This window comes from Duganella sp. BJB1802 (genome assembly GCF_013369445.1).
Lineage (GTDB): Bacteria > Pseudomonadota > Gammaproteobacteria > Burkholderiales > Burkholderiaceae_D > Rugamonas > Rugamonas vulcania_A.
In genome coordinates this window covers 228,781-283,109 of record NZ_JABWEF010000006.1, presented here as the reverse complement: position 1 = coordinate 283,109, position 54,329 = coordinate 228,781, and the positions used below count along the sequence as shown (strand labels likewise).

Below are 54,329 nucleotides of genomic sequence, written 5' to 3'. Positions count from 1 at the left end.
TGCGTGTATCAGCTGATGAAGAAGCACTACGCGCGCTACACGCCAGGTGGTGGAAGGCTTGCGGCGTACCGCCCGGAGGTTTGCAAGGTCGCCGAGATGCTGGCGTCGACCGCCGTTCCGGGCCGCGCCGTACCATCCTGTATGCGCTGGAGCTTTGGACGCAGCACTCCACCGGCGCGGAAACGCTGCGCACCGGCGCCACTGCTGGTACCGCTCCTGCTGGGAACATCTGATCGCCGGCGGCAGCGCATGAACGCGCTGCGCGTACTCAACATCCAGGGCCTGACGGACGCAGGGGCTGCTGACCAATATGCTGCCCGGCTACCTGACGCTGCCCGGCCCGAGGCGGAGCAGGACTTCGAAGGCCTACGCCGCCAAGCGCGCGCTGAGAGAGGAGAACCTTTGCGTCCAGTCAGCTCAGCTACTACAGCAACGCCAGAAGTTTCACGATCGGCTTATGCAGAGTGCTGGTGAGGCGACGCCGCCACGAGGAGAACAACTACGCCTTCAGGCTACACTTAACAGCTGGACAAGCCGTACGACATGATGCAGGTGCTTCGAGCATGCATCAAAGGGGGGAAAAATGAACGGCTACATCCCTTTGGGGCTTCAAACATCCTGGCCTCGGCGCCCGGACAAGCAGAAGATCACGGAAGCCGCTCCCGAGCTGAGTTCACATCGTCGTGATGGACCCGCTCACGCGGTGGAGACGGCGGAATTCTGGCGTCCCTTCGTGCGAGTTCCACCGGAATCGATCCAGGCCAAGATCAGACCGGGTGTTCCGCCTGCCGACCACCTGCTTCGCCGAGGAACGCGGCTCGCTAGCGTGAGGGACTCCTCGCGCCCGATGCTGCAGTGGCACTGGCAAGAGGCCGACGGTCTGGGCAGACCAAAGAGCGATCTGGAGATCATGTCCGGCATCTTCCTGCGCATCAAAAGAATGTACCAGACCGACGGCGGCAAATTCCCCACCCTATCGTCAGCCTCACCTGGCCTTACGCCAAGCCATTCGGCTAACGCCGGAACTGGCGATGGAGTACAACGGCAAGGCGCTGAAGGAAACTTACCGATCCAAGGACCCGACGAAAAGTATCCTGAAGAAGAACGAGCAGGTCTCCGGCTTCGCCCAGCTGCGCGACGACCGGCAAGGCACGGCCTGCGGCTGCTGGATGCCGCCGGCTGCTGGACCTCGGCCGGCAACCAGATGGGACGGCGCGACCGCTCCGACCATCAGACCGGCATCGGCCAGACGCTGAACTGGGCCTGGGCTGGCCGACAACCGCCGCATCCTGTACAACAACCGCGCCTCCTGCGACACCAAGGGCAAGCCGTGGACCCCACGCGCAAGCTGGTCAGGATGGAACGGCACCAACTGGGCCGGGGCCGACATCCCCGACTTCAAGGCGGATAGAGCGCCTGAAAACGCAGCGGGCGCTGATCATCGTACTGGCCGAGGGCGTGGCCCGCTTCTTCTCGCGCGATGCGATGGCCGGGGACCGCTTCAGCACTACGGAGAGCCGTTCGAAACGCCGGTCGGCCCACAGCGATGCACCCGACGAACGCGCGCCACCAGCAATCTGTCCCGGCCGCATGTTCCCTGGCGACCGGGCCCAAGCTGGGCAAAGGTGGCCGAGTTCCACACGTGGCGACCAGCTACCGGCTGACGGAGCACTTCCACTACTGGACCATCAAGCACGCGCGCCTGAACGCCATTCTCCAGCCAGGAGCAATTCGTCGGAAATCGGCGAGGACCTGGGCAAGGAGATCGGCGTGGCGCATGGGGACCGCGTCAAGGTCAGCTCCAAGCGCGGGCACATCGTGGCCAAGGCCGTGGTGACCAAGCGTATCAAGGCGCTCATCATCGACGGCAAGAAGACCCACCAGGTCGGACTGCCGATCCACTTCGGTTCAAGAAGTCACCAAACCGGGCTACCTGATCAACACCCTCACGCCGACGGTTGGTGACGGCAATTCGCAGACACCGGAATTCAAGTCCTTCCTGGTGAAAGTGGAAAAAGCATGACGGCCCGAGAAGGTAGCCATGGCACTACAATCCCTTGATATCAGCGCGCTAATGGCCACCACGGTGCAGGAACCGGTGGCGCGCACGCCCGTCACCGGCTTTCGTGCCCAAGTTGATCGACGTGTCGAAGTGCAACAGGCTGCAAGGCCTGCCAGACCGCCTGCATGGAGTGGAACGACCTGCGCGACGACGTCGGCGAGACCACCGGCGTGTACGACAATCCGATTGACCTGTCGCCGCAATCGTGGACCGTGATGCGCTTCTCGGAACACGAAGCCAACGACGGCAACCTTGAATGGCTGATACGCAAAAAGACGGCTGCATGCACTGCAGGACCCGGGCTGCCTGAGCTGCCCTCGCCGGGTGCCATCATTGATACACCAACTTGGCATCGTCGACTTCCATCAGGAGAACTGCATCACGGCTGCGGCTGCAAGTGGCGGCTGTCCGATTCGACGTGCGCGCATCTCCAAGAAGGACGACCCGCGCCTACAAATTGCACGCTCTGCTCGGACCGCGTGTGGCGGTGGGCCAGAGAACCTGCCTGCGTCAAGACCTGCCCCACCGGCGCCATCGTCTTCGGCACCAAGGAGGACATGAAGGACCACGCCGCGGAGCGCATCGAGGACCTGAAGTCGCGCCCGGCTCGCCCAGCGCGAGGCTTTATACGATCCAGCCGGCGTGGGCGGCACGCGCGTGATGTATGTGCTGCACCATGCGGACCAGCCGGGCCTCTATCATGGCCTGAAAGGCCAATCGAGCATCAGCCCCATGGTCGGTCTGTGGAAGAGGCCTGACCAAGCCATTGGCGCTGGCCCGGCATCGCCGTCACGGCGCTGGCGGGCTGGTTCCACTACTCGCGCGTCGGGCCGGAATGAGGTGAGCAAGGACGCGAAACCGAGGCGCTGCATGGCCAACCGTATCGGGAGGCGAAAAATGAGCACACCTGATCGCAGCCCCATGATCGAGCGCTATACGCCGAATGAGCGCAGCCAACCTGGATCACCGCCATCTGCTTCGTGCTGCTGGCGGTGTCCGAAACTGGCCATGTTCCATCCGGCGACCGCGTGGCTGGCGTGTTCCTGGGCGAGGCCAGTGGACGCGCATCCTGCATCGTTTATCGGACTGGTGATATTCGTGTCGTTCGCGCTGCTGAGGCGATTGCGCTTCACTGGCATCACAACCAGTTCGGAAACCGGGCGATAAACAGTGGTTGGATCAAATCGACGTGATCCACAAGCGGGAGGACAAAGGTGCCCAGGTGAGCCGCTACAACGCGGGGCAGAAGGTGCTACATTCTTCGTGCTGATCTTCTGCATGTGCGGCCTGCTGCTGTCAGGCGTGGTGATCTGGCGCCTACTTCGCGTTCTACTTCCTAATGACCTCGTACGCTTCGCCGCGCTTTGCTGCCTTCTGCGCGTTCGTGATCATCTGCTCCATCGTGATACACGTCTACGCAGGCTTTGTGGGTGAAGGGTTCGATAGGCGCCATGGTGCGCGGCACTGTCACCTACGGGTGGGCGCAGGCATCACCCGCGCTGGTTTGAGGAGGTCGCGCGCAAATCACGTGATTGACCCGGCAGTTTAGGATTAGAATAGCGGCGGCGGCGCCGGCGCCGCCGGCCCTCTGGGAGACATCTTGGTACAACGCCTGCTTCAACCCGGCGAGATCGAAGCGCTCGATCACAACGCCATTCCACGCCTGCTGCTGCCGCATCCGCGCAGCCTGTTCATCGCGCGCGCCGCCCGCCTGCGCCAGCTTGCCAAAAATGAAATCAAAGGTATCCCCGTCGGCGAAACGCTGCGCGGCTACCTGCTGCTGATGGCCGCGCTGGTCGACGCGCAAGCCGCCGTCGCACAGTCCTTCCCGTCGGACGCCTTCGCCCTGCCCGACGCCGCCGACATCACCGTCTCGCTCGAACACAATATGCCGCCGCTGCCAGTCAGCGGTGCGCGGCCGCCGTCGTGGCGCTCCGTGTTCAGCGCCCTGCTCGACCAGCTCGATACGCTGGCGGAAGGCCAGTCGCAGATCGCCTCCGTGCTCGCCGAGCTGCGCGCGCTCGATAGCGCGGAACTGGAAGGCTGCGCCGACGCCGTGCTGTCCGAGCTGACCGACAGCGTCAATCCGCTGCACGCGCCGTTCGTGGCCGCCGCGCTGCAGATCATGTGGACCATGCGCGCCGGCCAGCTGGATGCGCAGCGCGTGGCGCCGCTGGTGACCAACACGCTATGCCCGGTGTGCGGCGCGCATCCGGTGGCCAGCGTGATCCGCATCGGCGGACAATCGCAGGGCTACCGCTACCTGCAATGCAGCTGCTGCGCCAGCGAGTGGCATATGGTGCGGGTCAAATGCTCGTGCTGCGAGCATACCGCGCACATCGCCTACCAGAGCATCGAGCCGGCCGACGACGCGCCTGAAATCGCAAACAAGGCCAATGACCCGAGCAAGGTGGCACGCGCCGAGACCTGCGACGACTGCCGCACCTACCGCAAGATCTTCAACCAGGAGCACGACTACAACGTCGAACCGCTGGCCGACGACCTGGCCAGCCTGGCGCTGGACCTGCTGGTCGGCGAGGCAGGCTACGCCCGCGCCAGCGGCAATCCCCTGTTGTGGTTCAACGCCGCATGAGCGGCAAGACGGACACCAAGGCTAGCGCCGGCGGGGGGCCGGACGCCGCATCGCCCGCCCACACCGGGGCAGGCGCGCCGGCAGCGGCGGGCATCATCCACCTGCCCGCTGTCCACCTGATCCTGTCGGACGCCGCCTGCGAACCGCTGATCGCCGAATACGGCCGTGTGCAAACGCTGGAAGCGGCCCGCATGCTGCTGGCCGAACTGCGCGGCATGATGCTGGCCGGCCGCCGCGACGGCATGCCAGTCACCGGCGACACCAGCATCCCCGCCCTGCTGTCCATGCTCGCCGACCGGCTGCGCGACACCAACCGCTCGCCGCTGCGGCCCGTGTTCAACCTCACCGGCACCGTCCTGCACACCAACCTTGGCCGCGCCCTGCTGCCCGACAGCGCCGTGCAAGCCGTCGCAGAAGCGCTGCGCTGGCCGATGAACCTTGAATGGGACATCAACACCGGCAAGCGCGGAGACCGCGACAACCTGATCGAGGACCTGCTGCTGGAACTGACCGGCGCCGAAGCGGCCACCATCGTCAACAACAACGCCGCCGCCGTGCTGCTGATGTTGAACACCCTCGCACAGGGCAAGGAAGTCATCGTCTCGCGCGGCGAGCTGGTGGAAATCGGCGGTGCCTTCCGCATCCCGGACATCATGACCCGCGCCGGCGCCGTACTGCGCGAAGTGGGCAGCACCAACCGCACGCACCTGAAGGACTACGCCGAAGCAGCCGGTCCGCAGACGGCGCTGATGATGAAGGTCCATTGCAGCAATTACGCCATCACCGGCTTCACCAAGAGCGTCGAGCTGCCGGAGCTGGCGCCGCTGTCGAAGAAGCACAACATCCCGCTGGCGGTGGACCTGGGCAGCGGCACGCTGGTCGACCTGGAACAATACGGCCTGCCGCACGAAACCACGGTGCGCGAAACCATCGCCGGCGGCGCGGACCTGGTCACCTTCAGCGGCGACAAGCTGCTGGGCGGCCCGCAGTGCGGCATCATCGTCGGCCGCGCCGATCTGATCGCGCAGATCAAGAAGAATCCCCTCAAGCGCGCGCTGCGCGTCGGCAAACTGACGCTGGCGGCGCTGGAGCCGGTGCTCGCGCTGTACCGCGCGCCGGACCTTCTGCCTGAACGCCTGACCACACTCAAGCTGCTGACCCGTCCCGCCGCACACATGCGCGAACTGGCGCAGGCGCTGCTGCCACTGTTGCAGGCGGCGCTGGGTACCGGCTACGAGGTCAGCTCAGAACCGATGATGAGCCAGATCGGCAGCGGCGCCCTGCCCGTCGACCAGTTGCCCAGCCATGGCCTGTTGGTGCGCGCCGCCGCTGCGGGACGTATCAGCAATGCGCTCGGCATGCTGGAGCAGCGCCTGCGCGCCTTGCCGTTGCCGGTGATCGGCCGCGTGGCACAGGATGCGCTGTGGCTGGACCTGCGCTGCCTGGACGACCACCAGCGCCAGCGCTTCACCGACCAACTGGCGCTGCTGGCCGTATGATCGTCGGCACGGCAGGTCATATCGACCACGGCAAGACCACGCTCACGCGCGCGCTCACCGGGGTCGATACGGACCGGCTGAAGGAAGAGAAGGCGCGCGGCATATCGATCGAACTCGGTTACGCCTATGCGCCGCTGGACAATGGCGACATCCTCGGCGTGATCGACGTGCCGGGCCACGAAAAATTCATCCGCACCATGGCGGCTGGCGTGACCGGCATCGATGCCGCGCTGCTGGTGATCGCCGCCGACGACGGCATCATGCCGCAGACGCTGGAGCACCTGGCCATCCTGCGCCTGCTGGGCGTGCGGCGCGGCGCGGTGGCGCTGACCAAGATAGACCGGGTCGACACGGCACGCATGGAGCAGGTGGAGCGGGACATCAACGCCCTGCTGGCGCCAACCGATTTCGCCGAGGCGCAAATCTTCCGCACCAACGCCAGCGCGGCCGACGACGCCGGCGTGCAGGCTTTGCTGCGGCACCTGGCCCGGATGGCGGCATCGCTGCCGGCCAGCGACGAACGGCGCCTGTTCCGGCTTGGCGTGGACCGCGTGTTCACCTTGTCCGGCCAGGGCACCATCGTCACCGGTACCGCGCTGGCGGGCGGCGTGCGCGTCGGCGAAGTGCTGCAACTGGCCCCGGGTGGACAGCAGGCGCGCGTGCGCGGCATCCACGCACAGAACCGCAGCGCGGACGCCGGCCATGCCGGCCAGCGGCTGGCGCTCAACCTGCATGGCGTGGCGAAGGAGGAAGTGGAACGCGGCACTTGGGTGGTCGCTCCGGCGCTCGGCGAATGCTCCAGCCGCATCGACGTCGAACTGACATTGATGCACGATTGCGGCCTGACACTCAAGTCATGGTCGCCGCTGCACGTCCACCTGGGCGCCGCGCACCACACGGCCAACGTCGTGCTGTTGGACGGCGAATTGCTGGCGCCCGGCCAGACCGGCCGCGTGCAACTGGTGCTCGACGCTCCGGTGCACGCCGTGCCGGGCGACCGCTTCGTGATCCGCAACGCGCAAGCCACCGTCACCATCGGCGGCGGCATGGTGCTCGATCCATTCGGCCCGGCGCGCAAGCGGCGCAGTGCTGCCCGCATGGCGTGGCTGCGGGCGCTGGCCGATTTCGTCGCCAGCGGAGATGTCGCCTCGCTGCTGGCGCGCAGCCCCCTCGGCTTGCGCAGGTCGGCGTTGATGCGGCTGTCGCAGTTGCCGGCCGACCGGATCGCGCTACCGGCGGATACCATCGAAGTGACGCTGCAAGGTGGCGATGCGCTGCTGCTCGCCGCCGGAGAGGTGCAGGCGCTGGAGGCGCGCATCCTGGCCGGCCTGGCCGAATTCCACGCGCGCGCTCCGGACGATGCGGGCCCTGAACTGTGGCGCCTCAAGCGCATCGTCGCGCCGGAGATGGAGGACCGGTTGTGGAGCCGCTTGGTCGAATCGCTGATCGACACCGGGCAGGTGAAGCAGCGTGGCCGCAGCCTCCACCTGCCCGGCCACAGCGTCGAACTAAGCGAGAAGGAACAGGCGCAGGCCGCGCCGCTGCTGGCCGCGTTGCTGGAGGGCGCGTTCGATCCGCCATGGGTGCGCGACCTGTCGCGCGATCATGGCATGCCGGAGGCGGAGGTGCGCCGTTTGCTGCTCAAGCTCTCGAAGACGGGCGAGATCAGCCAGGTGGTGCCGGACCTGTTCTACCATCCCAAGCGGCTGGCCGAATTGGCGGCGCTGGTGGCGGCGCTGCCCGAAGTGCAGGCGTCGGCGTTCCGCGACGCGACCGGGCTGGGTCGAAAGCGGGCCATACAGATATTGGAGTTCTTCGATCGCGTCGGCTATACTCGGCGCGTAGGCAACATCCACTTGATACGGCCGAACGCGGTGTGGTCGTACAGTGGCGAGTAGTTCCACGGAAGGCATACTCATCCGGTGATGGGGCCGGGCTTCAAACCCGGTGGGGGGCGTCAGACGCTCCCCTGTAGGTTCGACTCCTACTGCCTTCCGCCATTCACCACGTCGGCCACCATATCGACGGCGGCGGCGAAGCTGGCCGGGTCTTCCTCCAGCAGCGACCAGAGGCGATTGTGTTCGGCGCCCTGCACGATACGCAGCCGGCTCGATTGCGCGTTCGCCGCCGCGGCCACCAGGCGTTCGGGGATCTCCAGCGGGATCGTGGCGTCGTGTTCGGCGGCGATCACCAGCAGCCGGCCTTCGAAGCGCGACAGGATCTCCCAGGCGTCGCTGTCGGCCCAGCTGCGCTCGCGCCGTATCACGGCCGAGAATTCGGGACCGAACGGCACTTCATACGCCGACGGCGTGTACACGCCAGGCACGATCAGCACCAGCGCATCGACGCGATGGCTCTGCGTCATGCGGATGGCGTTGTAGGCGCCCATGCTGGCGCCGATGATCGCCAACGGCTCCGGCACGCCGCGCGCCGCAACCACCGTCTGCGCCTGGCGCGTGCGGCTGGCCACCGACGATTGCGCCAGAGCGCCGCCGGTGTCGCCATGGCCGATGCAGTCGAAACAGGTGCTGCCGACGCCGCGCTGCTGCAGCGCGCCGCGCAGCAGATGGTGGCCGCGACGGGTGCTGGCGCCAGCGCCGTGCAGGTACAGCACGCGATTGCTGTCGGCGCCGACGTATTGGTCGCCCTTCAGCACATGGCCCTCATAGGCCACATCGAAATCCACGATCATTTTCCCGCCTCCGCCGCCAGACGCAGATTGAGCTTGTCGCGCGCCGCCTTGACATAGGCTTTGCAGCCTTCCCCGCCGTCCAGGAAGGCGTCTGGCTTGCCGCTTTGGCGCTTCTCCCACATGCCGGAGAATTCCGGATGCACGGCGATGATCACATCGCACGAGGCGCGTTCCAGCGCCGCATAGCTTTGCTCGTATTGCTTCACCACCTCCGGATGCTCGCTGAACTTGTAGCCGTCGCTGGAGATCGGATTGATGCTGTCGGCGAAGACCACGCTGGCGCAGCGGTCCTTCTCGCAGGAGCGCCACGTCCAGCTGGTGCCGCCCGCGGTATGGCCCGGCGTGTAGACGGCGGTCACCGCCAGCGGTCCGACCTTGACGGTTTCTCCATCGCGCACCGTACGCACCTTGGCCACCTTGGCAAACGGCGTATTGCCCACGAACTGGGGATCATCCTCCGCCATGTGGCCTCGCTTGAGCGCGGCGGCCGTCAGCGGACTGGCCACCACCGTCGCCCCGGTCATGCGCTGCAGTTCGGCGATGCCGCCCGCGTGGTCGAAGTGATCGTGCGAGCTCAGTATCAGCTTGATATCCCGCACGCGGAAACCCAGCTTCCGGATGCTGGCGGCGATGCGCTGCGGCGAATCGGGATAGCCGCCGTCGAGCAGGATATGGCCTTGCGGCGACGTCACCAGCACCGAGCTCAGGCTGCTCACGCCCACGTAGTAGGTGTTGCCGTGAATTTGAAACGGTTCGACCGGCTTATTCCAGTCGTCGTCGGAGTTTTGGGCATGGGCAGTGGCGGCCAGGCCGCACAGTACGAACGCCAGACAGGTTTTGATCATGAATGAGACTGTGGATGGGTGAAAAGGGCACGGCATTGTACCTCGATCAAAGTGCAAGGATTGCTTAAGAAGCAGTATGTCCTTTTTCTCGCGAGGAACGGGCCATGAACTTATCCGACATAAAGGTTAGCAAACGGCTAACGATCGGTTTCGGCGCTACGCTGCTGCTGTTGCTGATCATCGCCGTCAGCAGCTGGCTCAGCATCCGCAGCAGCGCCGCCGACACCCACAACCTGCTGACCGGACGCTTGAAAGTGGAGCGCCTGATCCTGCACTGGAAGGGGCTGGTCGAGACCAATCTGCAACGCTCGCTGGCGGCGGCCAAGTCCACCGACCCGGAGGTCCAGAAATTCTTCGAGGACGGCATCGCCCGCACCTCCGCGCTGGCCCAGGAGGACCTGCGGCAGATCACCGAACTAATGACGGACCCGGCGGCCAAGGCGCTGTTCGCGGCCGCCGCCGACAAGCGCACGCAATACCTGGCGGTGCGCAAGCGCGTGCTGGCCGAGAAGCACGGCGGCGACCCCGAGCAGGTCCGCCGCCTCATCGACCAGGAATTCCTGCCCGCCAGCGCGACCTATCTCGCCAGCCTGCAACTGCTGATCACGCGCCAGACCGAGGTGATCGACGAGATCGGCGCCGGCATCCTCCAGCGCGGCGAACAGTCGGCCTGGATGATCGTGGCGCTGAGCGCGGCCTCGGTCGTGCTGGCGTTGGTGCTGGGCTTGCTGATCAGCCGCTCGCTGCTGAAGCAACTGGGCGGAGAGCCCGCCTATGCCGCCAGCATCACCGACCGCATCGCCGCCGGCGACCTGACCGTGCAGGTCGCGCTGCGGCCGGACGACCGCTCCAGCCTGCTGTACAGCATCGCCGCGATGCGCGCGCGGCTGGCGGCCATCGTCAGCGAGGTGCGCGCCGGCACCGACGCGGTCGCCACCGCGTCGAGCCAGATCGCCAGCGGCAATATGGACCTGTCCTCCCGCACCGAGCTGCAGGCCGGCTCGCTGGAGGAGACCGCCTCGTCGATGGAGCAGCTGACCGCCACCGTCAAGCAGAACGCCGAGTTCGCGCGCCAGGCCAACCAGCTGGCGTCGGCCGCGTCCGGCGTGGCCGCGCGCGGCGGCGAGGTGGTGGCCGAGGTGGTGACGACGATGGAATCGATCACCGCCTCGTCGCGGCAGATCGTCGACATCATCGGCGTGATCGACGGCATCGCCTTCCAGACCAATCTGCTGGCCCTGAACGCGGCGGTGGAGGCGGCCCGCGCCGGCGAGCAGGGGCGCGGCTTCGCGGTGGTCGCGTCCGAGGTGCGCAACCTGGCGCAGCGCTCGGCCAACGCCGCCCAGGATATCAAGCAGCTGATCGGCAAGTCGGTCGAGACCATCGGCAACGGCGCCACGCTGGTCGACGAGGCCGGGTTGACGATGAGCGACATGGTCGCCAGCGTCAAGCGGGTGAGCGACATCATGCAGCAGATCATGCACGCGGGCGCCGAGCAGCAAGCCGGCATCGAGCAGATCAACCAGGCCATCATCGAGATGGACGGCGTGACGCAGCAAAACACCGCGCTGGTCGAACAAGCCGCCTCGGCGGCGGAGGCGTTGCAGGGACTGTCCGGCCATTTGGCCGGGCTGGTGAGCGTGTTTCAGGTGGACGAGGCGGCGCCTGCGGCCGCCCCGCATGCCGTCGCCACGCCCCGCACGGCCAGGGCGGCAGCCACCGCCGCCCAGCGTGCCGCGCCAGCCGACCCGCGCCTGAGCCTGAGCGCCGGCTGAGCATTTCCGCTTTCCTGCCCGGCGGCGGCGCGCGCCATGGTCATCCGCGGCGGAGACTGGCACAATGGCGACTCGCCACCGACAGGAACCGTCCATGAAACCATCTACCCTGCGCGCCGCCATCGCGGCAACCGCTGTCGCCATCGCCTCGCTGGCCGCCCATGCGGCCGAACCCGATCTCGCCGCCGCCGAAAAACTCTATCAGGCCAATTGCGCGGTCTGCCATGGTGTCAAGAAGGAAGGCGCCGTCGGCCCCTCGCTGGGCGATCATGCCTGGCTGCACGGCGCGCCCACCAAGGCCAATCTCATCAAAATCATCAGCAAGGGCGTGCCGGACAAGGACATGCCCGCATGGTCCCCTGCCCTGAGCGCAAGCCAGATCGCGCTGCTCGCCGACCTGATCGCCGCCAACGCCGCCAAGCCGGCTGCTGCGCTCACGCCCGAGGCCAGGGCGCAGCGCGATGTGCCCGACCTGAGCGGCTTCAAGCTGCCCAAGGGCTTCCACATCAGCGTCTACGCCAACCAGGTCAGCGCCGCGCGCAGCCTGGTGGTGTCGGACAGCGGCATCGTCTATGTCGGCTCGCGCAAGGCCGGCAAGGTGTACGCGCTGGTGCCGCGCGCCGACAAGCAGACGGCCGACGTCGTCACCGTCGCCGAAGGGCTGGAAAACCCGATCGGCGTCACGCTGCTCAACGGCGCGCTGTACGTGGGCGAAATCAGCCGCGTGATCCGATTCGACAACATCGACAAGCGCTATGCGCAAAAGCCATCGTACGAGGTGGTCAAGGTCAGCCTGCCCAACGACAAGTGGCATGGCGAGAAGGTGATCAAGGCCGGGCCGGACGGCAAGCTGTACATCCCGGTCGGCGCGCCGTGCAATGTGTGCGACGTCGAGGACACCAAGAGCGCGAAGATCTACCGCATGAATGCCGACGGCAGCCAGCTGGAGGAATACGCGCGCGGCGTGCGCAACACGGTGGGCTTCGCCTTCCATCCGGTCACCAAGGTGCTGTGGTTCACCGATAACGGCCGCGACGAGATGGGCGACAACACGCCGTCGTGCGAGCTGAACGTGGCACCCAAGTCCGGTATGCACTTCGGCTTCCCCTACTGCCACGGCGGCGTGGTGCCGGACCCGGCCTTCGCCAAGGGGCGCAGCTGCGAGGAGTTCGAACCGCCGGTCGCCAAGCTGGGGCCGCACGTTGCGCCGCTGGGCTTGACCTTCTACACCGGCAAGCAATTCCCCGAGGCGTATCGCAACAATGTCTACATCGCCGAGCACGGCTCGTGGAACCGCACGACCAAGAGCGGCTACAGCGTGCGCTTGATCACGCTGTACAACAGCAAGGTCGTCACCGACACCGCCTTCATCGACGGCTTCCTGCGCGGCGAGGAAGTGGTGGGCCGTCCGGTGGATGTGGCCACGCTGCCGGACGGCTCGATGATCGTCTCGGACGACTACGGCGGCCGGGTGTACCGCGTCACCTACGACGGGAAATAGTCGTCAGGGAAAAACTCAGCTGACAGCAACTGCTCAAAGTCCCATGGACGGGATTTGGGCAGGTCGCGCAAGTTGGCCTGGTGCACCACGAGGTCGAGTGCGTCGTCCCACACGTCGCGCTCCCATTGGGGATCGGTCAGTAGGCGGCGCAGACTGGGCATGCGTTTGAGCAATCGATTTATCTTTTCGCGCTGGCCGCGTATCGTACATTCCCAGCTGCTGCCACGCCGGTCCGGCTGGTATTGCCACTTCAGCAAATGAGCCATCAATATTGCTAGCCGATGCGCCAGTTGATGGCGATGGCTGATATTCATATCCTCGATTTCCTCAGCGATATGCTCGATATCCAGCAAACCCCATTGCCCCGTGCGCAGCAACGCCACCTGCTCCAGCGCCCAGGCCGCCACGTCGTCTTCATATGTCGTCGTCATGGGTAATCCTCCCACAAGATAAGACTGCGGGCGGCGCGAAAAGTTCAGGCCAGACGAGCGATGGCGTCGGCGATGCGCCGCTCCAGCGGGCCGCTCAGCAAATGGTAGGAGAGATTGCGGCGGGACAGTTCATCCTGGTACCAGCGGTGCTGCTGCTGCCGGAAATCGACATCGCGGCGGGTTCCGTCCTGGACGAACTCGAAGTCCGGCGCGCACAGGAAGATGTGGTCGTAGCGCGCATCGGCCATGTCCTCCAGCGCGGGATCGGCGCGGCCGAACATCTCGCGCGAATAGAACAACGTGGTGAGCGGCGAGGTATCGCAGATCAGGAAGCGCCAGGCCTGCGGGCACGCCTCCGCCTCGCGTTGCAGTTGAACGCTGCCGATGTGCGCCATGTCCTCGTAGCGAAGCACGCCGTCCCGGGCCTCCCATAATTCGCGGCCGTACTCAGGGACCCAGGCCGTGTCGAGCCGTTCGGCCAGTGCGGCGGCCAGCGTGGTCTTGCCGCTCGATTCGCCGCCGAGCAGGCACACTTTCTCGACGAAGCTGGCGTACACGGGATCGGACAGATAGCGGCGATACGCATGCGGATCGCCGCGCACCAAGGTGCCGGACACCGGAACGATGCCGCGTGCCTGGTCCACCATCACATGCCGCACCGTCAGTTGCCGCCCGGTGCGCGCGCTGAAGCAGCGGCCCAGCTCCTCGGCGAAGCCGTCGCCGTAATCCTCGCTGGTGAAGACGGCTTCCACCGTCGTGACCAACCGGTCTAGGCACAGGTTGGCGCAGAAACGGCGGTGGATCAATGCATCGTCGTCGTTGTGCGGCAGACCAGCATCGACCACCAACACCACCGCGTCGGGAAACCTTGAGCGCAGCCACTGCTCGCGTTTGTGCGCTTCACAGCCGGGCAGCCCCGGCAGCGAATAGCTGATGATGAAGGTGGTATCGCACGCATCCATGGCGCGCCGGATCAGCAGCTCATGACCCAGGTGCAGCGGGCTGAATTTTCCGACCACCAGGCCGGTCCTGAATTGCTTCATGCGTTGGCACCATCCAGTGCGGAAGTGTATTGAACGGTTTTGTCGTCGGCGATCAGCACCTCCAGCAGCACGTTGCCGGCTCCGAACAGGAGCTCCAGCGCGGTGCGCGCTTCCATGCCCAACGCGCTCATCGCCTGCGCCAGCCGCAGCACCACGACGCCGTCCGCGCGCTGGTGCACGCAGAAGTGCGGTATCGGCAGGTGCTGCAAGGCGTGCGTCACGTCGATGTTGTTGATCCACTTGCCGGATGCGAGATAGCGCACCGGCGAGCGGCCGGATAGCCCGACCAGCACCGGTGCATCCGCATGGTACGACAGCGACGCATGGTCGCCGGTCCGGTAGCGCACCAGCGGCAGGCAGAAATTGAAGCCGCCCGTGAGCGTGATCTCGCCGCGCTGCCCCGGCGCGACCAGCCTGCCATCAGGGTCCAGTATCTCGACGTAGAGCTGCGGCTGCAGCAGCACGTGGCCGCCCGCTCGTGCATCGAATACCGCGACCGGGCCGACTTCGTTGAGCGAGTAGATATCCAGCACCGGACAGGCGAAGCGCTGTTCCAGGCGTGCGCGCAGGGCCGGCAACAGCAGCATCGACACCGACAACAGCGCGCGCGGCTTCATCGTCACCGGCAGTTCGAGCAGCGCGGCGAACGAAATCGGATCGCCCGCAACAACCTCCGGCGACAGCGCATCCAGATAGCGCGCGCGGTCGTCTGGATGCCGCCATTCGTCCGGGTACAGGTTGATCTTGGCCAGTCCCGACTCGCCCATCGTCGGCGTCACCGATACATAGGTGAAGCAGCGCTGCTGGTGACCAAGCAGCACCACGCCCACCTGCCCGCTGCCGTGCCGCAGCTCGACGCCGAACCGTTTCAAGGCGCGCTTGTGGAACGCCAGGTAGCGCGCCGCCACCACCGGATGCGATGCGATCAGCAAGGGATGGCCGGTGGTGCCGGTGGTGCGGAAGTTGATCATGCGGCCGATGTCGGCGGTGTCCGGCACGAAGGGCGTGATGTCGGCGGCGAAGTCGGCCCGGCTCTGCGTCGGCAGATCCTCGAAGGTCCTGGGCGGCGATCCAAGCTGGCGATAGTAAGGCACGGTGTCGAACGTGGCGCGGATAAAGCCATCCAGCCATTCGGGCTTGCCGCCCGCCGGCCAGCCGACCGTGGCCTGCGCGATCTCCGCCTCGAACCGGCGCACCTGGCCAACTTCGTGCACCAGCAGCTTGTTGCCGCTCTGGTTGCGATAGAACGGCGCCGCCGGGTGCTCGCACAGGAACTCCAGCATGCGCCTGCCCTCCGGCGTCAACGTGGGGAAGCGAACCTCCTGTTCCGGCAATGGCGTCAACTCGCTCATTCGCGCGACCATTTATCGGCCGACTCCTCGGCGGCCTTGCGCGCCAAGGCCTCGCGGATTTCGGCGGCGCGCCGCTCGGCCGCGCGGCTGGCTTCGAGCAGGCGCTTGCGCTCCATGCCGCTGATGCCCGACAAGCGATCGGTCGCCTGCGCCTCCGTCTCACCGGCGGGCCGATAGCCCAGCCGCGCCAATGCCACGCGCGCCAGTTCCTCGCGCCGCTCCGGGTCGTGGACGAAGCGGTGCGCCGCCGTCGCCTGCGCCAGCTCGCCGAGCGCGCCATCGAGCAGCGCCAGCACCCGCTGCTGCGCCGGGCGCGCGGACAGGAACCAGTCGTCCGCCAGCAGCCAGACTGCGATCATCACCAGCGCCAGGCGGTTGCGGTCGCGCTTCGCATCCGTGCCGACAAAGCGCTCCAGCGCCTCCGCCGAAGCGCGCTGGCCCTGCATGTGCAGCAGGTCGTTGACCAGCGCGGCCACATGCACCGTGCCGGCGATGCCGATGCGCGGCTCGTCGAGAAATTCTGCCGGCGTATCGGACAGGCGATGCGTCAGCGTTTCGAGGGCGGGACCGGGATGTTCCATCATGCTTTCTTTTTCTGCGGCGGGGACTTGGGCGCATAGTGCCTGCGGCTGAAGGCCCTCGCGAATTCTACCAAGTCCTCGAACTGCGCGATGGCGTGGATCTCCCACTGCTGGCGCTCCTTCGCCTGCCGCAGCACTTTGTAGGCTTCGCGACGCCAGTCGTCGTCGCCGGACTGCTCCCAGCCGGTGGGCAGGTTCAATGCCATGGTGCCGCCGGCGTCGCCCACCGCCAGCGCGTGCGCGGCGACATCCCAGCCGCTGTTGCCTCGCTCATCCTTCTCGAACATGGTGGTGATGCCGTCGTCGGAGATGTGCAGGATGTGGGTGCGGCGCGGCCTCGGGCGCTCGTAGGTGTGCCGCAGATGCGGAATCGGGAAGCAGGTCGCGCCGCCGAAGAATCCCGTCAGCACCTGTAGCACGCTGCTGTCGTCGCGGACAAAGCCCTTGGTGGTCATCACATCGTCCTTGCCGCTCCATAGCGTGACCTGGACGCTGGAGCCGGCGCGCAGCGCGGACAGGGCGATGATGGCGCCGGCCAGCGTCAGGTAGGAGGTCTGCACGCGCGGGTTGGGCATCGATCCCGAACTGTCGACGTAGAGGTCAAGGTCGATGGGCTCTGGCTTGCGCAGCGGCGCGGCCTCGCGCCCGTAGGCGCGCTGCACGGTGGTGACGCCGGGGATCGGGCGCGGACTCTGGATCACGCTTTGCAGCCAGTCGATCTGGTCGAGCGGGTCGCCGATCTGCCACGGTTCCAGCCCTTCCAGCTGCAACTGGTCCGACTGCGGGGCTGGCGTCCTCGGGAAGGAGATCAGGTGCGGCAAGGCGCGCTCGCGATAGTAGCGCACCGCGATCTCCTCGTCGCTCAACTTGATGCCGGCGGCCTTGAGGATTTCACCGTACTCGTAGGGCTCGCGCGCCTGGCCGCCCTGGCTGGTCGCGGCGGCATCCTGCGGTTGTTCGACGATGCCGTCAAGGCCTGAGATGCGGCTGTCATGCACGGGATGCACGGCCGCCTCCATTTCACCCGCTTCGATCTGCTGGCCGCCTGACGGCTCGCAGCCTTCGGCGGCGTCGCGCGTGTCGAACATGCGGCGGAATTCGTCCTCCTGCTTCTGGCTCTCGACCAGATACGGCAGCAGCAGCGTGGAGAACTTGCCCGCGCCGTCCATCCAGTCCTTGGCATAGACGCGGATCAGGCGCGCGCCCAGCCAGGCGTCGGTGTCCATGGCGTCGTCGGCGCCGGCGCCGCCCAGCGCGCCCTTGTGCAGCTGCCACAGGTTCTCGTAGATACGCATGTAGAGCAGCCACACCTTGCTGCGCGACGCCGGTTCGGCGGGCGTGCGGCCGGCCTCCAGGATGCGGTAGATGTCGGCCATGCGCAGGCCGGCCTGCCGTTGCAGGCGGTCGTTGATATACAGGTCGGTGTACATGTTGGCGACCATGGCCGCGTGCTTTTCCAGCGTCGGCAGGGCGCGGCGGATGCGGGCCAGGAGCCGGAACTGGTCGGTGGCGCTGGCCGGGGCCAGCACGTGGTGGCCGATCTCGTGCGCCAGGATCTCGACCGCGTAATCGCCCAGGCCCAGCTCCCGCACGGCCTGCATGTCCACCACCACGCTTTGGTCCATCAGCCGTATCATCGCGAAGCTGCCGCTCAGGCCTTCCCTCGCCGCTTCCACCGTGCTGGCGCACAGGCGGGCGTCGCGCAGGCGCGTGAAGCGGCTCCACGCCTCCAGCGCCTGCGGCCAGGCCGCCTGCCATTGCTCGATCAGTGCGTCCGTCATCGCAGTGGAAACAGCAAAATGGCGTGGCTGTACACTGACGTGACGGCGGCCGTGTGCTGGTTGGCGGTTACCGCCAGACCTTGCGCCGGCAGGGTCAGTTCGATCTGGCGCCGGCCTATCGTCAGCCGCTGGCCGGACAAGCCGCATGCGTCGCGCGCGGCGGGCGCCTGCGGCTGCTCGTACTCGTCGGGGGTGGCGCCGTGCAGCACGGCGCCGCAGGCATCGGCCACCAGCAGGTTGTAGCGATCGCCGCTGCGCACCCAGAAACCATCTGCGGCCGGACGCACTTGCGGCGGCATCGCGAAGGCGCCGCCGAAGCCGCTGAAGCCGCCGAACTCGCGCCCTTGCTGCGCGCGCTGCCGCTCCGCTTCATCCGCCGTCCACCAGGGATCGGCCAGCAGCACGGTGCGCAGCGCCTTCCAGCTGCCTTGGCCGACGCCGAGAGCGGCCAGCGCCAGCGCTTCCGGCAAGGCATCGGCGGCCTCGATCGCGCCGGCGCGGAAGTGCGCCATGCCGGCCCGCCAGGCGCAGACCTGTCCGACCACCGCCAGTTGCTGCCAGTCGCCGACCTGCGGCGCCAGCGCCGCCATCAATGCCAGCCATTGTGCGGGCCGCGCGGCGCCGCTGCGCTCCAGGTGCAGCGCGGCGTTGGTCAACATGCCGAGCAGGCGCGCCGGCTGCGCCAGCAGCAGCGCCGGATAACAGGGCGCCAGTTCGCGCCAGACCTGCGGCGCCAACGGGCCGCCCTGCCCTTGCCCCACCAGCTCCAGCGCCACATCGTAGACGGCCATAGCCACGCCGCCGGCGCGGTCGGGCGCGCGCTCAAGCGCCAGCTGGACCAGTCCGTCGACGCAGGTTTCCAGCAGCCCGGTGAACGCTGTCGCGTCGAAGCCGGGATAGCGGCGGCGCGCCTCGGCCGCGCGCCGGTTGAACTCCGGGCGGCCCGAGGCCAGCACTTGAGCAAAGGCGGACGAGATCATGTTATTGCGAACGCACCCAGCTCAGGTAGTTGGTGTAACGCTGGTGCAGGTACTTGAGCTTGAGCAGATCGTCGTACAGATGGCCGTACAGCTTGCGGCCCTTGAGCTGTTCGGCCACCAGGCGCTCGATCTTCGTCAGGCGCGCCAGCGCTTCGCGCTCGGTCAGGCCGTCGAGGCCTTTGGCGAATTCGGCGGCGAAGTCGCCGACCGGGTCGCTGCGGTCCAGGTCCAGCCGGTCGTAGTCGGCGTTGGAGAGGTCGAACAGGCGGCGCAGCCAGCTCAGGCGGTCGGTGCGGTAGGCGGCGTTTTCCGGCAGGCCGAAGAACGGCGCGTCCAGGTCCGGCTGCAGTTTGTCGTGCAGCACGAAGGGCAGCACCTGGCGCACGTCGTCCAGCTCGACCTCCACGTTGCCGCGGAAGTAGGCCAGCGCCTTGGCGTAGATCAGCAGCGTCATCAGGTTGCGCACCGAGATGCCATTGAGGGTCTGGCAGCCCAGGTCCTTCAGGCGGTCGCGTCCGGTGTCGGCGGCGATCACCTGGCTCCAGTCGAAGCCGGACAGGCGCGCGGTGTCCTTGGTCATGTATTCGAACTGGCCGCCGGCAGTCTCCAGCAGCTCGAACTGGCTGGTGAAAAATTCCAGCCGGCGCCGCACCGGTTCCGGCACCAGGATCTCGCGCACCTCGACGCCGATGCGGTCGACCTGCTCCGGCGTGAAGATGATTTCCGGCGGCACCAGCTCCTCGGGCTTGAGGTTTTCCTCGATACGCACCAGCAGGTCGCCGAGGAAGCGCGGGTTGAACGACAGCGCCTGCACGATCACGTCGATGCGGTCGCGCAGCGCCTCGATCACCTCGTAGGTGCCGCCGCCCTGGTCGTCGTTGGCGGTCAGGTACCAGGCGGACTCGGGGCATTCGTAGACGTGGTTGAGCACCTCGGCGTAGTTGTCGCCCATCAGCGTCAGCAGCGCGCTCTGGGTGCGCGTGGGGATGCGGTTGTATTCGTCGATGATCTTGACCCGCATGCCGAGCCACGAACGCCAGGCGATGCGGATGTCGTCCATGCTCTGCGCGTTGACCAGGTCGGCCGGCAGCGGGTTGCCGAGCAGGTCGGCGATGGTCATCTGCGGATGGCCGTGCTGCATGCCGCGCTTGACCTCCTTGACGGTGGCGCCGGACAGCACGCCCATCAGGATGGCGCTGGCGGTCTTGCCGCGTCCGGGGCCGCCGACGAACAGGCATTTGCGGCGCGTGGCGAAGGTCAGCAGCGGCAGCAGCACGAAGCTGGAGTAGCTCTGCGCCGAGGGCAGGCTCAGCGTGCGCTTGCTGTCGCCGACCGTGTACGACTGGGCCGGGCCGTGGTTGTATTCGATGTCGTAGTGTGGGCTGATGATGGCGTTGTTGACGATCCAAAAATACGCCTGCCGCAGCTTCTCGTCCAGCGACTGGACCGGGGCGTCCTCGCCGGCGCCGAGCTTGGCCGGTCCCTGGTACAGGTCGGCGACGTCGAACTGGCGCGGCTTGGGCGCGGCCTTGGGATTGGTGGGCGCCTTGGAGACGCGCTGGAACAGATTGAAGGGGGACATCCGCGCTTTCCAGTTGGGAAATTGGCAATGCCCAAAGTATAGCCGAGGCGGCTCGGCGTTGTCGGACGGCTAGTCGGGCCAGAAGTCCGGGGCCAGCGCCTGCTCCAGGGTCCAGGGACTGGTGTCGGGCAGGTCGTAGCAGTAGTCCTCTCCCACCACTTTGATCAAAGCGTCCAGCCACACGTCCTGTAGAAATTCAGGATCCGCGATGGCTACGCGCAAACTGGGCAGGCGCGCCAGCATTCGTGCTATGCGCTGGCGCTGCAACACGATCAGTTGGCGCCACAGTTCGCAGCGATTGCCTTCCTGCCTTTGCCATCGCGCCAGATGCGCCAGCAACGTCGAGCATCGTTCGTCCAGCTGGCATTGCGCCCATCCCGCCACACCATCTTCAAATGCAGTTGCCATGATTATTTAGTCCGGAAAGAATTCCTCGGTCAGAATCTCAGTCATCGTCCACGGCGATTCGGTCGGCAGTCCGGGCAAAGAAGTCTCGGCGTGGGTGTCGACTAGCGCGCGGCGATAGACGTCGGCCAGCCAATTGGCATTGCGCAGCAAAGACTTCAGACTGGGCATCTTTTTGATATCCTGCCTGATGGCGGCCCGTTGCTCGCGTATCGTATTTTGCCAACTATGGGTGCGCCTGGTTGGCTGATACTTCCATTTCAGTAGATGTGAGGTCAATACAGACAAGCGGCTTTTAAGCTCCCGTTTTTCACTCTTGCCCACATCCTCGATCTCCTCGGCGATGTTGTCGATGTCCAGCTCCGACCACTGACCCCGGCGCAGCAAGGCCGCCTGCTGCTCAGACCAGGCAATGATGTCGTCTTCGTATAAGTTGCTCATGATTGATTAACCGGGCCAGAAATCGGGCGATAGGACTTGCTCCATGCGCCACGGCAGTTCGGTGGGGAAAACCTTCAGCTGCGTCTGCGCTTGGGCATCCCTTACGGCGCGGCGATAGGCCGTTGCCAGCCATTGCGGATCGTCCAGCAGCGTCTGCAAACTGGGACAGTCTTCCACCGCGTCGTCAATCGCCACACGCTGGGTGCTGATGGAGTGCACCCAACTGGGACCGCGATGCGATGCCTGGAATTGCCACTTCAACAGATGCGCGAGCAATACAACCAGCCTGCTGCGCAACTCCTTCTTTTCCCGATGGCCCACATCCTCGATCTCCTCGGCGATGTTGTAGTGATCCAGCAATTCCCAGCGGCCGGCGCGCAGCAAGGCCGCCTGCTGTTCGGACCAGGCAATGATGTCGTCGTCGTATAAAGTGCCCATGATCCGGTTGGACCGGACACGGCGCAGAAAGTTCGGGACAAAAAAAAGCCGCCGGGGCGCTCCGGCGGCTTTTCTTCAAACTAGCTCGACTTACTGTGCGGCGGCAGCGGCGGCTTCTTCAGCAGCGGCTTTCATCGACAGTTTCAGGCGGCCGCGGTCGTCGGTTTCCAGAACCTTGACACGCACTGCCTGGCCTTCTTTCAGGTAGTCGGCAACGGCGTTGACGCGCTCGTTGGCGATTTGCGAGATGTGCAGCAGACCATCCTTGCCTGGCATGACCTGAACGATCGCGCCGAAGTCCAGCAGCTTCAACACCACGCCGTCGTAGGTCTTGCCCACTTCGACCGATGCGGTCAGCTCTTCGATGCGGCGCTTGGCTTCCTGGCCGGCGGCTGCGTCGACGGAAGCGATGGTGACCACGCCTTCGTCGCTGATGTCGATCTGGGTGCCGGTTTCTTCGGTCAGCGCGCGGATGACTGCGCCGCCCTTGCCGATGACGTCACGGATCTTCTCTGGATTGATCTTGATGGTGATCAGGCGCGGTGCGAAGTCCGACAGTTCGGTCTTCACGTGCGGCATGGCTTTTTGCATTTCGCCCAGGATGTGCTCGCGGCCTTCCTTGGCTTGCGCCAGTGCCACTTGCATGATTTCCTTGGTGATGCCCATGATCTTGATGTCCATCTGCAGCGCGGTGATACCGTTGCGGGTACCGGCGACCTTGAAGTCCATGTCGCCCAGGTGATCTTCATCGCCCAGGATGTCCGACAGCACGGCGAACTTGCCGCCTTCCTTGATCAGGCCCATCGCGATACCGGCGACGTGCTCTTTCATTGGAACGCCGGCGTCCATCAGCGCCAGGCAGCCGCCGCAGACCGAAGCCATCGACGACGAACCGTTCGATTCGGTGATTTCCGACACCAGGCGCACGGAGTAGCTGAACTCTTCCGGTGCAGGCAGCGCGGCGATCAGCGCGCGCTTGGCCAGGCGGCCGTGGCCGATTTCGCGGCGCTTAGGCGTGCCCACGCGGCCGGTTTCGCCGGTGGCGAACGGTGGCATGTTGTAGTGCAGCATGAAGGAGTCGGTGAACTCGCCCATCAGCGCGTCGATCTTCTGGCTGTCGCGTGCGGTGCCCAGGGTGGCAACCACCAGCGCCTGCGTTTCGCCGCGGGTGAACAGCGCCGAACCGTGGGTGCGTGGCAGCACCGAGGTGCGGATCGAGATCGGACGCACGGTGCGAGTGTCGCGGCCGTCGATGCGTGGCTCGCCGTCCAGGATCTGGGTACGGACGATCTTGGCTTCCATGTCGAACAGGATGTTGTTCACTTCGGCTGCGTCGACCGGCGCGGCGCCGGCGGCGGCGGCTTCAGCGGACAGGTCGGCCAGCACTTCGCTGGTGGCGGCCTTCAGCTTGGCGGTACGCTCTTGCTTGTCCTTGGTCTGGTACGCTTCGTTGATCTTGCCGGCGGCGAAATGCGCCACGCGGGCGATCAGCGCTTCGTTCTTCGCTGGCGGGACCCACTCGACTTCCGGCTTGCCGCCGTCGCGCACCAGGTCGTGGATCGCGTCGATGACTGCTTTCATCTGGGTGTGGCCGAACACCACGGCGCCCAGCATGACTTCTTCGGACAGCTGCTGCGCTTCCGATTCCACCATCAGCACGGCGGTTTCGGTACCGGCGACCACCAGATCCATCTGCGAGGTCTTCAGTTGTTCAACGGTAGGGTTCAGGATGTACTGGCCGTTGGCGTAGCCGACGCGCGCTGCGCCGACCGGGCCGTTGAACGGTACGCCCGACACGCACAGTGCGGCCGATGCGCCGATCATGGCGGCGATGTCTGGATCGATTTCCGGGTTGACCGACAGCACGTGAATAATCACTTGCACTTCGTTCAGATAGCCTTCTGGGAACAGAGGACGGATCGGACGGTCGATCAGGCGGGATGTCAGTGTTTCTTTTTCCGAAGGACGACCTTCACGCTTGAAGAAACCGCCCGGGATCTTACCGGCAGCATAGGTTTTCTCAACGTAGTCGACGGTCAACGGGAAGAAGTCCTGGCCTGGCTTGGCGTCTTTGCGCGCCACGACAGTGGCCAGCACCACGGTATCTTCAATCGATACCATGACTGCGCCGGAGGCCTGGCGAGCGATCTCGCCGGTTTCCAGCGTCACGGTATGTTGACCGTACTGGAAGGTTTTCGTAACTTTATTAAACATGGGTAATCCCTTTCTATTTGCCGACAGATTTTCAGGGGCTGTCGTTCACCTCACCACAGATGGCATAGTTACCATCTTTACTGCAACTGCTAAAACCCAGGAATTCCATGTCGCACTGCCAAGACGCTATTCTGCTTGGCAAGTTTTTCCCGGCAAAAATGACAAAATGCCCGCGTCAGCAAACTGGCGCAGGCATTTCGATTAAGCCGGATGACGCAAAAATTACTTACGCAGACCCAGTTTAGCGATCAGATCGCGGTAACGGGTAGCATCTTTGCCCTTCAGGTAGGACAGCAGGCTCTTACGACGGTTAACCATCATGATCAGACCACGACGCGAGTGGTGATCCTTGCTGTGTGCCTTGAAGTGGCCGTTCAATTCGTTGATGCGTGCGGTCAGCAGCGCAACTTGAACTTCCGGGGAGCCGGTGTCTTTTTGACCACGGGCGTTGTCCGCGATAATGGCGGCTTTGTTGATGTTTTCTACGGTCATGATATTTACCTTTAACATGCGGTGCGCGGAGTCTGAACCCTGCCCACCGTGAACTTCAAAAAAAACTAATCCGAAGACCAGACCCGGAAGTATAGCGGAAAATCTTCCACATGTATCCTGTGTTGGCTACAATTGTTCTATCTTTCCGGTCCTATAGAGGGGTGTGCGATGAAAAAACTGATCTTTCTGGCAATTTTGCCAGCCGTGCTGAGCGCTTGCGCCAGTCTCAACACCCCTCCGCTGGCGGCCGGCGAGCCCGTCGATGCCGTCAAGGCCAAGCTGGGCCAGCCCACCGCCGCCTATGCCAACGGCCCCGACATCATGCTCGAATACGCCGGCGGCCCGTTCGGCCAGTACACCCACATGGCCCGCATCGGCCCGGACGGCCAGCTGATTTCCTTCGAACAGGTGCTCAGCAGCGAGAAGTTCGCCACCATCAAGCCGCGCAAGGATAGCAAGCAAACCGTCCTCAGCACCTTCGGCCGGCCGGCGCAACAGGTGCACTACGCCAGCGTGGACGGCGATGTGTGGGTGTATCGCTACAAGGAGCAGAACGTGTGGGATTCGGTGATGCACGTGGAATTCGACCGCAACGGCATCGTCCAGGCCATGGTCAACGGGCCGGATCCGGAGCGGGAATCGCGCCGCCGCTAACAAGGACGAGTAGGACCAGTCCCACGGCGTATTTGGAAGTGCGCCGACGCTGATCGTGCTGGCCGATTGCTAAGATTCTGAAATTCAATCGCCAGACGATCGGAGTCATCCATGTTCCTACGCACGCCGCCGGCCCGCCATGCCATCTATACCGCCGCCCTGCTCAGCCTGAGCACCGCCACCGCGATAGCCTGGGCCGAACCTTCCCCGGCGCTGGACCGCGCCAGCGTATCGATCGGCGCCTACTACGCCAATCCGCGCATCAATTTCGAAGGCGACACCAACTACGGCCACATCGACAGCGGCAGCTACAAGGCCGACCATGTCACGCTGCCGCGCGTGAGGGCGCAACTGCTGCTGGGCGATACGCAGGGCCTGGACTTCGATTACTACAACTACAGCAAGACCTACAACCCCAGCCTGAGCGGCGCCACCAACCGCAACGGCATTCCGCTGACCGGCAACGGCAAGCTGGACGCCAAGCTGAAGCTGGACCTGGCCAACCTGGCCTACAAATGGTGGCTGGGCAGCGGCAGCGACGTGTTCGGCATCGGCGTCGGCGCCGCCTACTACCGCGCGCGGGTCGACGGCACCGCGAGCGGCGTGCTGAACGGGATCGCCGGCAACGCCAGCTACTCGGAAAATGAAAGCGCCTTCGCTCCCCTGCTGGAGCTGGGCTGGCGCCACGCGTTCTCGCAGAACGTACGCATGTACGTCGATGCAAGCGGCATCAGGAAGAGCGGCGGCAGCATCCACGGCCATATCTACGGCGGCGCCATCGGCGTGGAATGGTATCCGACGCCCGCCGTCGGCGTGGTGGCCGAATACAGCGCGACCAAGATCAGCCTGAATCGCGACCGCGATGCGACCGATGTGAACGTGCGCCTGAACGGGCCGGCGGCCTACGTCAAGTTCCGCTTCTGAGCCACGCGGCCAGCGCGGCCTTGCCGCTGGCCGGCACCTCCAGCGCGCGCGTATCGTCGCCGCGGCGCAGCCAGCCGCGCTCAACGAAATTGTCGAGCAATGCGACCGCCAGCGGGCCGGCGAAATGATCGCGGCGTTCAGACCAGTCGACGCAGCCATACAACTGGCGCTGCGCCGGCGCGCCCTCGGACAATTGGATGCCCAGCTGGCGCATCTGCGCTTCGCCCGCAGGCGTGAGCGGATACTCATGGCCGTCGCCCTCTCCCGCATGGACCCAGCCATTTTCGACAAAACAGCGGCACATGTCCACGCCCAGCACGCCGGCCAGATGGCCGTAGCAACTGCGCGCATGACGCAGGCCGCGCATGGCCGGCGCCTGCCAGCGCGTGGTCTCGGGCAGAGCGCCATCGGCCACGCGCAGCAGCGCCTCCAGCGCATGGGCGACGTTGCCGTCGGCGAGCATGTAGTAGCGGTGGCGTCCCTGCGGGCGCACACGCGCCAGGCCCTCGTCAACCAGCAGCTTCAGGTGCTGCGACGCGGTCGGCGCGGAGACGCCGGCATGCTGGGCCAGGTCGGTGGCGGTGTAGAAGCGGCCGTCGAGCAGGCGTGACAGCATCAGCGCGCGGGTCGGGTCGCCGATCGCCGCGGCCACGCGGGCGAAGCGCGGTTGCGGCGTGCTCATCGCGCGGCGCTGGGGATGACTTCAAAAATCACTGCGATCATGTGGCGCTCCTGAGCAAAAAGTCGTTGACGGCATTGTAAAGTAGCCCGCGCGACGACTCCAGGTGCATCAGGTGCGTGGCGCGCGGTAAGGTCTCGCAGCGTTTGGTGCCGCTCCCCAGGGCGGCAAGCAGATTGTCGGCATCGGCCTCGGAACATACACTGTCCCATTCGCCGCGCACCAGCAGTGCAGGGGCGACGACGCGCGAGGCATCATACAGCGCCTTGCCGGACCACAATGCGCGCACATCGGCCTGCGGCCCGCTGGGCGTCAGCACGGCCGGTGGCGTGCGGGCAGCGGCTTCGGAGTCGGTCGCCAGGAAGGCCGCGCTCCACTGCTGGAAGTGCGCTTCGTCCAGCAGCTGTGGATGGCCGCGCGGAACGTCTTCAATAAAGCGGCGGTACTGCGCCCATGCCGTCAGCGGGTAGTGGGACGCGGCGCCGGCGGCGGCCGGCACATAGGCGCCCGCCGAAGTGGCGCCGACGCGTGCCACGATCGGTGCGAACAGCGCCAGCGCGGCCAGTGCCTGCGGCTGCACGCCCGCATAACGCAAGGCCACCGAGCCACCCCACGAATGCGCCAGCAGCAGCACGGGCCGGCCGCCATTACGCTCGCGAACGGCACAGACCACGCGGTGCAACTGCTCCTGCACGCCGAGCAAGTCTCCTGCGGGAATGCTGTCGTGCCGCGCATAGCGTTCCGACGCGCCGTAGCCGGCAAAGTCGAAACCCCACACATTGAAACCGGTGGCGTTCAATTCGTCGGCCCAGCTGCGGCCATCGAACGCAAAGAACACCGAGAGATCGGCGCCGAACGTCGAGCCATGCACGTAGATCACATCGCCCAGATCCTCGGCGGCGCGGCGGACCTGCAGCGCCAGCATGGGCGTCTCCATTAGTTTGATCATTACAGCCTCCTGTCATCGAATCGACAAGATAGCCGGTTGACATGGAGCTTGCTTCGGTGGGGAACGAAGCGTCAGTTGCGCGCCGTATGGAAGGTGATCGCGTAGCCATCGGGATCGGCGGCGGCGAAGAAGCGGCCGAAGGGGCCGTCGGCAAGCGGGCTGAGTATCGTGCCGCCCCGCTGGACGATGAGGTCGTGCAGCGCATCGGCGTCGGCGCACGCGATCCAGAGCGCCATGCCGACGCCGAGCGGCCCGGCTTCGGGCAGCTCGCGCAGGGGCACCCGCAGCGCCAGCGGAATCGGCTCGGTCTTGAAGATCACCGCGCCGGGAGGGCAATGCGCCGAGGCCTCGAAACCGAAGACCTCCAGGTAGAACTTGCGGGATGCGTCGAGGTCGCGCACTTGCAAGGCGATGAAGTCGGGGCCGATTGGTGTGGTGGTTGTCATGCCGGGTCCTTTCAAGTAATATCAGTACCCTGATACTAATGTAAGGCCCCTGATATGTCAACGATGAATTCGGCGCCTCGTAGCGGAACCGACTGGATCGGCTACAACCTGAAGATCACGCAGCATCGATTGCGGCAACGCCTGGATGCCGAACTGGCGCGGGTCGGCATCACGGCGCCCCAGAACGCGGTGTTGCTTGCCATCGCGGGCAATCCACGCATCTCGAATGCCGACCTGGCCCGCTCGGCCTTCGTGACGCCGCAGACCATGCAGGGGATCCTCGTCAACCTCGAACGCGGGGGATTGATTGTGCGCAGTCCGCATCCGGAACATGGCAGGGTTATCATGACCGAGCTGACGAAGGCCGGCCAGAAGGCGGTCGCCGACGGCGCGAAAGCCGCCGACGCGGTGGAGCGGCAGATGCTCTCCAAGCTGTCGACCGACGAGGCGCGGCTGCTGTGCGACTTGCTCAAGCGTTGTGCCGCCGCCTTGGACGACTAGCCGTACTATGGGGCGTCAGCCACCAGCGAGCGGTGGCAGCGCCAAGGCACGGCTTCCGCGCACATCAGCGCGCAGGCCTTGTTGGAGCTCGGGTTGTGGCGCGATTTCGGCACCGTCCGGATATCGAGCACTCAACCGATATCGTTCTGCCACGGAGACGCAACGCGCGGCGCACCTGCCGGCCTGCGGCCCCGCGCGCGTCACTGCTCCGCTTCGAACTTCTCTTTTACCAGCGGCAGGAAACGCTCGGCGACAAACCAGCGGGTGAAGCCGCAAGCGCCGCAAACAACGATGCGATATTTCGCGCCATGGAGGGGACCGACCGGAAGCAGTTCAGCAGGAGGAACGACTTCTTTTGAAAAATGCTCGCGACCGCCACACTCCACACACGATTTCTCTTGCGCCATTGCTTCGTCTCCCTGGTTATCAGATGCATTGCCCTCGCAAGCATGCATTAATGGTTAATGGCACTCACGAGTTGATCCGCCCGCTTCGTCGATGGCGCATCGTTCGCGGGAAGATGCAGCCCGAACGACAAGACCTTCGGCGGCATGCTGCCGGCCGTGAGGTTCAATTCGTAAAACACCGGCTGCCCATCGCTGGCGGTGGAAGCATACCGGAATTGAACAAACTTCTGCGCGACGCCTTTATGCGCGGGCACTTCCAGCTTGATGCTCTTCCCGTCCGGCAGCGTTGCGACAGGATGCATCGTCGCAAACCGCCAAGGTTGCCGTCGGCGCGCTTCTGGGTGCCGGCGTTTTGCGCTGCCTCCGGCGCGAACATGGCCGCGGCCTCCTTGAAGCGCTGATGCTGCAGCGCGTCCACGAATTGGCCGGCAACCCGGTCCGGGCTGGCGCCGCCATTTGCGGCGGCATGGGAAACGGTCGAGGTGAAAAGCGCAAGCGCGGCCAGGCCGATAATTTTAAATCGCATATTCGTTCAGGGTTGTGGATTGACGCGCTCGATTTTCGAGTGCAGCTTGTTCAACGCCGACAGGTAGGCCTTGGCCGAGGCGACGATGATGTCCGGGTCGGCGCCGACGCCGTTGACGATGCGACCCTCCTTCGACAAGCGCATCGTCACCTCGCCCTGCGACTGGGTGCCGGTGCTGATCGCATTGACCGAGAACAGCACCAGCTCGGCGCCGCTGCCCACTTCCGATTCGATCGCGTTGACCGTGGCGTCGACCGGGCCGTCGCCCTTGCCTTCGGAGACGTGCTCCTCGCCGTCGATCATGAACACCACTTTCGCACTTGGCGTCTGGCCCGAGCTCGATTGCTGCGACAGCGACACGAAGCGGTAGTACTCGCGCTCCTGCGCCTGCTCCTCATCCGACACCAGCGCCAGGATGTCCTCGTCGAAGATGTCGGCCTTGCGGTCGGCCAGCTCCTTGAAGCGGACGAAGGCGGCGTTGACCTCCGCTTCCGATTCCAGGTCGATGCCCAGCTCCTGCAGGCGCTGCTTGAAGGCGTTGCGGCCCGACAGCTTGCCCAGCACGATCTTGGTGGCGGTCCAGCCCACGTCTTCGGCACGCATGATCTCGTAGGTCTCGCGCGACTTCAGCATGCCGTCCTGGTGGATGCCGGAGGCGTGCGCGAACGCGTTGGCGCCCACCACGGCCTTGTTGGGCTGCACGGCGAAGCCGGTGATCTGCGACACCATCTTGGAGGCGGCGACGATCTGCGTGGTGTCGATGCCGACCTCGAGGTTGTAGTAGGCCTTGCGCGTGCGCAGAGCCATCACCACCTCCTCCAGCGCGGTGTTGCCGGCGCGTTCGCCCAGGCCGTTGATGGTGCATTCGATCTGGCGCGCGCCGCCTATCATCACGCCGGCCAGCGAGTTGGCCACGGCCAGGCCCAGGTCGTTATGGCAGTGCACCGACCAGATGGCCTTGTCGGAGTTGGGGATGCGCTCGCGCAGGCGGCGGATGGTTTCGCCGAAGATCTCCGGCACCGCGTAGCCCACCGTGTCCGGGAAGTTGATGGTGGTCGCGCCCTCCTCGATCACGCCTTCCAGCACGCGGCACAGGAAATCCTCGTCCGAGCGGCTGCCGTCTTCCGGGCTGAATTCGATGTCGTCGGTGAACTGGCGGGCGAAGCGCACCGCGTTGCGCGCCTGCAGCAGCACCTGGTCCGGCAGCATGCGCAGCTTCATCTCCATGTGCAGCTTGGAGGTGGCGATGAAGGTGTGGATGCGTTTGCGTTCGGCCGGCGCCAGCGCTTCGGCCGCGCGCGAGATGTCGCGGTCGTTGGCGCGCGACAGCGAGCAGATGGTCGACTCGCGTACCACCGAGGCGATCGCCTTGATGGATTCGAAGTCCCCTTGCGAGGCGGCAGCGAAGCCCGCTTCGATGACGTCCACCCGCAGCCGTTCCAGCTGCTTGGCGATGCGGACTTTTTCGTCCTTGGTCATCGAGGCGCCGGGCGATTGCTCGCCGTCGCGCAGGGTGGTGTCGAAGATGATGAGGCGGTTGGATGAGTTACTCATGATGGCTCCGTGGCTGTTGCTTCGTTGCTTGAATTCTCAGGGCCTGCCGCCCCTTGCGGTTTAGCGCCGTTCGCTGGGGTCGTTGCTGTCCTCGTCGATCTGGATCAGGCTGACCTTCTTGCCCTTGGCCAGCCGCCATGCGGACACCACATAGCCCGACAGGCCGTAGGCGATGAAGATCGGGAACAGCACCTTCGGCGGATCGATCGACACCAGCGCGAACACCAGCGCGATCAGGAACACCGCGATGAACGGCACCGACTTGCGGAAGTTCACGTCCTTGAAGCTGTAGAACGGCACGTTGGTCACCATGGTCAGGCCGGCGAACACGGCGATGCTCCACGAGACCCAGCTCAGTTGGAGGCCCGGCACTTCCTGGTCCACCATCAGCAGCACGAAGCCGGCCACCAGCGCGGCGGCCGACGGCGACGGCAAGCCCTGGAAGAAGCGCTTGTCGACCACTTCGATATTGGTGTTGAAGCGGGCCAGGCGCAGCGCGGCGCCGGCGCAGTAGACGAAGGCGGCGATCCAGCCCAGCTTGCCCAGGCCGCGCAGCGACCATTCATAGATCACCAGCGCCGGCGCGGCGCCGAAGGACACCATGTCCGACAGCGAGTCGTACTGGGCGCCGAATTCGCTCTGGGTGTTGGTCAGGCGCGCGACGCGACCATCGAGGCCGTCGAGCACCATGGCGATGAAGATGGCCCAGGCGGAGTGTTCGAATTTCTGGTTCATCGCCATGACGATGGCGTAGAAGCCGCAGAACAGGGCGGCGGTGGTGAAGGCGTTCGGGAGCAGGTAGATTCCGCGATGGCGCGGCCGGTCGAGGTCCTCGCCCCTGGCGCGGCGTGCGAAGCGGCTAAAGCGCGACATCTGGGGCGTTTTGGCTTGGGCTGCGCCATTCTTGACTCGGCGGCGGGGGAATTTGGCCATGGGGTTCCGTTTCTGTTTAACTGATGATGTTGCTCCGTCATTATAGAGGAGCCGACCACAAAAAAGGGGACGGCGCGCCGTCCGCCCTCTTCCGCCCCCGGTTTGCTTATTTGAAGCGCACCTTGCCGACCAGGCGCATTTGCAGCGTGGTTTCGCCCGGCTCGAAGCTCGGTTCGGCCACTTCGCCGCCATACGCCGGCGGCGCCGGTGCGGCCATCACGCGCGAGCCGGTGATGCTGACGCGGTCGGCGTAATTGCCCGAGCCTTCGAAATCGATGGTGTCGATCACCGCGTCGCCCATCTTGCGGCCCATCGCGTGCGCGATCGAATTGACGCGCTCGTTCAGGTTGGCGTAGGTGGCGGCGATGCGCTGGTCGTCGAGCTTGCGGGTGGTTTCCGGTGTCAGGCTGAAGTGCAGATTGTTCAGCGCCAGCACGCGTTGTGCGGCGGCGACGGTCTTCGGCAGTCCCGCCAGGTTGGTGGTGGTAACCTGCAGGGACTGGCCCACGCGCCAGGCGGTCGGCACGCGCGGCTTGCGCGGCTGGCCGTTGACCGGCGCCGGCTCCTCGGGATACACCGGATAGGTGTAGTAGCCCTGGGTTTTCAGGCTGGCCTGGGGATCCTCCTGCTTGACGATGTCCAGGCCCTGCTTCATCTTCTGGTTGACGCGGGAGGCTGCGGCGGACTTGTCCTTGTCGACTTCCTCGACCGACAGCGCGATCGTGGCCTGGTCGTTGACGTGGCGGACTTCGCCGAACGCCGGCACCACGACCAGCGCGCCGCTGGTCGGCAAGGATTCCAGCGGCGCGGCGTGCGCGGACAGCGCAAAGGTGGCGGCAACGGCGGCGGCCAGGTGTTTCAGTACGGTCATCACGATCTCCAAAATTAATAGAAAGGCAATCGTAACTGTACCTCAACGCGCGCCGCCGCGCAGCGGTCCTTACTTGAAGCGGACCTTGCCGACCAGGGTCATCTGCAGCGTGGTCTCGCCGGGTTCGAAGCTGGGTTCGGCCACGTCGGCGGATTCCATCTTGGCCGCGCGCATCATCATCGGCGCCGGGGCGCCGGCCATGCGGTCCTGGGCGTAGTTGCCCGAGCCTTCGAAGTCGACCGTGTCGAGCACGGCGTCGCCGACCTTGCGGCCCATAGCGCTGGCGATCGAGTTGATGCGCTCGTTCAGGTTCTTGTAGGTGGCGGCGATGCGCTGGTCGTCCAGTTGACGGGTGGTTTCCGGCGTCAGGCCGAACTGCAGGCCGTTCAGGGTCAGGATCTTCTGGGCGGCGGCCACGGTCTTCGGCAGCTTCTCCAGGTTGGTGGTGGTGACCTGCAGGTACTGGCCCACGCGCCAGGCGGTCGGCACGCGCGGCTTGGACGGCTGGCCGTTGATGTTCTGGCGCTCTTCGGGATAGACCGGATAGGTGTAGTAGCCCTGGGTTTTCAGGCTGGCGCCGGGGTCTTCGCGCTTGACGATGTCCAGGCCCTGCTTCATCTTCAGGTTGACGCGCGAGGCGGCGGCGGCCTTGTCCTTGTCCTGCTCCTCGATCGCCAGCGTGGCGACCGCTTGATCGTTGGCGTGCTTGACTTCGCCGAAGGCCGGCACCACGACCAGCGTGCCGGAGGTCGGCAGCGATTCAAGCGGGGCGGCGTGCGCGGCGAGCGCGAAGGAGGCGGCAGCGGCTGCGGCGATAGTTTTCATGACGGTCATTGCGGGCTCCAGAGTTAAAATTACAACAATGCGAACTTTACCTGAAATTGCCTTCAAGATATGTAAGACATGGTGAGTGTTTGTAACATTCGTCAGCGGCCCAGCAGCTCCAACACCCGGGGACGCAGCGCCGCCGCCAGTTGCCGGTGCTGCAGTTCGTCAAGGTGGACGCCATCGATCTCGCTGGGCTGAATGAACTCCGCCGCATCCAGGAACGAGCAGCCGCGTTCCTCGGCGATGCGCGCGTAGCAGCGCGTGAACTGGATCGACTTTTCCTCGGCGCCGCGAAATTTCTCCCGCATCGTCGCGCCGAGGCCGGCGATCCGTGGCGGCGCGAGCAGCAGCACGTGGGGCGCTGCCAGCATCGGCTCCGCGCGGCAGCACTGGACGATGTCGACCAGCACGCCGGCGCCCAACGAGGATTCATAGGCGCCCGCGCCGTAGATGGCTTGCAGATCGTTCGTGCCCAGGAACAGAATGACCAGATCAATCGGCGCATGGGAGTGCAGGAGGGGCAGCAGCAAGTCCTTGCCGTTCCGGCCGGGGCGGAACGGATCGTCCCAGACGGTGGTCCGCCCGTTCAGGCACTCTTCGATCACGCGCACATCGTCGCCCAGCAGCTGCTGGAGGATGCCGGTCCACCGCTTATCGTGCGGGTGGCGCTGCCTGGTTCCCGGAACGATCCCCCAGGACATCGAGTCCCCGTAGCACAGCACATGTTTTGCGGCCATCGCGTAGCAACCTTCCCGAGTAAGCAAACGTCGGCCAGCATAACACCCGTCCGCCTGTTGGCAACCGCCCCTTGTGCTAAAGTTGCCGCCGGATTCAATAACTTTCGAAAGCTGACATGTCGTATCCGTATCTGAGTGATGTGATCAAGGCCTGGACCGGCTATGAACTGCCGCTGCCGTTGGCGACCTTCGGCATGTTCGTGGCGCTGGGCGCGCTGGTGGCCGGCGCGCTGTTCCGGGCCGAGCTCAAGCGCCTGCATGAGGCGGGACGGATCGGGCCGGCGCGCGTGCGCGGGGCCGACGTGCCGCCGCAGGACGTGGTCAGCGATTTCATGGTGGTGGTCATGGTGGCCGGCGTGTTCGGCGCGCGGCTGTTCCACATCCTGGAGCACACCGACCAGTTCGCCGCCGATCCGATGGGCATGATCTTCACGCGCTCGGGGCTGAGCATTTTCGGCGGGCTGATCCTCGGCACGCTGGCCGGCATGGTGTGCGTGCGGCGCTGGCGTTTGCCGGTGCGTCCGCTGCTGGACGCGGCGGCGCCGGCCATGATGCTGGGCTACGCCATCGGCCGCATCGGCTGCCAGGTGTCGGGCGACGGCGACTGGGGCATCGCGGCCAACATGGCGCTCAAGCCGGACTGGCTGCCGGCCTGGTTCTGGGCGCAGACCTACGACAACAACATCTACGGCGAGCTGATCGCCCTGCCCGGCGTGTATCCGACGCCGATGTACGAAACCGCGATGGCGGCGCTGTGCTTCGCGCTGCTGTGGGCGCTGCGCAAGCATGCGTTCGGCATCGGCTGGCTGTTCTCGGTGTATCTGATGCTGGCCGGCGTGGAGCGTTTGCTGATCGAGCAGATCCGCGTGAACCCGGCGTTCAACGTGGCCGGCTTGCATGCCACGCAAGCGGAGATCATCGCGGTAGCGTTGATCGTGCTGGGCGCGATCAGCTCGCTGAGACTACGCCTGCGCCTGCCAGTGATCGTTGCCTGAAATAATGGATAGAAATATCGCACCTTAACTAGACCCAAAAACAGTTTCGCAACCCAAAACAGGAAAAAGATGACCAATGTACGTTTGACTCGTCAAATCTGCGCGTTCATTGACGTGCTCGGTGGAGCAAAGCTATTTCGCGGCAAGGACAAGCAACGCGCCTCCGAATTCTTCGCATGTCTCGAGGAATTTGAGCGCAGGATGAACGCCTGGTCTCCCCACTTCCCCGCAAAGCGTCGTACTAAGGCATTGGTAAAGACTTTTAGTGACAACATCTTTGTTGCATTTCCATTCAAGTCCAGTACAAAAATGGATGACGACGACGTCATAGGAACTTTTTTAGAGGAACTTATTCATCAAATTCATGAACTCACGATGTTTGCAGGTTTCCCCATCCGGGGTGCCGTATCTATTGGCGGGCTCATGTTTACGGATAAATTTCTCTTCGGCCCCGCCCTTGTGGAAGCCGTGGAACTTGAGAAGTCCGCCATATTCCCCAGGATAGTACTCAGCGAATCGGTACTACGGCACATTAAACCAGGCAGCCCAATAGCACGGAGAATTGTGTGCGACGTTGATGGAAAATCGTTCCTCCACTATCTTGGCGGCCTCAGTTCAGGATGGCTTGAGCATCACAAGACATTTGTGGAAAACGGCTTACAGGAAAACAGTCGTCACGTACGGGAACGTCAGAAATATGAATGGTTAGCCCAATATCACAATTTCTCCGCTCAGAGCGCAAAGAAACCAGAACATGCGATCTCCATCGATCGCTCAAGTGCGTTCTCCGCCTTCCAGCCAAAGACAACTTGAATATGAAAAGCCGGCTAGTGAACTACCCCGTAAAGTTGGACGGTCAAGTTTGCCAGACGATCAAGGGCCGGGTTCTGTATTGCACAGAACTCAGTCCCATCGCGCAGGGACCAAAATTGAATTGAAAATTATTTATATCGTATAGCCCGAATTATCGCGCATAGCCCGCTTCACGCTGACTACGGATGCCGAGTACACCTCTGGCGCCAGTTCGACGCGCGTCTTTTTCAACCCCGGCGTTTTTTTGCGACGGGGCGTTACACCGACAGCCCGGCGACGCGCTCTTCAAGGTACCCGCACATGTCAGCCCAGGGAATGGACTTTCCGGTTTCAAGCAGCTTGGCAAAGCGGGCGTCGGCTTCGGTATCGAAGCTGGCACGCTGCTCCTCCATCTCAATCTTTTCAGCGATGGCTTCGAGAATAAAACTATGGAGTGCCTGACCTGCGCGCCCGGCGGCGCTGGCTATGCGTGCCTTCAACTCTTCCGGTAAGCGTATCGTTGTAGTTGACATGGCGTCCTCCTTTTCAAGCGCTAATGTAGCACATGTGTGCTACGCGCCAGCAGGCCCCTGCTCCGCCATGCCGCCGCCGGACTTGAACAGTATCCAGCCCAGGGCCGCAAAGGCGGCGAGCACCAGGGCGCCGACGAAATAGGCGCCGAACATCGCGAAGGAATCGGCTGGCACCAGCTTGCGGAACTCCTCGCTCGCCAACATGCACGCCATCGTCAGGATGACGAACCCGTTAAACGCCGACATCGACAACAGCATCACGCCGGTATCCTTCTTCCAATTGCGAAGGCCGGTCAACGCCAGCGCGATGGCGAGCGCGATGAAGGCAGGCACCGAGAACCCGGCCAGCATGGCGGCCTTGCCCATGGCCGGGAAGCCGCTCATGAAGGCCAGCATGCTGACCATGTAGAAAAAGAAGCCGGCGATGACCTGGCAGATGACGCTCAGTACCTTACGCATCATTGGCCGCCACTTGCCCGCTGAAGTAGGCGTTGGCCTTCGGGCGGTACAGGAAGAAGGCGAAGATCGCCAGCACGATGGCGCCGGGGACCATCGCCACTTTCATCGGCGACGTCACCAGCCCGACCACGAGGCCCAGCACGCTCCAGGCAAAATACACCAAACGTCCCCAACCCAGCCCCTTCAACATGGCAACGCCGGTCGCCACAGTGACGGCCAGGCCCACAAACATCATGGCATATTGGACGGAAAGCGGCAGCAGGCTCTTGGACATGAGCTCGCGCACCAGCGGATTGTCCATGCTGACGTAGCTGGAGACCAGGGAAATGGCGGAAGTGACGATCAGGAACCAGGCGATGACGGTGACAGAGGTAGGACGTTTCATAGTTCGACGAGGGAGTGTATTGTTCGTCAATAGTACCTGAAAGAAATGCCGGAATATGCGCGCAAACTCACCGCGGCGCGCATGGACGCAAAAAAGCCGGCAACCAGTGCCGGCTTTTTCGCGACGAAGAGAAAGCTTAGTTCTTCGACTGGTCGACCATCTTGTTCTTGGCGATCCAAGGCATCATGGCGCGCAGTTTTGCGCCGACTTCTTCGATCTGGTGCTCGGCGGTCAGGCGACGGCGCGAGATCAGGGTCGGAGCGCCCGCCTTGTTTTCCAGGATGAAGGACTTGGCGTACTCGCCGGTCTGGATGTCCTTCAGGCACTGACGCATCGCGTCCTTGGTGGCCGAGGTCACAACCTTGGGACCGGTCACGTACTCGCCGTATTCGGCGTTGTTCGAGATCGAGTAGTTCATGTTGGCGATGCCGCCTTCGTAGATCAGGTCGACGATCAGCTTCAGCTCGTGCAGGCATTCGAAGTAAGCCATTTCCGGAGCGTAGCCCGCTTCGGTCAGGGTTTCGAAGCCGGCCTTGATCAGCTCGACCGCACCACCGCACAGAACAGCCTGTTCGCCGAACAGGTCGGTTTCGGTCTCTTCGCGGAAGTTGGTTTCGATGATGCCGGCGCGGCCGCCGCCGTTGGCCGAGGCGTACGACAGGGCGATGTCACGGGCGATGCCGGACTTGTCCTGGTACACGGCGATCAGGTGCGGCACGCCGCCACCCTGGGTGTAGGTGGCGCGCACGGTGTGGCCCGGGGCCTTCGGTGCGACCATGATCACGTCCAGATCGGCGCGCGGCACGACTTGGCCGTAGTGCACGTTGAAGCCGTGGGCGAAGGCCAGCACCGCGCCTTGCTTGGCGTATGGGGCGACGTTTTCGTTGTAGACCTGGGCGATGTTCTCGTCCGGCAGCAGGATCATGATGACGTCGGCGGCCTTGACCGCGTCGTTCACTTCCGCCACTTTCAGGCCGGCCTTCTCGACCTTGCTCCACGAGGAGCCGCCCTTGCGCAGGCCGACGGTCACGTCGACGCCGGAGTCGCTCAGGTTTTGCGCGTGGGCGTGGCCCTGCGAGCCGTAGCCGATGATGGCCACGTTTTTGCCCTTGATCAGGGAGAGGTCAGCGTCTTTGTCGTAGAAAACTTTCATGGTATTTCCTTAGTAGTATTTTTGAATTTGATTAAACTTTGAGGATGCGTTCGCCGCGTCCGATGCCGGAACCGCCGGTACGTACCGTTTCCAGGATGGAAGCGCGGTCGATCGAATCGATGAACGCGTCGAGCTTGCTCTTGGCGCCGGTCAGTTCAATCGTGTAAGTCTTCTCGGTGACGTCGATGATGCGGCCGCGGAAGATGTCCGCCGTGCGCTTCATCTCCTCACGCTCCTTGCCCACCGCGCGCACCTTGATCAACATGAGTTCGCGCTCGATGTGCTGGCCTTCGGTCAGGTCCACCACCTTGACCACCTCGATCAGGCGGTTCAGGTGCTTGGTGATCTGTTCGATGATGTCGTCCGAACCGGAGGTGACGATGGTCATCCGCGACAGGGTCGCGTCTTCGGTCGGCGCCACGGTCAGCGTTTCAATGTTGTAGCCACGGGCCGAGAACAGGCCCACCACGCGCGACAGCGCGCCGGCTTCGTTTTCCAGCAAGACAGAGATAATGTGTCGCATGTTATAAGTCCTCCGAACCCAACAGCATTTCAGAGAGCCCTTTGCCCGCTTTCACCATCGGCCAGACGTTTTCCGATTGATCGGTAATGAAGTTCATGAAGACCAGCTTGTCCTTCATGGCGAAGGCGTCGCGCAGCGCGCCGTCGACGTCGCCCGGCTTCTCGATGCGCATGCCGACGTGGCCGTAGGCTTCCGCCAGCTTCTCGAAGTTCGGCAGCGAATCCATGTAGGACTCGGAATAGCGCGAGCCGTAGTCGATCTGCTGCCACTGGCGGACCATGCCCAGGAAGCGGTTGTTCAGCATGATGATCTTCGGCGTCAGATGGTATTGCTTGCAGGTCGCGAGTTCCTGGATGCACATCTGGATCGAGCCTTCGCCGGTGATGCAGGCGACGGTGGCGTCCGGGTTGGCCATCTGCACGCCCATGGCGTACGGCAGGCCCACGCCCATCGTGCCCAGGCCGCCCGAGTTGACCCAGCGCTTGGGCTTGTCGAACGGGTAGTACTGCGCGGCCCACATCTGGTGCTGGCCGACGTCGGAGGTGATGAAGGCGTCGCCCTTGGTCACTTCCCACAGCTTCTGCACCACGGCTTGCGGCTTGATCACCAGGTCCGAGGTCGGATACTTCAGGCAATCGCGGCCGCGCCATTCGGCGATCTGCTTCCACCAGTCCTTGAGCGCGGGCGCGTTCGGCTTGGCGTCCGCGGCGTCGAGCTGGGCCAGGAACTCGATCAGCACGTCCTTGACGTTGCCGACGATGGGGATGTCCACCTTCACGCGCTTGGAGATCGACGACGGATCGATGTCCACGTGGATGATCTTGCGCGGGTTGGAGGCGAAGTGTTTCGGGTTGCCGATCACGCGGTCGTCGAAGCGGGCGCCGATGGCGATCAGGACGTCGCAGTGCTGCATCGCCATGTTCGCTTCGTAGGTGCCGTGCATGCCGGGCATGCCGACGAAGTTCTCGCTCGACGCCTTGTAGGCGCCCAGGCCCATCAGCGTGTTGGTGACCGGGAAGCCCAGCTTGTCGACCAGCTTGTTGAGCTCGGGCGAGGCGTTGGCCAGGATCACGCCGCCGCCGGTGTAGATCATCGGGCGTTCGGCCTGCAGCAGCAGCTGGACCGCCTTGCGGATCTGGCCCGAATGGCCCTTGTCGACCGGCTTGTACGAACGCATCTCGACCTCTTTCGGGTACGAGTACGTCGTCTTGTGCATCGAGATATCCTTCGGGATGTCGACCAGCACGGGGCCTGGACGGCCGGTGCGGGCGATGAAGAAGGCTTTCTTGACGGTTTCCGCCAAATCCTTGACGTCTTTGACGAGGAAATTGTGCTTGACCACGGGGCGGGTGATGCCGACCGTGTCGCATTCCTGGAAGGCATCCTGGCCGATGGCGTGGCTGGGCACCTGGCCCGAGATCACGACCATGGGGATGGAATCCATGTAAGCGGTGGAAAGACCTGTCACGGCATTGGTGACGCCCGGACCGGACGTGACCAGCGCGACACCAACCTTGTTCGAGCTGCGCGAGTACGCATCGGCGGCATGCACTGCGGCCTGTTCGTGACGCACGAGGACGTGTTGGAATTTGTCTTGCTTGAAGATGGCGTCGTAGATATACAGTACGGCTCCGCCCGGATAGCCAAAGACGTGTTCCACGCCTTCCTCGGCCAGGCAGCGCACCAGTATTTCAGCGCCTGTGAGCGTGTTCGCTCCTTGTGATGCGGTTGCTTCGGTATTCATGAAACATTCCTTTCAAGGTCCATAGGAGATTGATCGGATGCTCTTTCCTAACGAAGTAGGCCCACCTCTACAGCATTGCCCTGCTTCCCTTTTTTTCTGCAGTCACACCTGCCTCTTCCGTCAACCGTAGTGACGTGCAAAGCAGTGCTAGCTGCAAACTCTCGTTTGGCTGGATCTATCTGTAGCGGTTCTGCGTACCTCTCGCGCTTGTGGCACGGGTTAGAGCAAACTGCTGACATATGAAAGCGCGTCTCGTCGATTGCGGCGTTGTGTGCCTGCTGCGACCAGACCATAGAGCTTCGGGGTGTTCAAAGCGTCCCATACGGTACACCGGAGGCACCGGTTTGGGCAAGGGAAATATCGAAAAATTGCGTGTTCCGGAGCATTTTGCATCGTCCAAGCCGCAAAAACCATGCAGAAATGGCTAATTTTTGCTAGCATGCGCTCAGTTCACGAGCCGCCATCAAGCGGCCCAGCGCCGGCTTTCCCGGCAGTACCCACACCCGACGCATGGCCACAGACAAAGAATTATCCGACTTTCTCGAAAACGTCGAGCGGCGTGCCTTTAAACAAGCCGTCTACGCAGTGCGCAAGGACGAATCCGCATTGGACATCGTGCAGGACGCGATGATCAAGCTCGCCGAGAAATACGGCGACAAGCCGGCCGCCGAGCTGCCGATGCTGTTCCAGCGCATCCTGCAAACCACCATCCTCGACTATTTCCGCAGGGAAAAGGTCCGCAACACCTGGGTCAGCCTGTTCTCCGGCATGGGCCCCTCGGGCGACGAGCACGAGGACTTCGACCTGCTCGAATCCTACGCCGCCGAGGAGGGTTCCGCCGCCGCCGAGTCCAGCGCGGACCAGGTCGAGCGCCAGCAAATGCTGGCCCTGATCGATGCCGAAGTACAAAAGCTTCCGGCGCGTCAACGAGAAGCCTTCCTTATGCGTTATTGGCAGGACATGGATGTAGCTGAAACAGCCGAAGCGATGGGATGTTCCGAGGGGAGCGTGAAGACACATTGCTCACGCGCAACACACACGCTCGCCGAATCGCTCAAAGCCAAGGGAATCAAACTATGAATACCGACGATCTGAATTTCGCTTACAAGGTGCGCCACGCGCTCAACGAGCACCTGGACGATCTGCCCGCATCGACCACCGACCGCCTGGCGCAAGCGCGCAAGATGGCGCTCGCCCGCAAGAAAGCCCACGTGGAGGCGCCGCTGAAGGTGCGCGTGCGCAAGAACGCGCTGGCCGGCGCCGGCACCGGCTTCTTCTCGTTCAGCTGGATGACCCGCATGAGCGTGGCCCTGCCCCTGCTGGTATTGGTGGGCGGCCTGGCCGGCATCTACCAGTACGAGCAGGAGCAGCGCGTGGCCGACCTGGCCGAGCTCGACGCCGCCGTGCTGTCCGACGAATTGCCGCTGTCCGCCTATCTGGACCACGGTTTTAACGCCTATCTGGCTCAAAGCGAGTAAGCGGCATGGCATTGAGCGGTCACGCAACATGGGGCGCTAAAGCGGTAGCGGTATTGACGGTGGCAAGCGCGGCGCTGATTGGCTGCGGCCGTACGGAAACGCCGGCGCAGCCTGCCGCGCAGGGCGCATCCGCGTCCGGCGCGCAGGCTGGCGCTGCGGCGGGCAAACACGCGCCGGCCAAGTCGGCGGACAAGACCATGTGGAAGGATTTGACGCCCGCGCAGCAGCAGGCGCTGGAGCCGCTGGCCTCCGAGTGGGACCAGATGGAGCCGATCCGCAAGCAAAAATGGCTGGGCATCGTCAAGCGCTACGCCTCGATGAAGCCGGACGAGCAGGCCCGCGTGCAGGAGCGCATGCGCGAGTGGGTCAAGATGACGCCGGAGGAACGCCGCCAGGTGCGCCAGAACTTCGCCCGCGCGCAGAAGATCGATCCGTCGCAGAAGTCCACGCAGTGGGAATCCTACCAGCAGCTTTCCGAAGAACAGAAGAAGGAACTGGCGGCCAAGGCGGCGACCAAGAAGCAGGTCGCCAACCTGCCGACGCCGGCCCAGAGCAAGATGAAGACCGTGGCGCCGATCAAGCCGTCCGTGCCGACCGGCGCCGGCCCCGCCGCCACGCCGGTGGTCCTGTCGGCCGCCGCCGCACCGGCGCCCGCGCCAGCGCCGGCCATCGACCCGGCCACCGGCGCGCCGATCCCCAACGCATCGAACGTCGCACCCGTGATCGCACCTGCCGCGCCGGCGTCCGTTCCGCCAGCACAGCCCGCCAACAGCAATGTCAAATAAGCAGCCTGCCACCATCCCCACCGTCAAGCGCCGTCTGATTTCGATGGTTTATGAAACCCTGCTGGGCTTCGCGGTGCTGTTCCTGCCCTTCCTGATTTTTGAAGTCGCCGTCCACGGCAGCCACACGCCAACCCTGGAGCACATGCGCCAGGCGCTGGCCTTCCTGGTGCTGGGCGCCTACTTCATCCACCAGTGGAGCCGCGACGGCCAGACGCTGGCAATGAAGACCTGGCGCCTCAAGCTGGTGCGTCCCGGCCACGGCCACCTGTCGCTGCAGACCGCCGCCGTGCGCTACCTGCTGAGCTGGATGTGGGTGCTGCCGGCGCTGCTGGCGGCGCTGGTGCTGGACCTGCACAAATGGCAGGCGCTGGGCGCGGTCGGCGCCGGCATCCTGCTGTGGTCGCTGACGGCCTTCCTCGACAAGGACCGCCAGTTCCTGCACGACAAACTGACCGGCACCCGCCTGGTCCAGCTGCCGCCGCCGGAAAAGAAAAAGAAGACCGTGCCGGCGGTGTAATTCTTGCAATCTTCTGTGGCAGAATGGGCCTTTCGCCACAGGGGGTACAAATGACCAAAGTTGTTTGCATGATGTACGGGGCGGCCCTCGCCCTGTCAGTCTCCGCCGCGTTCGCGGCCGACATTCCCGCCGCGCCCGTCGCGCGGGTTGAACCAGTCAGCGACACCTACTTCGGCGAGGCCGTGGTCGACCGCTACCGCTGGATGGAAAACGACAAAGACCCCGAGTGGCTGCCCTACCTCAAGCAGCAGAACGCCCACGCCCGCGCCGTGCTCGACGCGCTGCCGAAGCGCGACGCGCTGCTGGCCCGCATCCAGCAGCTGTCCGGCGACGTGGCCACGCCCGCGCGCGTGCAGAAGGCCGGCGCCCGCCTGTTCTACCAGCAGCGTCCGGCCGGCGCCAACAACTTCAAGCTGTTCGTGCGCGAGGGCGGCAAGGACCGCGTGCTGGTCGATCCGACCAAGCTCGACACCAAGACCAGCCACGTCTCGCTGGACTGGTGGGAAGCCTCGCCGGATGGCAGCAAGCTGGTCTACGGGTTGTCCAGGGACGGCAGCGAAGACTCGGTCCTGCAGATCATGGACGTGCACACCGGCGCCATCCTCAAGGAGCGCATCGCCGACACGCAGGCCGCCGATCCAAACTGGCTGGACGACAGCTCCGGCTTCTTCTACAACCAGCTGACCGGCAAGAACAACACGCCGGAACGCTACCTCGATTCGACGGCCCGCTTCCACAAGCTGGGCAGCGATCCGGCCAAGGATCCGCTGCTGATGAAGCGCGGCTTCGATCCAGCGATCGCGTATGAAAAAATCCAGGCGCCGTACATCGGCACCTCGCAGCACTCCGCCACCGCGCTGCTGATGCTGGCGGACGTGCGGCACGAGAAGCGCATCTACGCCGCGCCGCTGCGTGACGTGGTCAAGGGCAAGGCCAAATGGCAGCTGGTGGCCGACTTCGCCGACGAGGTGACCGGCGTCGACCTGCATGGCGACGACCTGTACCTGCTGTCGACCAAGGACCATCCGCGCGGACGCCTGCTGAAAACCTCGGCCAGCGCGCCATCGCTGGCCAAGGCCACCGAGGTGGTGGCCGAATCCCAGCTGGTCCTGCAAGGCATGGCGCGCGCCAAGGACGGCCTGTACCTGCGGGCGATGGACGGCGGCCCGAGCGCGCTGCAACGCCTGGGCAACGACGGCAAGCTGACCACCATCGCCCTGCCCTTCGAAGGCACGCTGCGCGAAATCGAGGCCGATCCGAACGCGCCGGGCGTACTGGCCCTGCTGACCGGCTGGCTGGAACCGGCCGGCATCTGGAGCGTGGGCGCCGACGGCAAGATGAGCGACACCGGCATCACGCCGCAACCGGCCATCGACATCAGCGCCTACACCACCGAGCGCCGCTACGCCACCGCCAAGGATGGCACGCAGATTCCGTATAGCCTGATCTACAAAAAAGGCCTGAAGATGGACGGGAAGAATCCGGCCTTCATCTCGGCCTACGGCAGCTATGGCTCGGCGGCGTACACGCCGTCGTTTGCGGGCCGCACGCTGGCATTGGCCGACCAGGGCGCCATCATCGGCTACGCCAATGTGCGCGGCGGCGGCGAGTTCGGACGCCAGTGGCACCGCGCCGGCCAACTGGAAAACAAACCGAACACCTGGCGCGACCTGATCGCCGTGTGCGAGGACATGAACGCCAAGGGTTACACCTCCCCGGCCAACTTGGCGATCGGCGGCCGCTCGGCCGGCGGCATCACCATGGGGCGCGCACTGGAAGAGCGGCCGGACCTGTTCGCGGCAGTGGTGTCGGGAGTGGGCTGGCACAATCCGCTGCGCTACGTGGCGGAGCAGAACGGCTATGGCGAGGAACCTGAATGGGGCGCGATCGCCGATCCCGCCGGCTTCAAGGCGCTCAAGAGCATCGACAGCTACCAGCAGGTGGTCGACGGCACCAGGTACCCGGCCATCATGCTGACCACCGGCGTGACCGATCCGCGCGTGGCGCCCTTCCATCCGGCGAAGATGGCGGCGCGCCTGCAGTCGGCCACCGCCAGCGGCAAGCCGGTGATACTGCGGGTGGACTTCGACGCCGGCCACGGCATGGGCTCGACCCGCGCGCAGCAGGACGTGGAAGCGGCCGATACCTACGCATTCATTTTGTCGCAGACCACCGCGAAGTAATCAGAAGCGCTCGTGATCCTGCAGGTAGCGCCACTCGCCTACCGGCAGGCTCGCCATCGCGATGCGGCCGATGCGGATGCGCTTCATCGACACCACGGTCAGGCCGACCAGCTTGCACATATGCTCGATCTGGCCCGGCTTGGGATTCTTCGGCGCGAAGCGCAGGCGGTTCTCGTTCTGCCAGCTGACCTTCATCGGCGGCAGCGGCTTGCCGTTGAACGGCAGGCCGTGGTTCAGCAGCGCCAGGCCGTTTTCCGCGATCGTGCCGGTCACCTCGGCGATGATCTCGTGCTCGATCTTGGCCGCTTCGTCGACCAGCTTGCGGCTGACGCGGAAGTCCTGCGTGAACACCAGCAGGCCGCTGGCCTTGGTCTCCAGCGGCGTGGTCAGGGTCAGGTTGGCCAAGTGGCGCTTGAGGAAGCGCTGGCCCGGCGCGGAGCGCGTCAGCGAAGCGGGATTGAGCAGATGCACCGCCGGCGAGCCGTCCTTGCCGATGCCGCCGTTGGCGCCCACCGGCTTGTGCAGCAGGATTGTCACCGGCAGGATCTCCAGCAGCGTGGCGTCGGGTGCGACTTCGATCTTCTGCTCCATCGTCACACGCGCGCCCGCCTCCTCCACCACCACGCCGTCCACGCTGACGAAACCGCCCTCGATATAGAGTTCGGCTTCGCGGCGCGAGCAGGGGCGCATCTCCGACAGGCGCTTGGCCAGGCGGATGCTGTTATCAGTGGTGGTGTCGGTCATCCGAAAAAATCTCCAAAAACGGTAATGGCGCGGTCAATGTCCTCGCGCGACGCATCCATGTGCGTGACGATGCGCAGGTGCGGCGACATCGATACGCGAATGCGGGTCAGTTGCAGCACGTCGTTCAGGCCACGGCAAGCGTCGGCCGGGATATCGACGTAAAAAATATTGGTTTGCGGCGTGCTGACCTTGATGTTCTTCAGCTTCGCCAGTTCGCCCGCGAAGTAGGCGGCGTTGTCGTGGTCTTCCGCCAGCCGTTCGAAGTTGTGCTGCAGGGCGTACAAGCCGCCAGCCGCGATCATGCCGGCCTGGCGCATGCCGCCGCCCAGCATCTTGCGCCAGCGTTTGGCCTCGGCGATCAGCGGCTTGCTGCCGCACAGGACGGAGCCCACCGGAGCGCCCAGGCCCTTGGACAGGCACACCGATACGGAATCGAAGCCCGCCACCGCCGCGCGCGGGCTCACGCCCAGCTTGACGGCGGCGTTGCAAACGCGCGCGCCGTCGAGGTGCGTGGCCAGGCCGCGTTCATGCGCCAGCGTGGTCGCCTGCTTCAGGTAGTCGAGCCCCAGCACGCGGCCGCCGATGGTGTTCTCCAGCGCCAGCAGCTTGGTGCGCGCGAAGTGGAAATCGTCCGGCTTGATGTAGGCTTCGATGTCGGCCAGCGCGATGCTGCCGTCAGGCTGGTTGATGATGGGCTGCGGCTGGATACTGCCCAGCACCGCGGCGCCGCCGCCTTCGTAGCGGTAGGTGTGGGCTTCCTGCCCCACCAGGTATTCGTCGCCACGGCCGCAGTGGGCCAGCAACGCCAGCAGATTGCTCTGCGTTCCGGACGGCGCGAGCAGCGCGGCCTCGTAGCCGAACAAATCGGCGGCATATTCCTGCAAGCGGTTGACGGTCGGATCATCGCCATAGACGTCGTCGCCGACGTCCGCCGCGTTCATCGCGGCGCGCATCGCCGCGCTGGGGCGGGTGACGGTGTCGCTGCGGAGGTCCAACCATTTTTCGTTCAGCTCACTCATCGTTCCATCACCCTTTTTGATTTACTGTTTTGCTACTTGCTCCGTGAAGAAGCGGTTGCCCATCTCCTCCAGCCCCAACGTCTCCAGCACTTCCTGCAAGCGTTCCGATGGCCGCTGGCGCGGCAGGTTCTTGTAGGTGGCGATGATCAGCTCATTCTTCATCGAGTGCTCCCAGCCCACCAGCTCCGTCACATTGACCTGGTAGCCGTGGGCTTCCAGTTGCAGGCAGCGCAGCACGTTGGTGATCTGGCTGCCGAATTCGCGCGTGTGGATCGGATGGCGCCAGATCTCGGTCAGCGCCGACTTGGCGAGCGACTTGGCCTTGTTCTTCTTCAGCACCGTCGCGACTTCCGCCTGGCAGCACGGCACCAGCACCATGTACTTGGCCTTCTTCTTCAGCGCGAAGTGGATGGCGTCGTCGGTCGCCGTGTTGCAGGCGTGGAGCGCGGTGACGACGTCGATCTGGTCCGGCAGCAGGTTCGATTCGGTGGACTCGGCCACCGACAGCGGCAGGAAGGACATGCCGGGGAAGTTGAACTGCTTGGCCAGTTCCTGCGAACGCGCCACCAGCTCTTCGCGCGTCTCGATGCCGTAGATGTGCGAGTTGTCGTTCAGCGCCTTGAAGAACAGGTCGTAGATGATGAAGCCGAGGTAGGACTTGCCGGCGCCGTGGTCCACCAGCGATACGCTCTCCTTCTCGGCCAGCACTTCCTTGAGCAGCGGCTCGATGAACTGGTACAGGTGGTAGACCTGTTTCAGCTTGCGGCGGCTGTCCTGGTTCATCTTGCCGTCGCGGGTGAGGATGTGCAGCTCTTGCAGCAGCGCGACGGTCTGGCCTTCGCGGATTTCCGGCATGTTGTCCGCGCCGGTGACGGTTGCGCCGATCTTGGCCGCTTGCTTATTTGGCTTCATCGATCCACGCCTGCTGTATCGCTTCAAGGACTTTTTCACCGCCGCGCGTGTGGTCGTCGTCGAACTCTTCGAGGTCGACGATCCAGTTGTGCAGATCGGTGAAGCGGATAGTCATCGGATCGATGTCCGGGTGCTTATCGTAGAGCGCTTCCGCAATCGCGGTGATGTCGGTCCACTTCATCTCAGTGCCCGCCTTCGCTTGCGTGATTGATGGTGTATTTCGGGATCTCGACGACCAGGTCCTCGTCCGCCACCACGGCCTGGCACGACAGGCGCGACACCGCTTCCAGGCCCCAGGCCTTGTCCAGCAGGTCTTCCTCGGTCTCGGAGGCTTCGTTCAGCGAGTTGAAGCCTTCGCGCACGAGCACGTGGCAGGTGGTGCAGGCACAGGACTTCTCGCAGGCGTGCTCGATGTGGATGTCATTTTCAAGCATGACGTCGCACAGCGTCTTGCCGGCTTCGGCTTCGATGACGGCGCCGTCCGGGCACAGTTTTGCGTGGGGCAGGAATACGATTTGTGGCACTTGATACCTCTAGGTTTGTTTAAACTACCTGGTCCAGCGTCTTGCCGGCCAGTGCGCTGCGCACGCTGCGATCCATGCGGCGCGATGCGAATTCTTCGGTGCCGTTGGCCAGCGCTTCGACGGCGGACTTCACCGCCGCGTGATCGGCGGCGCCGGTCTGCGATTGCGCGACCACGTCGCGCACCTTGTTCATCAAGGTATCGACGGCGGCGCGTTCTTCATCGCTCAGCAAGCCAGCATCTTCGTCCAGCGCCGATTGCGTAGCCAGCATGATGCGCTCGGCCTCGACCTGCTCTTCGCGCAGTGCGCGGGCGACCATGTCGGTATCGGCCGACTTGTACGAATCCTGCAGCATGCGCGCGACGTCGTCGTCGCCCAGGCCATAGGCCGGCTTGACGACGATCGACGCTTCCACGCCGGAGCGCAGCTCGCGCGCGGACACCGACAGCAAACCGTCCGCATCCACTTGATACGTGATGCGGATGCGCGCGGCACCGGCCACCATCGGCGGAATGCCGCGCAGCTCGAAGCGCGCCAGCGAGCGGCAATCGGACACCAGCTCGCGCTCGCCCTGAAGCACGTGCACCGCCAGCGCGGTCTGGCCGTCCTTGAAGGTCGTGAATTCCTGCGCGCGGGCGCAAGGGATGGTCGAATTGCGCGGGATGATCTTCTCGACCAGGCCGCCCATGGTTTCGATGCCCAGCGACAGCGGGATCACATCCAGCAGCAACCAGTCGTCGCCCGGCGCACGGTTGCCGGCCAGCAGATTGGCCTGCACCGCCGCGCCCAGCGCCACCACCTTGTCCGGGTCGATGTTCGCGTGCGGGATGGTGTGGAAGTATTCGCTGACCGCGCGCTGCACATGCGGCATGCGGGTCGCGCCGCCGACCATGACCACGCCATCGATATCGTCCGCGTCGACGCTCGCGTCGCGCAGCGCCTTCTTGATGGCCTTCATGGTCTTGTCGATCAGGTGCTTGGTGATCTCCTGGAAGGTCTCGGCGGTGATCTTCAGATGCACTTCCTCGCCGGAGCCGAGGATCGCGTCGACGGTCACATCGTTCTTGGTCGACAGCTGCTCTTTCGCCTCGCGCGCCTTCACCATCAGCACAGCGGTGTCCTCGTCCGACAGCGGCGCCAGTTTTTCCTGCTGGTGGATGTAGCAGAACAGGCGGTGATCGAAATCGTCGCCGCCCAGCGCGGAGTCGCCGCCGGTGGACAGCACCTCGAACACGCCCTTGCTCAGCTTGAGAATGGAGATGTCGAAGGTGCCGCCGCCCAGATCGTAGACCGCGTACAAACCTTCCGAACCGTTATCCAGGCCGTAGGCGATGGCGGCGGCGGTCGGCTCGCTCAGCAGTCGCAGCACGTTGATGCCGGCCAGCTGCGCCGCATCCTTGGTGGCTTGGCGCTGCGCGTCGTCGAAGTAGGCCGGCACGGTGATGACCGCGCCCACCAGATCGTCGCCCAGCGAATCCTCGGCGCGCTGGCGCAGCGTGGCCAGGATCTGCGCCGATATCTCGACCGGGCTCTTGATGCCGGCGATGGTCTTGAGCTGCACCATGCCAGGCGTGTCCTGGAAATCGTAGGGCATGTTTTCCGCGTAGGCGATATCGGCCAGGCCGCGGCCCATGAAGCGCTTGACGGAGACGATGGTGTTCTTCGGATCGGTGGTCTGCGCGGCCTGCGCCTTGTAGCCGATGTTGGCGTGGCCGTTGGGCAGATAGCGCACCACGGACGGCAGCAGCGGGCGGCCATCCTCATCGTTCAGCACTTCTGGAATGCTGTTGCGCACCGTGGCGACCAGCGAATTGGTGGTACCCAAGTCGATACCGACCGCCAGCCGATGCTGGTGCGGTGCGGTGGACATGCCTGGTTCGGAGATTTGCAGAAGTGCCATTTATATTTTCACGCCATGCGGCTCAGATTGCATTAAGACGTTGAGGAAATCATCAACGTTCGACTCTTTTATTTTTACTGCTTCAAACAAATCATCGGTGAACGGCGTAAGCGGAAACTCAAACTCCACATCACCAGCTGAATCTAACAATACCAGTCCGACACGCTCGCCCCAACGTTCTTCGGTCTCGGAGATAGCATAGCGATATCGCTCCTGAAACAGCCCCAGGCGTTTCCCTCCGTATTCCGCCTCAAAGAAATAGGGAAAGACTGAATTCGTGCCGCCCGTCAGACTCTGCGGTGGATTCTTTCTGGACCATTGCATTTCTCCGAGGTGGGTCAATCGGAAAATCTGAAAAACGCCGCGTTCAAAACGATCAAACTTGTCTTCGCTCATTTTCTGCTCCAACCTTGATCAACTTGATCATGTTCAAGCGACCTCACCAAACCCATGCCTTTGCCGTATATGTCAATCTATCGCCGCATTTAGCTGGCGTAACGACTCCCTCAGGTTTTTTACTACATCGGGAATGGTTGCCTTGAAGAGGTAGCGTTTCTCAATCTGTCTTAATTTGATTAGTGCGTAAAACGATGCCAAGCCACCGAGGATCTTGATGCCCTCAGAAATATATCCGAGCAAGATCGCGACATCGGGCATTAGGCATCCTCTAACTGACTTAACGCTCCATCTATTTCCTGCTTCATTTTTTCCAAAAACATCAGTGCGCGCACACCTTGCGCGGCTTGCACGTAGTCGTTGGCATCGATCTGCTGTTCGATCTCCGCCAGGCGCGCCTTGCGTTCGTTGCGCAGCTGCTTGTCGAGCACTTCCAGCGCGTCGCTGTCCTTTGCGGCGCGGGCGTCGCCCAGCTCTTCGCGCCATTCCATCTGCTGCATCAGGAAGGCCATCGGCATCGCCGTGTTGGACTCGGTCTGCAAATCGACGCCGTTCAACTCGCACATGTACTGCGCGCGTTTCTGCGGATTCTTCAGGGTCTGGTAGGCTTCGTTGGCGCGCGTGGCCCACTGCATGGCGACGCGCTTTTCGGCGTCGGTGGCATTGACGAATTTGTCGGGATGGACGCGGCCCTGCACGTCGCGGTAGGCGCTGTCCAGCGCCCCCGCGTCCACGGCAAACTGCTGCGGCAGATTGAACAACTCAAAGTGATTTTGCATGGCTTATCAGATGCGGAAGCTCTCGCCGCAACCGCAAGCGTCTTTCTCGTTCGGGTTATGGAACTTGAAGCCTTCGTTCAAGCCTTCACGCGCGAAATCGAGCTCGGTGCCGTCGATGTACGGCAGGCTTTTCGGATCGACGAATACTTTGACGCCGTGCGATTCGAACACGCTGTCTTCCGGCGCGACTTCGTCCACGTATTCCAGCTTGTAGGCCAGGCCCGAGCAGCCGGTGGTACGCACGCCAAAACGCAAACCAACGCCTTTACCACGGCGTTCGATGTAGCGGTTGATATGCTTGGCTGCTTTTTCGGTCAGGGTGATTGCCATTTGATTCTCCGTGCCGGCGGCGATGTACGCCGCCGGTTAAAACAGACTTAGGCCGCGACTGGGTGCTTGGTCTGGTAGTCCAGTACCGCTGCCTTGATGGCGTCTTCCGCCAGGATCGAGCAGTGGATTTTCACCGGCGGCAGCGCCAGCTCTTCAGCGATCTGCGTGTTCTTGATGGCCAGCGCCTGGTCCAGCGTCTTGCCCTTGACCCATTCGGTCACCAGCGAGCTCGATGCGATGGCCGAACCGCAGCCGTAGGTCTTGAACTTCGCGTCTTCGATCAGGCCATCGGCGCCGACCTTGATCTGCAGCTTCATCACGTCGCCGCAGGCCGGCGCGCCGACCATGCCGGTGCCGACGGTCTCGTCACCCTTTTCGAACGCGCCCACGTTGCGTGGATTTTCATAGTGGTCCAACACTTTTTCCGAGTAAGCCATTTTGATGCTCCTGTATCTGAATAATTAGTGGGCTGCCCATTGGATCGAGCTGATGTCGATGCCTTCTTTGAACATGTCCCACAGTGGCGACAGCTCACGCAGTTTGTGTACCTTGGACTTCATCAGGTTGATGGCGAAGTCGATGTCCTCTTCGGTGGTGAAGCGGCCGATGGTGAAACGGATCGAGCTGTGCGCCAGCTCGTCGCTGCGGCCCAGGGCGCGCAGCACGTACGATGGCTCCAGCGAGGCCGAGGTGCAGGCGGAACCGGACGACACGGCCAGGTCCTTCACAGCCATGATCAGCGACTCGCCTTCGACGTAGTTGAAGCTGACGTTCAGGTTGTGCGGCACGCGGTGCTCCATGTCGCCGTTGATGTAGGTTTCTTCGATCTCCTGCAGGCCCTTGGCCAGGCGGTCGCGCAGGCCCTTGATGCGGGCGATCTCGCTGTCCATCTCCACTTTCGCCAGGCGGAAGGCTTCGCCCATGCCGACGATCTGGTGGGTAGGCAGGGTGCCGGAGCGCAGGCCGCGCTCGTGGCCGCCGCCGTGCATCTGCGCTTCGATACGCACGCGCGGCTTGCGGCAGACGTACAGCGCGCCGATGCCTTTAGGGCCGTAGGTCTTGTGGGCGGTGAAGGTCATCAGGTCGCACTTGGTTTTTTGCAGGTCGATCACCACCTTGCCGGTCGCTTGCGCGGCGTCGCAGTGGAAGATGATGCCTTTCGAGCGGCACAGCGCGCCGATCTCGTCGATCGGCTGGATCACGCCGATCTCGTTGTTGACCAACATGACGGAGACCAGGATGGTGTCCGGGCGGATGGCGGCGGTCAGCTGCTCGATGGTGATCAGGCCGTTGTCCTGCGGTTCCAGGTAGGTCGCCTCGAAGCCCTGGCGTTCCAGTTCGCGCACCGTGTCCAGCACAGCCTTGTGCTCGGTCTTGACGGTGATGATGTGCTTGCCCTTGGTCTTGTAGAACTGCGCCGCGCCCTTGATGGCCAGGTTGTTCGACTCGGTGGCGCCGGAGG

Annotated in this window: 61 protein-coding genes, 1 tRNA gene and 2 pseudogenes (2 of these 64 only partly in view); 21 read left to right on the top strand and 43 right to left on the bottom strand. The window is 64.1% G+C overall.

Features of this window, described 5'->3' with window-relative positions; translation table 11 throughout:
* The 9 genes and pseudogenes from HUX88_RS32265 to HUX88_RS12455 form a co-directional block, all read left to right on the top strand.
* Positions 1-233, top strand: partial view of a hypothetical protein gene (locus tag HUX88_RS32265; protein ID WP_229219309.1) — the 3' portion only. It extends 157 nt beyond the left edge of the window; the window shows 233 of its 390 coding nt (coding positions 158-390); its start codon lies off the left edge, out of view; its stop codon occupies positions 231-233.
* A gap of 350 nt (positions 234-583) precedes the next feature.
* Positions 584-1,411, top strand: a complete 828-nt coding sequence (locus HUX88_RS32260) for a hypothetical protein (RefSeq protein WP_229219308.1) — start codon at positions 584-586, stop codon at positions 1,409-1,411.
* A gap of 47 nt (positions 1,412-1,458) precedes the next feature.
* Complete coding sequence (locus tag HUX88_RS32255; RefSeq protein ID WP_373886783.1) at positions 1,459-1,965, top strand: molybdopterin dinucleotide binding domain-containing protein; 507 nt, start codon at positions 1,459-1,461, stop codon at positions 1,963-1,965.
* Between the two features lie 76 nt (positions 1,966-2,041).
* Positions 2,042-2,895 (top strand): annotated as a pseudogene (locus HUX88_RS12475) (formate dehydrogenase N subunit beta transmembrane domain-containing protein); the annotation flags it as partial.
* Positions 2,896-2,959: 64 nt separating this feature from the next.
* Positions 2,960-3,598, top strand: a pseudogene (locus tag HUX88_RS31835) (formate dehydrogenase subunit gamma).
* A 64-nt stretch (positions 3,599-3,662) separates the two neighbouring features.
* A complete protein-coding gene (fdhE, locus tag HUX88_RS12470) occupies positions 3,663-4,655 on the top strand; it encodes a formate dehydrogenase accessory protein FdhE (protein WP_176361973.1) in 993 nt (330 codons plus the stop codon).
* Positions 4,652-6,154, top strand: coding sequence for an L-seryl-tRNA(Sec) selenium transferase (selA, locus tag HUX88_RS12465; RefSeq protein WP_229219307.1), 1,503 nt, complete (start codon positions 4,652-4,654; stop codon positions 6,152-6,154). Before fdhE ends, selA begins: the two co-directional genes overlap by 4 nt.
* Positions 6,151-8,052, top strand: coding sequence for a selenocysteine-specific translation elongation factor (selB, locus tag HUX88_RS12460; protein WP_176361972.1), 1,902 nt, complete (start codon positions 6,151-6,153; stop codon positions 8,050-8,052). The genes selA and selB overlap by 4 nt, the downstream gene beginning before the upstream one ends.
* A gap of 6 nt (positions 8,053-8,058) precedes the next feature.
* Positions 8,059-8,154 (top strand) — tRNA-Sec (locus HUX88_RS12455).
* Here the strand turns inward: HUX88_RS12455 and HUX88_RS12450 are convergent.
* Positions 8,139-8,846 (bottom strand): alpha/beta fold hydrolase, encoded by a 708-nt coding sequence (locus HUX88_RS12450; RefSeq protein WP_176361971.1) that lies wholly within the window; start codon positions 8,844-8,846, stop codon positions 8,139-8,141. The genes HUX88_RS12455 and HUX88_RS12450 overlap by 16 nt on opposite strands.
* Positions 8,843-9,691, bottom strand: coding sequence for a subclass B3 metallo-beta-lactamase (bla, locus tag HUX88_RS12445; protein WP_176361970.1), 849 nt, complete (start codon positions 9,689-9,691; stop codon positions 8,843-8,845). Before bla ends, HUX88_RS12450 begins: the two co-directional genes overlap by 4 nt.
* A 104-nt stretch (positions 9,692-9,795) precedes the next feature.
* Between bla and HUX88_RS32975 the strand changes: the two genes are divergently transcribed.
* Positions 9,796-11,466 carry a methyl-accepting chemotaxis protein gene (locus HUX88_RS32975; protein WP_217916307.1) on the top strand — a complete coding sequence of 557 codons (1,671 nt, stop codon included), beginning with the start codon at positions 9,796-9,798 and terminating at the stop codon, positions 11,464-11,466.
* 94 nt (positions 11,467-11,560) lie between these two features.
* A complete protein-coding gene (locus HUX88_RS12435) occupies positions 11,561-12,967 on the top strand; it encodes a PQQ-dependent sugar dehydrogenase (RefSeq protein WP_176361969.1) in 1,407 nt (468 codons plus the stop codon).
* Here HUX88_RS12435 and HUX88_RS12430 read toward each other — a convergent pair.
* The 12 genes from HUX88_RS12430 to rpsO form a co-directional block, all read right to left on the bottom strand.
* The gene (locus HUX88_RS12430; RefSeq protein WP_117013460.1) at positions 12,952-13,398 is read right to left on the bottom strand and encodes a DUF29 domain-containing protein; all 447 of its coding nucleotides are present in this window, start codon (positions 13,396-13,398) and stop codon (positions 12,952-12,954) included. The genes HUX88_RS12435 and HUX88_RS12430 overlap by 16 nt on opposite strands.
* A 44-nt stretch (positions 13,399-13,442) precedes the next feature.
* Positions 13,443-14,441 carry an AAA family ATPase gene (locus HUX88_RS12425; protein WP_176361968.1) on the bottom strand — a complete coding sequence of 333 codons (999 nt, stop codon included), beginning with the start codon at positions 14,439-14,441 and terminating at the stop codon, positions 13,443-13,445.
* Positions 14,438-15,793 carry an AMP-binding protein gene (locus HUX88_RS12420; protein ID WP_176361996.1) on the bottom strand — a complete coding sequence of 452 codons (1,356 nt, stop codon included), beginning with the start codon at positions 15,791-15,793 and terminating at the stop codon, positions 14,438-14,440. The genes HUX88_RS12425 and HUX88_RS12420 overlap by 4 nt, the downstream gene beginning before the upstream one ends.
* Positions 15,790-16,377 (bottom strand): hypothetical protein, encoded by a 588-nt coding sequence (locus HUX88_RS12415; RefSeq protein ID WP_176361967.1) that lies wholly within the window; start codon positions 16,375-16,377, stop codon positions 15,790-15,792. The genes HUX88_RS12420 and HUX88_RS12415 overlap by 4 nt, the downstream gene beginning before the upstream one ends.
* Positions 16,374-18,155 (bottom strand): VWA domain-containing protein, encoded by a 1,782-nt coding sequence (locus HUX88_RS12410; protein ID WP_176361966.1) that lies wholly within the window; start codon positions 18,153-18,155, stop codon positions 16,374-16,376. Before HUX88_RS12410 ends, HUX88_RS12415 begins: the two co-directional genes overlap by 4 nt.
* The gene (locus HUX88_RS12405; RefSeq protein ID WP_176361965.1) at positions 18,152-19,135 is read right to left on the bottom strand and encodes a hypothetical protein; all 984 of its coding nucleotides are present in this window, start codon (positions 19,133-19,135) and stop codon (positions 18,152-18,154) included. The genes HUX88_RS12410 and HUX88_RS12405 overlap by 4 nt, the downstream gene beginning before the upstream one ends.
* Position 19,136: 1 nt before the next feature.
* Positions 19,137-20,717 (bottom strand): AAA family ATPase, encoded by a 1,581-nt coding sequence (locus tag HUX88_RS12400; RefSeq protein WP_176361964.1) that lies wholly within the window; start codon positions 20,715-20,717, stop codon positions 19,137-19,139.
* Between the two features lie 69 nt (positions 20,718-20,786).
* Entirely contained in the window at positions 20,787-21,125 is a 339-nt protein-coding gene (locus HUX88_RS12395; RefSeq protein ID WP_161095719.1) for a DUF29 family protein, read from the bottom strand.
* 6 nt (positions 21,126-21,131) lie between these two features.
* Positions 21,132-21,563, bottom strand: a complete 432-nt coding sequence (locus HUX88_RS12390) for a DUF29 domain-containing protein (RefSeq protein ID WP_161095720.1) — start codon at positions 21,561-21,563, stop codon at positions 21,132-21,134.
* Between the two features lie 6 nt (positions 21,564-21,569).
* Positions 21,570-22,001 (bottom strand): DUF29 domain-containing protein, encoded by a 432-nt coding sequence (locus tag HUX88_RS12385; RefSeq protein WP_176361963.1) that lies wholly within the window; start codon positions 21,999-22,001, stop codon positions 21,570-21,572.
* A gap of 90 nt (positions 22,002-22,091) precedes the next feature.
* The gene (pnp, locus tag HUX88_RS12380; RefSeq protein WP_176361962.1) at positions 22,092-24,215 is read right to left on the bottom strand and encodes a polyribonucleotide nucleotidyltransferase; all 2,124 of its coding nucleotides are present in this window, start codon (positions 24,213-24,215) and stop codon (positions 22,092-22,094) included.
* 222 nt (positions 24,216-24,437) lie between these two features.
* Entirely contained in the window at positions 24,438-24,707 is a 270-nt protein-coding gene (gene rpsO, locus HUX88_RS12375; RefSeq protein ID WP_008450438.1) for a 30S ribosomal protein S15, read from the bottom strand.
* Positions 24,708-24,875: 168 nt separating this feature from the next.
* Between rpsO and HUX88_RS12370 the strand changes: the two genes are divergently transcribed.
* Together HUX88_RS12370 and HUX88_RS12365 are read left to right on the top strand one after the other, a co-directional pair.
* Positions 24,876-25,361, top strand: a complete 486-nt coding sequence (locus HUX88_RS12370) for an outer membrane protein assembly factor BamE (protein ID WP_176361961.1) — start codon at positions 24,876-24,878, stop codon at positions 25,359-25,361.
* Between the two features lie 111 nt (positions 25,362-25,472).
* Entirely contained in the window at positions 25,473-26,285 is an 813-nt protein-coding gene (locus HUX88_RS12365; protein WP_176361960.1) for a hypothetical protein, read from the top strand.
* Here the strand turns inward: HUX88_RS12365 and HUX88_RS12360 are convergent.
* The 3 genes from HUX88_RS12360 to HUX88_RS12350 form a co-directional block, all read right to left on the bottom strand.
* Positions 26,269-26,967, bottom strand: coding sequence for a helix-turn-helix transcriptional regulator (locus tag HUX88_RS12360; protein WP_117013448.1), 699 nt, complete (start codon positions 26,965-26,967; stop codon positions 26,269-26,271). The genes HUX88_RS12365 and HUX88_RS12360 overlap by 17 nt on opposite strands.
* 37 nt (positions 26,968-27,004) lie before the next feature.
* The gene (locus HUX88_RS12355; RefSeq protein ID WP_176361959.1) at positions 27,005-27,913 is read right to left on the bottom strand and encodes a carboxylesterase; all 909 of its coding nucleotides are present in this window, start codon (positions 27,911-27,913) and stop codon (positions 27,005-27,007) included.
* A gap of 71 nt (positions 27,914-27,984) precedes the next feature.
* The gene (locus HUX88_RS12350; protein ID WP_176361958.1) at positions 27,985-28,359 is read right to left on the bottom strand and encodes a VOC family protein; all 375 of its coding nucleotides are present in this window, start codon (positions 28,357-28,359) and stop codon (positions 27,985-27,987) included.
* 54 nt (positions 28,360-28,413) lie between these two features.
* Between HUX88_RS12350 and HUX88_RS12345 the strand changes: the two genes are divergently transcribed.
* On the top strand, positions 28,414-28,860 hold the full coding sequence (locus HUX88_RS12345) for a MarR family winged helix-turn-helix transcriptional regulator (RefSeq protein ID WP_176361957.1): 447 nt from the start codon (positions 28,414-28,416) through the stop codon (positions 28,858-28,860).
* A 5-nt stretch (positions 28,861-28,865) separates the two neighbouring features.
* On the opposite strand, the gene HUX88_RS32235 is transcribed toward HUX88_RS12345, so the two are convergent.
* From HUX88_RS32235 to HUX88_RS12305, 8 genes are all read right to left on the bottom strand, one after another.
* Complete coding sequence (locus HUX88_RS32235; protein ID WP_301547067.1) at positions 28,866-28,973, bottom strand: DUF488 family protein; 108 nt, start codon at positions 28,971-28,973, stop codon at positions 28,866-28,868.
* Between the two features lie 87 nt (positions 28,974-29,060).
* Positions 29,061-29,267 carry a hypothetical protein gene (locus tag HUX88_RS12335; protein WP_147330420.1) on the bottom strand — a complete coding sequence of 69 codons (207 nt, stop codon included), beginning with the start codon at positions 29,265-29,267 and terminating at the stop codon, positions 29,061-29,063.
* Positions 29,268-29,430: 163 nt separating this feature from the next.
* Entirely contained in the window at positions 29,431-29,793 is a 363-nt protein-coding gene (locus tag HUX88_RS12330) for a hypothetical protein (protein WP_176361956.1), read from the bottom strand.
* Between the two features lie 6 nt (positions 29,794-29,799).
* Positions 29,800-31,347, bottom strand: a complete 1,548-nt coding sequence (locus HUX88_RS12325; protein WP_176361955.1) for a 2-isopropylmalate synthase — start codon at positions 31,345-31,347, stop codon at positions 29,800-29,802.
* A gap of 60 nt (positions 31,348-31,407) precedes the next feature.
* Complete coding sequence (pssA, locus tag HUX88_RS12320; protein ID WP_117013442.1) at positions 31,408-32,280, bottom strand: CDP-diacylglycerol--serine O-phosphatidyltransferase; 873 nt, start codon at positions 32,278-32,280, stop codon at positions 31,408-31,410.
* 106 nt (positions 32,281-32,386) lie between these two features.
* Positions 32,387-33,151 (bottom strand): SIMPL domain-containing protein, encoded by a 765-nt coding sequence (locus tag HUX88_RS12315; protein WP_176361954.1) that lies wholly within the window; start codon positions 33,149-33,151, stop codon positions 32,387-32,389.
* Between the two features lie 69 nt (positions 33,152-33,220).
* Positions 33,221-33,985: an SIMPL domain-containing protein gene (locus tag HUX88_RS12310; RefSeq protein WP_117013441.1), complete on the bottom strand. Its 765-nt coding sequence runs from the start codon at positions 33,983-33,985 to the stop codon at positions 33,221-33,223.
* Between the two features lie 92 nt (positions 33,986-34,077).
* Positions 34,078-34,716, bottom strand: a complete 639-nt coding sequence (locus HUX88_RS12305) for an SGNH/GDSL hydrolase family protein (RefSeq protein WP_301549474.1) — start codon at positions 34,714-34,716, stop codon at positions 34,078-34,080.
* 116 nt (positions 34,717-34,832) lie between these two features.
* On the opposite strand from HUX88_RS12305, the gene HUX88_RS12300 reads away from it, so the two are divergent.
* Together HUX88_RS12300 and HUX88_RS12295 are read left to right on the top strand one after the other, a co-directional pair.
* Positions 34,833-35,711 (top strand): prolipoprotein diacylglyceryl transferase, encoded by an 879-nt coding sequence (locus HUX88_RS12300; RefSeq protein ID WP_176361952.1) that lies wholly within the window; start codon positions 34,833-34,835, stop codon positions 35,709-35,711.
* A 69-nt stretch (positions 35,712-35,780) separates the two neighbouring features.
* The gene (locus HUX88_RS12295; protein ID WP_176361951.1) at positions 35,781-36,524 is read left to right on the top strand and encodes a hypothetical protein; all 744 of its coding nucleotides are present in this window, start codon (positions 35,781-35,783) and stop codon (positions 36,522-36,524) included.
* A gap of 257 nt (positions 36,525-36,781) precedes the next feature.
* On the opposite strand, the gene HUX88_RS12290 is transcribed toward HUX88_RS12295, so the two are convergent.
* The 6 genes from HUX88_RS12290 to HUX88_RS12265 form a co-directional block, all read right to left on the bottom strand.
* Entirely contained in the window at positions 36,782-37,036 is a 255-nt protein-coding gene (locus HUX88_RS12290) for a CopG family ribbon-helix-helix protein (RefSeq protein ID WP_176361950.1), read from the bottom strand.
* Positions 37,037-37,075: 39 nt separating this feature from the next.
* Positions 37,076-37,498 (bottom strand): hypothetical protein, encoded by a 423-nt coding sequence (locus HUX88_RS12285; RefSeq protein ID WP_117013437.1) that lies wholly within the window; start codon positions 37,496-37,498, stop codon positions 37,076-37,078.
* Positions 37,488-37,880 carry a hypothetical protein gene (locus tag HUX88_RS12280; protein WP_117013436.1) on the bottom strand — a complete coding sequence of 131 codons (393 nt, stop codon included), beginning with the start codon at positions 37,878-37,880 and terminating at the stop codon, positions 37,488-37,490. The genes HUX88_RS12285 and HUX88_RS12280 overlap by 11 nt, the downstream gene beginning before the upstream one ends.
* A gap of 136 nt (positions 37,881-38,016) precedes the next feature.
* On the bottom strand, positions 38,017-39,033 hold the full coding sequence (ilvC, locus tag HUX88_RS12275) for a ketol-acid reductoisomerase (RefSeq protein WP_176361949.1): 1,017 nt from the start codon (positions 39,031-39,033) through the stop codon (positions 38,017-38,019).
* Positions 39,034-39,064: 31 nt separating this feature from the next.
* Complete coding sequence (gene ilvN, locus HUX88_RS12270) at positions 39,065-39,556, bottom strand: acetolactate synthase small subunit (protein WP_005666354.1); 492 nt, start codon at positions 39,554-39,556, stop codon at positions 39,065-39,067.
* Position 39,557: 1 nt separating this feature from the next.
* Positions 39,558-41,300, bottom strand: coding sequence for an acetolactate synthase 3 catalytic subunit (locus HUX88_RS12265; protein ID WP_117013434.1), 1,743 nt, complete (start codon positions 41,298-41,300; stop codon positions 39,558-39,560).
* Positions 41,301-41,810: 510 nt separating this feature from the next.
* Between HUX88_RS12265 and HUX88_RS12260 the strand changes: the two genes are divergently transcribed.
* Genes HUX88_RS12260 through HUX88_RS12240 form a run of 5 tightly spaced genes read left to right on the top strand, consistent with a single transcriptional unit; the run spans position 41,811 to position 46,263 of the window.
* A complete protein-coding gene (locus tag HUX88_RS12260) occupies positions 41,811-42,380 on the top strand; it encodes an RNA polymerase sigma factor (protein WP_117013433.1) in 570 nt (189 codons plus the stop codon).
* Positions 42,377-42,778 (top strand): DUF3619 family protein, encoded by a 402-nt coding sequence (locus HUX88_RS12255; protein WP_117013432.1) that lies wholly within the window; start codon positions 42,377-42,379, stop codon positions 42,776-42,778. Before HUX88_RS12260 ends, HUX88_RS12255 begins: the two co-directional genes overlap by 4 nt.
* Before the next feature lie 59 nt (positions 42,779-42,837).
* Entirely contained in the window at positions 42,838-43,563 is a 726-nt protein-coding gene (locus tag HUX88_RS12250; RefSeq protein ID WP_373886786.1) for a DUF3106 domain-containing protein, read from the top strand.
* Positions 43,553-44,080, top strand: coding sequence for an RDD family protein (locus HUX88_RS12245; RefSeq protein WP_176361947.1), 528 nt, complete (start codon positions 43,553-43,555; stop codon positions 44,078-44,080). The genes HUX88_RS12250 and HUX88_RS12245 overlap by 11 nt, the downstream gene beginning before the upstream one ends.
* A 50-nt stretch (positions 44,081-44,130) precedes the next feature.
* A complete protein-coding gene (locus tag HUX88_RS12240; RefSeq protein ID WP_176361946.1) occupies positions 44,131-46,263 on the top strand; it encodes a prolyl oligopeptidase family serine peptidase in 2,133 nt (710 codons plus the stop codon).
* On the opposite strand, the gene HUX88_RS12235 is transcribed toward HUX88_RS12240, so the two are convergent.
* The 12 genes from HUX88_RS12235 to HUX88_RS12180 form a co-directional block, all read right to left on the bottom strand.
* Positions 46,264-47,007, bottom strand: a complete 744-nt coding sequence (locus tag HUX88_RS12235) for an rRNA pseudouridine synthase (RefSeq protein ID WP_117013428.1) — start codon at positions 47,005-47,007, stop codon at positions 46,264-46,266. It abuts the gene before it with no gap.
* Complete coding sequence (gene ltaE / locus HUX88_RS12230) at positions 47,004-48,026, bottom strand: low-specificity L-threonine aldolase (RefSeq protein ID WP_176361945.1); 1,023 nt, start codon at positions 48,024-48,026, stop codon at positions 47,004-47,006. The genes HUX88_RS12235 and ltaE overlap by 4 nt, the downstream gene beginning before the upstream one ends.
* A 21-nt stretch (positions 48,027-48,047) precedes the next feature.
* The gene (locus HUX88_RS12225; protein ID WP_176361944.1) at positions 48,048-48,938 is read right to left on the bottom strand and encodes an SAM-dependent methyltransferase; all 891 of its coding nucleotides are present in this window, start codon (positions 48,936-48,938) and stop codon (positions 48,048-48,050) included.
* Complete coding sequence (gene iscX, locus HUX88_RS12220) at positions 48,925-49,119, bottom strand: Fe-S cluster assembly protein IscX (protein ID WP_161094939.1); 195 nt, start codon at positions 49,117-49,119, stop codon at positions 48,925-48,927. The genes HUX88_RS12225 and iscX overlap by 14 nt, the downstream gene beginning before the upstream one ends.
* 1 nt (position 49,120) lies before the next feature.
* Entirely contained in the window at positions 49,121-49,462 is a 342-nt protein-coding gene (gene fdx / locus HUX88_RS12215; protein WP_117013424.1) for an ISC system 2Fe-2S type ferredoxin, read from the bottom strand.
* 19 nt (positions 49,463-49,481) lie between these two features.
* Entirely contained in the window at positions 49,482-51,362 is a 1,881-nt protein-coding gene (hscA, locus tag HUX88_RS12210; RefSeq protein WP_176361943.1) for a Fe-S protein assembly chaperone HscA, read from the bottom strand.
* A complete protein-coding gene (locus tag HUX88_RS12205; RefSeq protein WP_176361942.1) occupies positions 51,363-51,758 on the bottom strand; it encodes a hypothetical protein in 396 nt (131 codons plus the stop codon). It lies immediately after the preceding gene.
* 72 nt (positions 51,759-51,830) lie between these two features.
* Positions 51,831-52,019, bottom strand: a complete 189-nt coding sequence (locus tag HUX88_RS12200) for a hypothetical protein (RefSeq protein ID WP_176361941.1) — start codon at positions 52,017-52,019, stop codon at positions 51,831-51,833.
* Positions 52,019-52,537: a Fe-S protein assembly co-chaperone HscB gene (gene hscB, locus HUX88_RS12195; RefSeq protein WP_176361940.1), complete on the bottom strand. Its 519-nt coding sequence runs from the start codon at positions 52,535-52,537 to the stop codon at positions 52,019-52,021. Before hscB ends, HUX88_RS12200 begins: the two co-directional genes overlap by 1 nt.
* A gap of 6 nt (positions 52,538-52,543) precedes the next feature.
* Complete coding sequence (gene iscA, locus HUX88_RS12190; protein ID WP_117013419.1) at positions 52,544-52,867, bottom strand: iron-sulfur cluster assembly protein IscA; 324 nt, start codon at positions 52,865-52,867, stop codon at positions 52,544-52,546.
* 47 nt (positions 52,868-52,914) lie between these two features.
* A complete protein-coding gene (gene iscU / locus HUX88_RS12185) occupies positions 52,915-53,304 on the bottom strand; it encodes a Fe-S cluster assembly scaffold IscU (RefSeq protein ID WP_008450509.1) in 390 nt (129 codons plus the stop codon).
* A gap of 24 nt (positions 53,305-53,328) precedes the next feature.
* A protein-coding gene (locus HUX88_RS12180) for an IscS subfamily cysteine desulfurase (protein WP_117013418.1) crosses the window boundary here: on the bottom strand, positions 53,329-54,329 show its 3' portion. Its footprint extends 256 nt past the window's final position; only the last 1,001 of its 1,257 coding nucleotides appear in the window; the start codon falls outside the window, past its right edge; it ends in the stop codon at positions 53,329-53,331.

Coding starts and splice junctions, on each gene's coding strand:
- HUX88_RS32260 (WP_229219308.1), top strand. CDS start 584: ATGAACGGCTACATCCCTTTGGGGCTTCAAACATCCTGGCCTCGGCGC.
- selA (WP_229219307.1), top strand. CDS start 4,652: ATGAGCGGCAAGACGGACACCAAGGCTAGCGCCGGCGGGGGGCCGGAC.
- selB (WP_176361972.1), top strand. CDS start 6,151: ATGATCGTCGGCACGGCAGGTCATATCGACCACGGCAAGACCACGCTC.
- HUX88_RS12450 (WP_176361971.1), bottom strand. CDS start 8,846: ATGATCGTGGATTTCGATGTGGCCTATGAGGGCCATGTGCTGAAGGGC.
- bla (WP_176361970.1), bottom strand. CDS start 9,691: ATGATCAAAACCTGTCTGGCGTTCGTACTGTGCGGCCTGGCCGCCACT.
- HUX88_RS32975 (WP_217916307.1), top strand. CDS start 9,796: ATGAACTTATCCGACATAAAGGTTAGCAAACGGCTAACGATCGGTTTC.
- HUX88_RS12435 (WP_176361969.1), top strand. CDS start 11,561: ATGAAACCATCTACCCTGCGCGCCGCCATCGCGGCAACCGCTGTCGCC.
- HUX88_RS12430 (WP_117013460.1), bottom strand. CDS start 13,398: ATGACGACGACATATGAAGACGACGTGGCGGCCTGGGCGCTGGAGCAG.
- HUX88_RS12425 (WP_176361968.1), bottom strand. CDS start 14,441: ATGAAGCAATTCAGGACCGGCCTGGTGGTCGGAAAATTCAGCCCGCTG.
- HUX88_RS12420 (WP_176361996.1), bottom strand. CDS start 15,793: ATGAGCGAGTTGACGCCATTGCCGGAACAGGAGGTTCGCTTCCCCACG.
- HUX88_RS12415 (WP_176361967.1), bottom strand. CDS start 16,377: ATGATGGAACATCCCGGTCCCGCCCTCGAAACGCTGACGCATCGCCTG.
- HUX88_RS12410 (WP_176361966.1), bottom strand. CDS start 18,155: ATGACGGACGCACTGATCGAGCAATGGCAGGCGGCCTGGCCGCAGGCG.
- HUX88_RS12405 (WP_176361965.1), bottom strand. CDS start 19,135: ATGATCTCGTCCGCCTTTGCTCAAGTGCTGGCCTCGGGCCGCCCGGAG.
- HUX88_RS12400 (WP_176361964.1), bottom strand. CDS start 20,717: ATGTCCCCCTTCAATCTGTTCCAGCGCGTCTCCAAGGCGCCCACCAAT.
- HUX88_RS12395 (WP_161095719.1), bottom strand. CDS start 21,125: ATGGCAACTGCATTTGAAGATGGTGTGGCGGGATGGGCGCAATGCCAG.
- HUX88_RS12390 (WP_161095720.1), bottom strand. CDS start 21,563: ATGAGCAACTTATACGAAGACGACATCATTGCCTGGTCTGAGCAGCAG.
- HUX88_RS12385 (WP_176361963.1), bottom strand. CDS start 22,001: ATGGGCACTTTATACGACGACGACATCATTGCCTGGTCCGAACAGCAG.
- pnp (WP_176361962.1), bottom strand. CDS start 24,215: ATGTTTAATAAAGTTACGAAAACCTTCCAGTACGGTCAACATACCGTG.
- rpsO (WP_008450438.1), bottom strand. CDS start 24,707: ATGACCGTAGAAAACATCAACAAAGCCGCCATTATCGCGGACAACGCC.
- HUX88_RS12370 (WP_176361961.1), top strand. CDS start 24,876: ATGAAAAAACTGATCTTTCTGGCAATTTTGCCAGCCGTGCTGAGCGCT.
- HUX88_RS12365 (WP_176361960.1), top strand. CDS start 25,473: ATGTTCCTACGCACGCCGCCGGCCCGCCATGCCATCTATACCGCCGCC.
- HUX88_RS12360 (WP_117013448.1), bottom strand. CDS start 26,967: ATGAGCACGCCGCAACCGCGCTTCGCCCGCGTGGCCGCGGCGATCGGC.
- HUX88_RS12355 (WP_176361959.1), bottom strand. CDS start 27,913: ATGATCAAACTAATGGAGACGCCCATGCTGGCGCTGCAGGTCCGCCGC.
- HUX88_RS12350 (WP_176361958.1), bottom strand. CDS start 28,359: ATGACAACCACCACACCAATCGGCCCCGACTTCATCGCCTTGCAAGTG.
- HUX88_RS12345 (WP_176361957.1), top strand. CDS start 28,414: ATGTCAACGATGAATTCGGCGCCTCGTAGCGGAACCGACTGGATCGGC.
- HUX88_RS12335 (WP_147330420.1), bottom strand. CDS start 29,267: ATGGCGCAAGAGAAATCGTGTGTGGAGTGTGGCGGTCGCGAGCATTTT.
- HUX88_RS12330 (WP_176361956.1), bottom strand. CDS start 29,793: ATGCGATTTAAAATTATCGGCCTGGCCGCGCTTGCGCTTTTCACCTCG.
- HUX88_RS12325 (WP_176361955.1), bottom strand. CDS start 31,347: ATGAGTAACTCATCCAACCGCCTCATCATCTTCGACACCACCCTGCGC.
- pssA (WP_117013442.1), bottom strand. CDS start 32,280: ATGGCCAAATTCCCCCGCCGCCGAGTCAAGAATGGCGCAGCCCAAGCC.
- HUX88_RS12315 (WP_176361954.1), bottom strand. CDS start 33,151: ATGACCGTACTGAAACACCTGGCCGCCGCCGTTGCCGCCACCTTTGCG.
- HUX88_RS12310 (WP_117013441.1), bottom strand. CDS start 33,985: ATGACCGTCATGAAAACTATCGCCGCAGCCGCTGCCGCCTCCTTCGCG.
- HUX88_RS12305 (WP_301549474.1), bottom strand. CDS start 34,716: ATGGCCGCAAAACATGTGCTGTGCTACGGGGACTCGATGTCCTGGGGG.
- HUX88_RS12300 (WP_176361952.1), top strand. CDS start 34,833: ATGTCGTATCCGTATCTGAGTGATGTGATCAAGGCCTGGACCGGCTAT.
- HUX88_RS12295 (WP_176361951.1), top strand. CDS start 35,781: ATGACCAATGTACGTTTGACTCGTCAAATCTGCGCGTTCATTGACGTG.
- HUX88_RS12290 (WP_176361950.1), bottom strand. CDS start 37,036: ATGTCAACTACAACGATACGCTTACCGGAAGAGTTGAAGGCACGCATA.
- HUX88_RS12285 (WP_117013437.1), bottom strand. CDS start 37,498: ATGATGCGTAAGGTACTGAGCGTCATCTGCCAGGTCATCGCCGGCTTC.
- HUX88_RS12280 (WP_117013436.1), bottom strand. CDS start 37,880: ATGAAACGTCCTACCTCTGTCACCGTCATCGCCTGGTTCCTGATCGTC.
- ilvC (WP_176361949.1), bottom strand. CDS start 39,033: ATGAAAGTTTTCTACGACAAAGACGCTGACCTCTCCCTGATCAAGGGC.
- ilvN (WP_005666354.1), bottom strand. CDS start 39,556: ATGCGACACATTATCTCTGTCTTGCTGGAAAACGAAGCCGGCGCGCTG.
- HUX88_RS12265 (WP_117013434.1), bottom strand. CDS start 41,300: ATGAATACCGAAGCAACCGCATCACAAGGAGCGAACACGCTCACAGGC.
- HUX88_RS12260 (WP_117013433.1), top strand. CDS start 41,811: ATGGCCACAGACAAAGAATTATCCGACTTTCTCGAAAACGTCGAGCGG.
- HUX88_RS12255 (WP_117013432.1), top strand. CDS start 42,377: ATGAATACCGACGATCTGAATTTCGCTTACAAGGTGCGCCACGCGCTC.
- HUX88_RS12245 (WP_176361947.1), top strand. CDS start 43,553: ATGTCAAATAAGCAGCCTGCCACCATCCCCACCGTCAAGCGCCGTCTG.
- HUX88_RS12240 (WP_176361946.1), top strand. CDS start 44,131: ATGACCAAAGTTGTTTGCATGATGTACGGGGCGGCCCTCGCCCTGTCA.
- HUX88_RS12235 (WP_117013428.1), bottom strand. CDS start 47,007: ATGACCGACACCACCACTGATAACAGCATCCGCCTGGCCAAGCGCCTG.
- ltaE (WP_176361945.1), bottom strand. CDS start 48,026: ATGAGTGAGCTGAACGAAAAATGGTTGGACCTCCGCAGCGACACCGTC.
- HUX88_RS12225 (WP_176361944.1), bottom strand. CDS start 48,938: ATGAAGCCAAATAAGCAAGCGGCCAAGATCGGCGCAACCGTCACCGGC.
- iscX (WP_161094939.1), bottom strand. CDS start 49,119: ATGAAGTGGACCGACATCACCGCGATTGCGGAAGCGCTCTACGATAAG.
- hscA (WP_176361943.1), bottom strand. CDS start 51,362: ATGGCACTTCTGCAAATCTCCGAACCAGGCATGTCCACCGCACCGCAC.
- HUX88_RS12205 (WP_176361942.1), bottom strand. CDS start 51,758: ATGAGCGAAGACAAGTTTGATCGTTTTGAACGCGGCGTTTTTCAGATT.
- HUX88_RS12200 (WP_176361941.1), bottom strand. CDS start 52,019: ATGCCCGATGTCGCGATCTTGCTCGGATATATTTCTGAGGGCATCAAG.
- hscB (WP_176361940.1), bottom strand. CDS start 52,537: ATGCAAAATCACTTTGAGTTGTTCAATCTGCCGCAGCAGTTTGCCGTG.
- iscA (WP_117013419.1), bottom strand. CDS start 52,867: ATGGCAATCACCCTGACCGAAAAAGCAGCCAAGCATATCAACCGCTAC.
- iscU (WP_008450509.1), bottom strand. CDS start 53,304: ATGGCTTACTCGGAAAAAGTGTTGGACCACTATGAAAATCCACGCAAC.